Origin of the sequence: Pseudomonas sp. ESBL9, assembly GCF_036668715.1 — a bacterium.
GTDB lineage: Bacteria > Pseudomonadota > Gammaproteobacteria > Pseudomonadales > Pseudomonadaceae > Aquipseudomonas > Aquipseudomonas lundensis.
This window is the reverse complement of record NZ_JAZEVV010000005.1, coordinates 343,238-400,908: the sequence shown is the minus strand read 5'-3', so window position 1 is coordinate 400,908 and position 57,671 is coordinate 343,238. Positions and strand designations below refer to the sequence as shown.

Below are 57,671 nucleotides of genomic sequence, written 5' to 3'. Positions count from 1 at the left end.
GCCGCCCGAGTCGGTCAGGATAGGCCCTTGCCATTTCATGAAGTCATGCAGGTCGCCGTGCTTCTTGATGACTTCAGTGCCCGGACGCAGCCAGAGGTGAAAGGTGTTGCCTAAAATCATCTGCGCGCCAATCGCTTCGATATCGCGCGGCAGCATGCCTTTGACCGTACCGTAAGTTCCTACCGGCATGAACGCAGGGGTTTCCACCACACCACGCGGGAAGGTCAGACGACCGCGACGCGCCTTGCCATCAGTGGCCAGCAGTTCGAAGGACATACGACAGTTGCTCATGCTTGATCCTCTGGGGCCGGGGCGGGAGCCGTCGGCGCAGGATTGCGGGTGATGAACATTGCATCACCGTAACTAAAGAAGCGGTACCCCTGCTCAACCGCAGCCTTATAGGCCGCCATGGTTTCGGGGTAGCCGGCGAACGCCGAAACCAGCATCAACAGCGTGGATTCCGGCAAATGGAAGTTGGTCACCAGCGCATCGACCACATGAAACGGCCGGCCAGGGAAAATAAAAATGTCCGTGTCACCACTGAACGGCTTGAGCGTACCGTCGCGCGCGGCACTTTCGAGCGACCGCACACTGGTGGTGCCCACCGCAATTACGCGACCGCCGCGCGCGCGGCAGGCGGCCACGGCGTCGACCACCTCCTGACCCACTTCCAGCCACTCGGTGTGCATGTGATGGTCTTCAAGACGCTCAACCCGCACCGGCTGGAACGTGCCCGCCCCTACGTGCAACGTCACGAATGCGGTCTCGACACCTTTGGCGGCGATGGCCTGCATCAGCGGCTCATCGAAATGCAGCCCGGCGGTGGGCGCTGCCACAGCACCAAGACGTTGAGCGTAGACCGTTTGATAACGCTCGCGGTCGGCACCTTCGTCAGGACGATCGATGTAAGGCGGCAGGGGCATGTGCCCGACACGGTCCAGCAACGGCAGCACTTCTTCAGCAAAACCCAGCTCGAACAACGCATCATGGCGCGCCAGCATTTGGGCCTCGCCACCGCCATCGATCAGGATTTTCGACCCCGGTTTGGGCGACTTGCTGGAGCGCACATGCGCCAGCACCCGATGGCTGTCGAGCACCCGCTCGACGAGGATTTCGAGCTTGCCGCCGGAGGCCTTCTGGCCAAACAGGCGGGCCGGAATCACCCGGGTATTGTTAAACACCATCAAATCGCCCGAACGCAAATGTTCAAGCAAATCAGTGAATTGACGATGAGCCAGCGCCCCGCTCTCCCCATCCAGGGTCAGCAGGCGGCTGTTGCGGCGCTCCGCCAAAGGATGGCGTGCGATGAGCGAATCAGGGAGTTCGAAAGTAAAGTCAGCAACGCGCATGATAGGTTTCGTCTAGCAGGGCCGGGGAGTTTAACGGACTTAGCAAAAATAGACCAATAAGTTGTTGACCGACCTAAAGCTCATCTCTATACTTCGCCGCCATTGAGCCCTGATGGCGGAATTGGTAGACGCGGCGGATTCAAAATCCGTTTTCGAAAGAAGTGGGAGTTCGAGTCTCCCTCGGGGCACCATCTTAAAAAAAGACCTTGAAATTCAAGGTCTTTTTTTTCGCCTGCAGAAAAGTGAACGCTGCCATACGGCACCTTCTAACAGGAAATCCCAACATGGAATCGTCACTGGAGACTGTCGCCCTTTTCTCTCTGAAATTGGTCTATGAGACCGACGGTCATAGCCCGATTCTGCGTGACGACCCGGTGATGGATGACTATCAGCGCGAAGTATTTGCGTTGCTGGTGCGCAAAGACGACGCCCCTGGCATTCAGGCAAAAGTGGCGGATTGTCTGAGCCAGGCGCTGAACGCGTTAGGCGGCACACAAAAGCCCTTGGGACGCGAACTGCACAAGCTAGCCACCGCCTTCGCTCAGGCTCAAACCTTGGAGCAAATGGGCACGCCGCTGACTCACCTCACGAGTTACTTGAAAGACATTCAGTGATCGGCGTCCTGAAAGGTCTCCAGATAGGCCAGCAGGTTGTCGATTTTTTCCTGATCGCTGATCCCCCAGAAAATCATGCGCGTACCACTGACGACCTTCTTCGGGGCTTCGATGTAGGCCGCCAGCTTGTCCTTGGTCCACACCACGCCTGAATGCTTCATGGCGTCGGAGTATTGATAGTCGGGGGTTGCCCCGGCAGGCCGTCCGATCACGCCATTGAGTTGCGGGCCAAAACCGCCCCGGGCGCCTTTGCCGATGCTGTGGCAACCCGCGCACATTTTCGTGAATAACCTGCCACCCGCTTCAGCATCCCCCGCTGCGACGGCCGCTGAGCTCATCATTCCGGCAGCGACAATCAGGGCCAGGCCTGGCAAGACGGGGGATTTCATGGGCGACTCCAGTCAGATGTTGCAAACAATGTCAGTGACCCATTATGCCCGCACCCGCGACGTCTCTCCAATCACGGCCCAACACCGCTGTGTATGCATCCGCGCACGCAGTGATTGCAGTGGCCATCATCTCGCCGCTAATATTGAGAACTATTCGCACTCACATCTGGACGCCAACCGGTGCATTCTCCTTCGACCAGCAAGCTGGGTTTCTTTTTCAGCGATCATCATCGCTGGTTGCTGCAACACATTCAGCGCCGCTTACGTAATCACGCCGACGCACAGGACACGGCGGCGGACACGTTTTGCCAGTTGCTGGCGGCCCAAGTGGACCCGGACAGCATTGAACAACCCCGTGCTTACCTGTCGACCATTGCCCGGCGGCTGATCTTCGATCGACACCGGCGACGCCAGCTGGAACTGGCCTATCTGGAGCGATTGGCGCTGTTGCCGGAAGCCGTCGCCCCCTCGCCAGAAGAACAACTGCAACTGACCGAAGCACTGATTGCCATTGACCGCGCGCTCGACGGTTTGCCGATGGCGGTCAAAGCCACATTCCTTTACAGCCAGCTCGACGGTTTGAGCTACGTGGCCATCGCTCAAAAGCTGGGGCTTTCAGAACGCACCGTCAGCCGCTACATGAAGCAAGCCTTGCGCATGTGCTACCTGTGCGAGGCCAGCCAATGAGCAAGCCGCAACTGGACCCGATCAGCGAGCAGGCGATTGACTGGATGGTCAAGCTGCGCGCCGACACGCCCACGCCTGATCTGCTCAAGCGCTTCACTGGTTGGCTCAATCACGACCCGGCTCACCAGCAGGCGTGGAGCACGCTGCAAAACCGCATCGGCGCCTCGTTCAACCCATTGCGCGCACTGGATAACCGCGTACCCGGCCAGGCAAGTGAAGCCCGCAAGGTCCTGCTTCAACCCCACACTACGCGGCGTGACGCCTTGCGCATGATCGCAGGGCTGGGAGTGCTGGGCGGCGGTGTATGGCTCGGCGCAAAAAGCTCGTCTGGTGTTTCCTTGCTGGCCGACCTGTCAACGGGCCGCGCTCAACGTCAAGACTTCAATCTGGCAGATGGCAGCCACTTGAGCCTCAATGCCAACAGCGCCGTGGACCTGCACTTCGATGCCGCTCAACGCCTGCTCATCTTGCGCCGCGGCGAACTGGTGATTCAGGTGGCGCCCGATCCGCAACGGCCTTTGCGGGTGCGTACGGCGCAGGGTGAAGTCCGCGCCTTGGGCACGCGCTTTCTGGTGTCTCAAGAGCACGGGGTCAGCCGCGTGGTGGTGTTGCAGCATGCCGTTGAAACCCGCCTGCCCAACGGCGCTACGCTTAACCTGCAAGAAGGCCAGTCAGCGCTGCTGCATGCCGACCGCATCAGCCCGGTGCCTGGTGAACAACGCCAGCGCGCCGACTGGCAAAGCGGCAGGCTGAACGTGCTGGATGATCCGCTGGAGCAGGTCGTGGATGCATTGAGGCCTTATACCCGTGGCTTCGTACGCGTGGCGCCCGAGGTACGGCAATTACGCGTACAAGGCGTGTATCCGCTCAACGATCCCCAGCGGGCATTCGCCGCACTGGCAGAAACCCATGCCATTCGCGTGGATCACTACAGCCCATGGCTGACCGTGATCAGCGCCCGATGAACAAGGGTTTTTCTTTTTGAACATTAATCGTATTTGTGTCCGGTTTTCATTTCTCATCCCACCTATCTCCTGACACCTTCACACGATCAGGAGAATGCTGTGATCAACCCGTGGCCCAACGCCCTCTGCGTTGCCGTTGCTCTGGCAACGGTGGCGAGCCCTGCACTGGTTCAGGCGCAAGACGTGAATTTCAACCTTCCGGCTGGCCCCTTGGCCACTACCCTCAATGCGATTGCCAGCCAGAGCGGGAACATCATCTCCCTTGAACCCGCCCTCGTGCAGGGCAAGCAGGCACCGGCTGTGGTCGGGCGCATGTCACCCGAGCAGGCGATCGACGCGGCACTGGCAGGCAGCCGTCTGCAATTGCGCATCACGGGCCAGGGCAACTTCAGCGTCGAACCGGCTCCGCAAGACGGCGATGCACTGCAATTGGGGGTCACCCGCGTCGTCGAGCAAAGCCGCGACGCCACCACTGAAGGTTCCGGGTCTTACACGGCCCAGGCGGTCACCATCGGCAAGGGTTCACACAGCCTCAAAGAAACACCACAGTCCGTCACCGTGATCACCCGCAAAATGCTCGATGACCAAAACCTCAACACCATCGATCAAGTCATGGAGAAAGTCCCCGGGATCACCGTGTACGACTCTCCCATGGGCGGTAAGTACTTTTACTCGCGCGGATTTCGCATGAGCGGCCAGTATCAGTACGACGGCGTGCCGCTGGACATCGGCAGCAGCTACGTACAGGCCGACAGCTTCAACAGCGACATGGCAATTTATGACCGGGTTGAGGTGTTGCGCGGTGCCGCTGGCATGATGAAGGGCGCGGGCGGCACGGCGGGCGGGGTCAATTTTGTGCGCAAACGCGGCGGGTACACGCCGCACACGCAACTCTCGCTCTCGGCGGGCACATGGGACAACTATCGCGGCCTGGTGGACACCGGCGGGCCCTTGAATGAGTCCGGCACGTTGCGAGGCCGCGCCGTAATGGCCCAACAAACCCGCCAGTATTTTTATGACGTCGCTGAACGCCGCGACCAGATTTACTACGGTGCCCTTGATCTGGACCTCACCCCGGACACCACGCTCGGCCTGGGCCTGGCGTATGAAGACGTAGATGCCACCCCGTGCTGGGGTGGGTTGCCGCGCTATGCCGACGGCAGCGACTTGAAGCTCAAACGCTCCACCTGCCTGAATACCGCGTGGAATAACCAGCGCAGCAAACGCACGACCGTCTTCGGTGACCTGACCCACACCCTCAGTGACGACTGGGCACTCAAGGTGGCCGGGGTGTATTCCAAAAATACCCAGGACATGGAATACGCCTTCCCCAGCGGGCCTGTTCCCGTAGGTGCTACCCACACCAACACGCTCATGCTGGGGAGCATTTACGACTACGACCAGGTCGACTACGGCTTCGATGCCTATGTCGATGGCACGTTTGATGCCTTCGGCCAAGCGCACGAACTGATCGTGGGCGCCAACGCCAGTCGCTCGCATAAAGATGACTTCTACGCCGTGGCGGCCCTGCCCCAGCGCCAGGACATCTTCAATCCGGATCACCATCTGCCACGGCCGGACGAGGGCTACTACCTTGCCAATGCCTCGCGGGGCGGCCCGGTGGACATGCGCATCCAGCAATATGGCGCCTACAGCCTCGCCCGACTGAAACTGGCCGACCCTCTGACCGTTGTGGTTGGCAGCCGGGTCAGCTGGTACTCATCGAACAGCGACTCCACCACCTACTGGCGCGGTGAAGGCACCCCGGTCAGCTCAAAAGCCAGGGAAAGCGGGCAAGTCACCCCCTTTGCCGCCGTGTTGTTCGACATCAACGATCACCTCACCACTTACGCCAGCTACACCGACATTTTCACCCCACAAGGCGGCTACAAAACCATCGACGGCAGCAGCCTCAAACCGTTAATCGGCAAAAGTTACGAGCTGGGGATCAAGGGCGAATGGTTCGAAGGACGCCTCAACAGCGCTTTTAACCTGTTCCGCACCGTGCAAAACGATGCCGCGCAAGATGATCCGTTGTGCCCGGACAGCAGTTGCTCACTGAACTCCGGCAAAGTCCGCGCCCAGGGCTTCGAGGCAGAAATCAGCGGCGAAGTTATCGAGCGCCTGCAACTGCTGGCGGGCTACACCTACACCCAGAGCAAAGTACTGGAAGACGCACAGCCCGATCAGAAAGGCCTGGCCTACACCTCTTACGTGCCGCGTCACCTGTTGCGGGTGTGGGCCGATTACGCACTGACGGGCGCCCTGGAGCGCGTCACGTTAGGGGCGGGCGTCAACGCGCAGAGCAGCAACTACCGCGTGTCGCCCATCAGCGGCAACGATGTCAGCCAGGCGGGTTACGCGGTATGGAACGGGCGCATTGGCTATCGCATTGATGACACCTGGTCGGTCGCGCTCAATGGCAACAACCTGTTCGACAAACGCTACTACGCCAGTATCGGCACTGAAGGGTTCGGCAACTTCTATGGCGAACCGCGTAACGTCGTCATGTCGCTCAAGGCAGACTTCTAAGCCCTGCACCCTCGCTGCCCTGACACACGGGCAGCGACGGGTTACAGCATCTGCTCGGCCAGCAATATCAGGGCAATCAGGATCATGATGGCGCCCGAGGTCTGACTGACCCGTTGCGCCGCGCCGGGCCGGGTTTGCAGCACCGCTCGGGCGCCGAATCCAACCAATAAATACACAACGCCGCAACTGACCGCATGCAGCCCGCCCAGGGCCACGATCTGCGCAGGCACTGGCCATGTCGACAGGGGGTCGGTGAACTGCGGCAACAGCGCCAGAAACAACAAAAAGACCTTCGGATTCAAACCGCTGACGCACAACCCCTTCCACGCCCAACGTGACCAGGAGTCCGCCACCTGGACGCTTCCGGACACCGGGGTGGCGGGGTTTCTGAGCATCCCCACACCAAGCCAGAACAAATACAGCGACCCAGCCACGGTCAGCACCTTGAGAATCATCGGATTGCTGGCCATCAACCCGCCGACGCCCGCCGCGACAATGATCGTCGCCAGTAAATGCCCCGACAACAAACCTGCCACCGCAGGCGTTACCCAACGGCCGCGCATGCCCGCCGAGATGGCATACGCCCAATCGGCGCCAGGGGTGATGATGAACAGGAACGACACCGCCCAGAACGCGGCCAGAACACTGAGAGTCACGAGATAAGCACCTTCTAGGGGCCAAACAGGGTTAAAGGGCAAGCCAGACGACAGAGGCCGCTCGTGGCAAAACCGACCGATAGAAGATTAAGTAAATGCTGCTAGGATTACTTTGCGTTTATCCCCGACCAGCGCCACACAATTAGAAGGTTCTTCTCAGTGGATCGAATTGACCGAAAGATTCTTGCTGAACTGCACACCGATGGCCGGCTTTCTCTCACTGAATTGGCTGATCGCGTGGGCCTGAGCCTGTCGCCGTGCCATCGTCGGGTGCGGGCACTGGAAGAAGCCGGGGTGATATTGGGGTATCGGGCTGTGCTCGCGCCCAGCGAGCTGGGGCTGAACTTTTCGGCCATGGTGTTCGTGACCTTGCGCGAAGTCACGCGTCAGGCCGTAGCCGATTTCGAGGCTGCACTGCCAGACATCCCGCAAATCGTCGAAGCCCAACGGCTGTTTGGCGACCCGGACTACCTGCTGCACGTCATCGCCAAAGACTTGCCGGCCTACCAGCAGCTCTACGACGAACACCTCAGCGCATTGCCCAACGTACAGCGCCTGGTGTCGACACTGGTGATGAAACGGGTCATCCATGACCGTGTGTTGCCGCTGTAACACAACAGGACGCCCTACCCCGCAAAGCCTCCACTCTCCAGATAAGCGCGCTCAGCCTGCGTCGTCACCCGCCCCAACACCTCATTGCGATGAGGAAAACGGCCGAATGTTTCGATGATGTCTGCGTGCTCTTTGGCCCATTTGAAATCCTGGGGCTCCAGGCCTTGATGCAGTTGCAACGACAGCTGCTGATCGACAGGGTCTTCAGAGTGCTCGAACGGCAAGTAACAGAAAATACGCAGATCAGCGGCCACCTGCCTGTCCATCCCGCCATCGATCATCTGCCGCGCGTAAAACCGCGCCAACGGGTCAGTGGCAAACATATGCGCCGTCCCTCTGAACGCGTTGCGCGGGTATTGATCGAGCAAAATCAACAACGCCAGCGCGCTGTCAGGCGCCGCTGACCAATGCTCCAACTCCCGCCGCGCGGCGTGAAAGTGCGCAGTGTAAAACGCATCACGAAACCGCTTATCAAACCCTGCATCCTTGGCAAACCACTGTTTTGGGCCTGCGTTTTTCCAAAATTCAAGGACTGTGCCTGCAGAAGGCTGAGCATCACGCTTCACCCTGTTCATCACTTTCCCCGCCGGTCATTAAATAAACAGGTTTTACTTTGCCGCTACAGCATAGAACCAGAACCTCGAACAAGGTGCATGATCCGGCTGTCGCAAAAGGAAAAGCGCGATAACCATTCAGCTTTATGAATTGCGAAATGGATCGCACAGGCGCGGAGTAGTACAACCCGCTGGATTAAACAGACACTCTTTTGAAAGACCGCCTTGCCGGACGGTGGCAAAGCGGCTAAACAGCACAATACGACTACTGCATGACAACGTTAAGCTTTGAACATCCGATCAAATACTGCGTCCTGTATCCGCTCATGCATAAAATGATAGGTCATGCTTGAACTTTCGTTTTGCGAAACAGCCTTCACATCCGTAAAACCCACTGTTTTGATGATGGCTTCGCGCAATACACGGGCGCGCAACCACGGATCTACAAACGCATACGTTGCTCGATACAACGTCTTCAAATCTTTACCAGAACGACTGACGTCGATATTAATCACGGGCAAGTATGAAGCCTGAATAATATCGCCATCATCTATACCGGGTGCCATATAAAAACACGTCGCGGAGGTTCGTCCTTTAACCAATTCTGACCACAATGCACAATCAGCTCCCCGCACATCAGGCAAATAGCCGGGATGAACATGCACAAACTTCAGATGTGGCATGTCCAACAGTGCTTTGGGCACGATGCCGCCCCCCGTAAACAACAAGGTGGTCTCAGGCAGTGCGGCCAAATAACTGTGCAGGGCATTGTCCTTCAAGCCATTTATCATGAGTTTTTCAATCGAGGACGAATACGTCCTCAAATCCTTCACTGCCAAGGCTTCATCAACAATTGCATCGGAAAACCCCAGTGAAGATTCGATACTCCGTTTTAGGCTGTTGAAAAGCTCAGACTCCTTTATTTGCAAGGCTCGCGACCAGTAATGGATGCTGCTTTTCTGGCGATAGTGAGCGTACGCAAGTCTCGCTGTACCCGGTAAGAAACGGCCGATGGGCTTTGCGCTGGCGAGATCATTTGCGGAGATAAGGTGAATGATTTTTTTGGGCTTTAAACCCATCCCTTTAAGCGTTGCCAAATAAGCTCGGGCTATCGGACCTTCCCAAAACAAAACCGTCACATCCAGCTCTTTTAACAGTGGTTTAACAGGCGACAACGGGGAAGGTGTTTCTGACGTGCTAGACGCTGAAAACCCATTTAGAAATTGATCCGCCCGAGCATTAATAAACGAAACTAAATTTTCACTTACTTTACTTGATTGCGCATTGATGAACGCCAACAACTTAAGAACTGCATTTAAACGTTTAAGCGCTACAACAGATTGCCCCGCCTGCTCCAGACGTAAGAAGTCCCTGACGAGAAGAAGAAGCGCCAACTCTAGATACGGAACATCTAACCAGCGGTGCGTCGCCCTCCCCCCCGTTGACAAGTAACTCTCGTAAAGTCCGCGCGAAATCTCAACACGCTTGGATAGAAACTCTAGTGTGTCCAGCGCGTGCTCAGCACATACTGATGCTTCTGCAACCGCTTTTAACGCGCAGGCCGTGTCAAAGTACGCCTCTGCAATCGGCTCTGGCTTAAGCGTCTCTAGACGGCTACTAATAGCCTGTTCAATTAACATAATTTATTCAGCCTTTATTATTTTTTGATGCAGCACTTGCAAAATATTGGCCGATGTCCAATACAGCACCATGCCTGCTGGAAAGGAATAAAACAGAACGAAAAAGCCCAACCCCATCAACAATGACATCATCGTTTGCTTGAAGGAGGTCTTTGCGCCGGAGGCTGAAGCCACTTTGATACTCAGCAGCGTGGTGAGGGCCATCAGCACGGGCAGCAAATTAAAGTAGGCGCCCAACACAGGCAAATCGATACCCCACGAGAACAACTGATCCGGCTCTGCCAGTGTTTTAATCCACAAGAAAGAAGCATCGCGCAGTTCAAATGTTTGCCCTAACAAGTGATACAAAGAAACAAACACAGGCACTTGAATCAAAATGATCAGCAGCGGCTTCATTCCGGCTAGCGGGCTTACATTGTTGCTTTCGTACAGTTCTAAAATACGCTCACTTTGTTCACCGCCTTTATAGCGACGACGAATATCTTCGAGCTGCGGTTGAAGACGTGCTTGAACCATTGCGAATTTTTTTTGTGCCGTCATGGCGTTTTTAGCGATCGGGTACATTGCCAGCCGCACTAAAACCGCAAGCAGTATTATTGACAAACCCCAACTGCCTATCACTGCATGAATGAACTGCAGGACTTTCATAATGAACAGACTCAGCCCGCGTAACCAGTCCCACAAGCCAGAAAACAACACGCCACCCAGATCCGGATTCGCCTCCGTTAAAGCACCGTAGGCTTTACCCCCACCGAATACACTCCAACTGTAGGTTTGCGTGGAAAGTTCTTGCGATTTCTCGATGGGTAATTCAATAAAAATTGACGTTAAAAAACTGGCTGGCATCTGTTTCGATTCAGACTGCTCAGGCGCTTTGGCTGTCCACTGCAATGGCTTCTGCGATGCCTTCGTCGGGACTAAAATCATAGCCAGGTAGCGACTCTCCACCCCTACCCAGTCCCAGTCGGTAAGCGAACTGGATGAGAACTGGCTGGGTTCGTCTTCACCTCCTAGCCGGACTGTCGACACACCTTGCGCGGTGTTGTAGACCAGCTGGGTGAAGGAATAAATGCTTTGCCCCATTCCCAGTCCGGAGACGGGTTTTTCTCCAACACCCGGCCCAACTTGTAATTCCAAGTGATCTCCGTCTGCACGGTGGGCCGCAGGCAACTCCAGACTTACATCAAAATCTGCCCGCCAGGCGTGCTCGCTCAACCGCCAGGTCTTCTTCAGAATAAAAGGCAACTCGGGGCTTTTAAGGCTGAGTACAACCTCTTGCGAAGTCTGCTGTTCTAAAGTCCATCCTTGCGCAAGTTGCTCCCACTCCTGCAATGGCTTGCCAGCCAATTGGCCTTGTAACGCAAAAAGTTGCCCCGTGGGCGCTGCCATATCCTGTAATTGGTCGTCAGCATTCTTAACGCCGGGAAGACGCCAGTGATCGACGTTTCCTGTAGACAGATCGAACGTTATATCAAGACTGTTGTTTTTTAACGAAATACCTTGCGATTCATTGGCTGTCACACTGAAAGCACACAGCAAAAGCAACCATGCACTCAAGAGGCTAAGGTATTTATTTTGATAATTTGGCATGAGAGAAGGTGTTCTTAAATACTTAAAAAGACATTAACCCGCTATTGCTGATTTACAGCATTAGCGGGCTAAGCATAAATGACGTTAAACTTCTTCTTCAGACTTGTTTTTTTTGAGCGTGTCTTTACGCAGCCCCAACACACGCAACACACGGTGCCAGTACAACTTCAACACCATCGCAATGGCGGCAACGGCTCCCAAAATCCCTTGCAACAACGCACTGCCAGTACCCGGATCCAGGTAGGCAAATGCATTGATTGGCAATAATGCCAGACACACTAACGCAACCAAGGAAGCATCTATTTTTTTCACAACCCTTCACCCCTGCCATTCACCAAAGAAATCAGATAGTTTGCAGCAACCTCACCGCTTGTACCTGAATTAAAAATCCAACGTTCACGCGCAACGCAAATTGAGGCCCGTAATTTCTTCGAATTTTGGACCATCTCATGGGCCAACTGACCGGCTTGCTCCAAGCGGTCAGTCGACAACACAACACCCAACTGCTCTCTTACCTGCACTTCAAGCGGCTCAAGACCAAGCGCAGGATAGTCGTTATTTAATACCTTGCGCGGTACATCAACAAAGATAACCGGCCGTTCAAGCCCAAAGGCAAATTCCAAAGCAGCACCTGACCAGTCACTGAGCATGAGATCAGAGCTCAACAACGACGCCCGTCCATCACCATCTTCATCCAGACTAAACAAAGGCTCGTCACGGTAGTGCTCAGCAATCTGTTCCAGCTTTTGCGCAGCCAGCTTACGAGTCCGTGGATGAGGCCGCAGTATAACTCTGCAACCGGCCTCAATCAGCGGACGTATGACATCAATGCCATGACGTTCGAGGACACCGTTTTCACCCCACGTCGGTGCAACCAGTACTTGCACAGGATGCCCAGGGTCTTTGCCTTCCAGTGCATGGCTGCGTTCTTTCAAGAGCGTATCAAGTCGTCCGTACCCATGCTCGATCAACGCCTTGGGTTTCAGCCCATAGGCCGCTTCACGTGCCCTGGTCTCGTCGATGTGATGCGGTCCCACACACAAGATTGAATCAAAGTGGTCGAAAGCCGCCGCTCTGTAAATCATGTGTGTGCTCACAATTGAATGATGCACATACACGTAATGCACAGAAAACGGGGACCGCTTTATATGGAAGCTCTGAAGATCCGGCATAGTCATCAACAACACGTCGGCTTCGAGGGTCGCAAAAAAAAGTGTCCGCACACTGCCTTCGCCAATATAAAAAGCGCGCATGCCGGGTAAAGGATTGAGCAACAGCGGATCATTCTCAGCAGAAGTGACATACACCACATCCTGTGAATGCCGAGCCTGCAGACTGACGTAGATCGGCTCAAAATAAGACCAATAACCGCGCCCTTCCGAATAAATGACAATGCTCCGGTCTTTAGCAGATAACCGCTTGAAAGCCTTGAGGCTTTTCCATTCCCGGAACAGCTTTTTTAAAGCGGCAAGCATTTCAGTGCTTCAGCTGGATAAATGAATCCAGCTCACCCGTGCTAATCATGTGGTGATACTGATCAAGGTCTTCGACTGTGTCGACTTCCAACCAGCCGTTCTCAGTGTAAGCCGCCTTGGCCAGCCATCCAGCGTTGATGAGCTCTTGCAGAAAAGTCGTCATGTACATGTTGTCGAAATTTTTTCCATCACGAAGAACGTCACGATCCAGCGCGTTCCAGAACTCACGAAACGCACGAACACAATCCCCTCGGACCTTGATCAACCCCATGTATTGACCTTGAATTTCATCGTAACTTTTGGGTTTTTTACCTAGCTCAACAATATGATCTTCAGGGTCAAGTTTCAGCGTTTCAGCATCGGACAGTGGATCGTCCATACGGATGGACCAAAAACGACGCCACTCCGTGTCAATCGACACCGCGAGCGGAGCCTCAACCGCCAACAACGCTTGCAATACGCGCTCTTCGTAAATGATATCGCCATAAGCGATCAATAAATCCTGACCGTCCTGCATCCACTCTTCTGCACAGAACAGAGTCGATACCATGTTGGTCTCTGCAAATCTGGGGTTGCGGTACAGATGAACCCCCTCTGCTTTTAATCCTTCGGCGCAGTAACCACCGACAAGCGCAATGTCGTTAAGACCACAGGCACGTAATACATCAAGTTGACGGTGCAGCATCGGGCGTCCATGCAATTCAACCATGCATTTTGGACGATCATCCGTATAGGGCCGCAAACGAGTCCCCTGACCGGCGGCTAAAATGATCACACGCATCAAATCTGTCCTTGGTTTAAGTAAAGCTGACGAATAAGTTGTGCATCCAGGCGTGCATTTTCAGACGCCCTCTCGGGGTGCCACATGATACCAATCCACGGCAAAACCTTATGGGAAAAAGCTTCTACCGTTCCATCGTGAGCAACGACTTCTGCCGTGCAATCTGCGGCAAGTGATTGCGGTTCAATCCCCCAGTTATGAAAACTATTGACGCTTTGGTACTCGTCAAAAACAGAACACCTTGCGGAGTCAAATTTTCGTACCGAGTGCGTACAGCCTGCATGACCAGAAATAGGTAGCAAATCGCCGCCCAAGTAATGATTGAGCATTTGCATGCCTCGGCACACACCCAGCACAGGCAGAGTGTTGATCCGCGCCCAGTTGAGCACTTCACATTCAGTTTTGTCTCGTTCAGGTGCCGAGCGCTGTGCGCCTGCTAAATGCGCAAGATCATTGCCTCCGCTCAACAAAACACCCTCAATACCCTGTCGCGACAACCAATCAGCCGGGCGTTGCAATGTATTGGGCACAGGAATCAGATCCATCCCCAAGCATTCAAATAACGTCGTCCAGGCTTGGTCCAAACAGTCGCGGCGTTCGCAATAACCTGCGACCTGCTCAACGCGCTGAGTAATGGCTATGCGTATCAATGGATAACCCTGATAGTGCGATTACCCGCGTTGAGGTCGAGTTCTTTCGCGGACGCCAGTTTACGAAACAAGGCCTCCCCAACCCCCAGTGCAGCCGGCAAACCAAATTCCGCGGCACGAATCGCCATATGAGAGTTAGCCCCTCCATACATAGTGATCAAACCTGCGATTTTCCGGCTAAATAGCCAGTCGTATCCCGGATCTGCCTGAGGAATCAGCGCAATTTTTCCTTCCAGATTTAACTCATCGCGCTCGAGGCTCAAATCAACACAGCTGCCTTGCACCCGACCGCTGCCCACAAAGTTTGGCTGTGTCGAAGGGTACAAGAACACCTTAAAATCCTCGACTTTGCACAACAAAGGCGGCAGTTCGATCGACTTGATCTGCAGGTAGCGGCTCAATCCCTCCCGAGCAAGTTGCGATAACCACTTCTCCGTTTCCACCTCATCGAGAACACCACTGCGCAATGACAAAATCGCATCCAGCTCGACGTGAGCCAATGCTTCACGTGGCACACCTAACGTATTTCCCCACTCTGCAAGCTCATCGAGCGCCAACGACAAATTCCGACTAAAGGCGAACTTCGCTGACTCTCGCCCTTCAATGGCTTGCCTTAAAAAGCGCTCTAATTCATCGACCGTACAGTTGAGTCCCTCGCTGACCAAAGCATCACAGAATCGTTGCCGGGCACCATTCCATAGTTGACCTGATGCGTGATCCAAACTGGTATGAGGCGTGCTGTTATTCACAATCGGGCGCAGATAACGCTCTGCGTCAGCACGATAACTCAATGAATTTATATCGTAAGTACCGGGTCGCAAATGACCGTATTGCTGAACAAACATGTCCCACGACAGCGTGCCGGACGCGCAGGCTTGTGCATCATCAGACAGCTGATGACTAACCGTGCGGATCGAATTCAGGAAATCGTTAAGCTCGGCTTCGCTCAAAATCCTGGCATTCACGGCGGAGCGCAAAAGCGTAATCGCTACAAACGCACTGCGCGCCAAATGTGCAAAAGGCAGGGTTCCATGCAACCGGCAGTCGTGCAGTAACATCCAGACTTTATCCAGAGGCGGCAAGGCCTGCTGCCTGATCTGCTCAAAACGCAGTTCAAGCTTGGCGATATGTGCATAGTCCTGATCGTTACGTTTCAACGCCTGGGCGCTGATTTCTCGCAGCGAGTCACGCAACTGGTCAACTTCGCTCTCAGAAAATCCACCCTGTTCAATCAATCGAATGCGCCAATGATCGAAGTCGAGTGCAAAGCAAGTCGGGACAACATCGAACTCAACCTTGTCATGCAGGTGGGGGTTGGACTCTAACCAGCTCAGATAAAAATCAACGAGACGCTCGGCGAGAGATTCATTCAGCGCTGCGGGCACGAATGAGTTAAAACTGGCGCGGATATCCACATAAGGATGGCCCGCAAAACTCACCAACAAAGGTTGAGGACGCACATCCCGGTAACCATATTCAGCACGTTGAGCCGCCCATGTATCGTCCATGATCAAATGTTTATAAAGACTTGTCGCCAAAGCGCCGGGCTTGGTCCCAATAATTTCAGCGGGGTTCCAATCGGGCATCACCCCAAACAGAGCCTTGCGGCCCACTACAAAGGGCGAAGGCTGCTGCAGTTTGATGAAACGCTCCTCAGCGTCATTGAGCAGGGCGAAGATTTGTTCGTCGCCACCATCATGAACCGAGTGCTCAACCGCGATGGGCCTGACTTGCAGAATATGCAGTCCACCCTGGGGTGTAATTGCAAACTCAACATCCAGTGAGTCGTAATTAAGCAACGACTCTATCTCGCGCAAGGCGGGCAGCAAGTCGCGTACCCGCACCGGGATGTTGGCACTTGATGAACAAGCATCGCGCCGAACCACGAGAGTTTTATGCTCTTGGCTGCTACCGCTGGTTATCGATTCTGTGCTGCCGCTAACATCGTCGTAATTGATAACGTAATACGGCGCCCCGTCGCTCAGGCTTCGAGTAAAAACCACACCGCTCGCGGTGACATTTTCAAGCATGGGTTGAACCAACACCTGATTTTCAGGATTGGTATCGGTGTAGGACGCAATGACATGTTCAATGGCATTAGACAGCGCTTGCAGATTTGCCCCTTCAATATTCAGCAGGCTTGAGTAAGCGCCTGCGTTCGAATTGGCAAAACCATCTTCAGACAACGCACTGCTTCGGATGACCAAACGTTGCGAGGTGAATTGCGACTCTATAGCCGATAACACGACAGACTTGTTTTGAAGCCACTGATCGACCGTAAAACTGACTTGATCTTCAATGCGACTGCATTTGACCATCCGTCGCAATCTTCTCAACGTTTGCGCTTTAGTCCCCAGTACAAAGTGCGCAAGATCCTGTGGCTCGTTCAGCTCTGCCCACTGTCCGTGAACGTCAACCGATTGAACAGAAAAACCTGAAAGACGCATGGCTTCTATGAGGTCGGAGAGGTTGCCGGATCGCAGATGTTGGCGCAGATCCACCTTAGACTCGTGCAGATACTGAAGCGCCTGCCGGCCAAACTGAACACATCCCACAAACTCTGCTGACGCCAGGTCCGGAGGGATATCTGTGCCCAGACGCATCACCCTCTGCCCATGAAGACATGTTTTTTCACAGCGTTCTATGTCCATCCGAGTACGCCCGGCATATCGCGTGCGCCAATGACTATCGACCGCAACGGTGATATCTGCCTCACACCGACGTAGCTCTTGAACCAGGCTTTTTCGGATCAAAATATCGGAATAAAAGACGAGGCATTTTTCCTCGGCCTCAACATCAACTTCCAGCAAAGAGTACGCAGCGCCGGACGTCTCCCAATCAGCATTGATCCAGTATTTCAAGCCCGGGTAGCCTTGCTGGATCGATTCGACTTTGTATCCGCCCACAAAATGGACAGCTGCCTTTAAAGGCTCAACCGCCCGCAACAGCCAGTCGAGCACACGCGCATGCCCTGATGCATTGCGTAGCGCTGCGTGTTCGTCACCCTGATAAGGCTTTCCTGCGCCGAGGATAATTACTGCTGACTGCATGGGACCGACCTGACCTTTTTCAATAAACGTATTTAATGGGCAAAACTGAATCACGGATTCAGCGGCTTACCAGTTCACAGCACCTGCGCTCCAGTAACCGAATGCCCAGCAATTTCTGGCCGGATCCACTCTTTGCGGAGCGCTCGCGGCGGCTAACTGACAGGATTTGATATCACCGTGGGCAATCAGCTTGTAGTCGACCCCATTTGAGCTATAGAGATATTGCAAAGTCGGTGAGTCCGTATTCGTAGGATCCTGAATCAACTTCGGGATGTACGTAGGGGCAAGTCCACGGATCCAGTCCGGCGCAGAGCGTCCCCAACTGGAATAGATACCGTCCCACTGTTCACTCTTCGGATACGCGCCATTTACCTCATAATAACGGGCGAGCGCGGCATTAAGCTGCCCCAAATCATTCAAACGTTGTTCATACAGTGCACCTGGCCCACCGAATACCACTTCACCACTCTTTTTGAATGCACTCACAATATCGGCCTCGCGCAAGAGCTTCGCCGTTTTTTGCTCATCGAAGGTGTAGGAGGATTTAGCGTCTTTAACCACATCAATATAAAGATATGGGTCTGTTTTCACCTCTCGGTCACCCAACAGATCAAGGCCAGGATAACGGTCACATTCAGCGGAAGGTGTCTGCGACTTCAAGCACAGCGTCTTGGCCAAGTCACTTAAGCTGACAGGGTCATTATTAACACTCATGCCTTCATTATTGACTGACTCAGCCTTCACCATCAGCAATGGGCGGTAGCGATTATAACCCCACAGAGAATGACCATTGATCGTATAACTATCGGGTTCCTCTTCAAAGTAGTGTGCGACCGCCCCATGATCACTTTTCAGGACCAGCAACGTTTTATCGTATACACCTAACGCTTTTAATTTTTCAATTACCCCTGCGGCTTGCTGAAGTGAGCAGCGGGTTTCGTTCAACAGGCCCTGCAAGTTTTGATTCGCAGCAAACCACTGCGCATCATCGCTTCTGTATTGACAGTTCTCGTCAAAATCGACGGGAAAATGAGTGTGTAAAAAATGCATATAACGCACAACTCGCGGTGCTTCTCCCGCTTGGAGTTTGCGCGTCCATTCAATTAAGTCATCCACTTGCAACGTACTCTCAGCATCCCAGGACGCCCCCTTGTGCTCCGTCATTCGCTCAAGGTTGTATTTGCCAAGTAACGTTTTTTTCAGGTTTGCCACACCTTCCCCAACGATACCTGAAAGGTATCCCGTGCCTACACGCGCCGCAGCATAGGTGTAGATATCAAAGGCATTGGACAGCTGCTGTCCTTGCAAACGTTTAGCCAGAGCACCGGGGGCGACTCTCGCATTGCCGTCAGGATTAAAAACCCCATAGACGCCGTAGGTCATCACGTCTGACTGTGCGTTAATTTCGCGCTGAATCGAATTAACACTGTCCTTTAATTTTTTATCGACCTCTTTCGAATTTTCCGACAAGGCTCGAAAATCTATATTCCCCAATACTTCTGACCGAAGGGAAGCCACTGTTGCAGGCGCAGTGGAAACAGCATTATTGAAGAAAACAAAATCACCAAACACTTTTTTCAGTTCGGGATCAGCCTCCAGTACGCGCGCAGCTACATTGCCTGCAAGCCCATCAAAGCTTAAGACCACCACGTTACTTTTATTTGAAAGCGTCAAGAAACGTTCAACGGACTGATCAGCATCCGGTCGCGTCAACATGTCGTAAAACGTTGGCATGGCAGCGCCTACAGACCCGACAGTCAGAACGACTGCAAACAACTGCACGGCCGACTTCAGACGTGTAAACGTCAATACCGTCATCACCAGCGCACTTAGGCTAACAATGACAAGATTCAAGGTATGGGTAGGTAATTTATCCAGCTCAACCATTCCCGCACGTTCAACAAGCGGAAAGATAAAACCGGCAATAATCACCCAGAACAAAACGTAGTACATCACTAAATCAGACAACCACCTTAACTTCAAAGCGCCAAGTACGACTGCCATCAACACTAAAAATAAAGCCCCAACCCCCCACACAATTAGAATAACTTCTATGAAACTAAACGCATTTAAGTTGACGTCACTTCCGGCCAAATAAACTGCATAAAGCGGTATGCAAACACCAATAACTAACGCTAGCAAAACCGGCAGCGCATAGTGCTTTACATAATTACTCATCATACTTTCAACATCCCTAATTCAGTATTCTTCGCAGCTACAATGCCGGAAATATTAATTTTTAGTGACAAAATAATATCACTAAGCTACTACCTGCGCACGAACAAAATAGACACATCCCCCCTCACTCAAAGTATTTCCCCTACTGTACAAAGCGAAGATCCGACTGTCTCAATCTCTCCCCAAGGAAATCCGTCGAAGGCTGAATCGTTTACCTCAGTCGACTAGTATCGAATAGCGATACGCCGAATAATTCAAAAAGATGCCACCCCGATTTCCTTACTATTCGTTTGGCAAATATAAATTTTGTAACAATTTATATTTATTACGGCTGGGTAGATCTTTGAAGAGCGGGGGGGGGGTATCAAACTCACAGCGTGGTGAAGAGACTTAAATCCACAGTGGCATCTACACCTTGAACTCCCTTTGAAAGTGAGCACCCCAGTCGAGCTCTCACCTGACTGGTTCGTGCAATCAACCGACCCCAGCCCAGCACTTTTTTGCCAGTTCTAATAGATGACTTGAAACATGCCCCTCGTCACTTGTCCGACTTAATACTGGTCCAGACGCGTGTGCGTACCCGCTCCAGCTTTTGCGGCAACGGTTGCACCACGTAGAGGGTTTTCAGGGCTTGCGGGGTGGGCGTGAGGTTGGGGTTGCCGGTGATGTCTTGGTTGATCAGCGCGAGGGCGTCTTTGTTGGCATTGGGATAACCGAGGAAATCACTGATCGGGGCGATGACGTTAGGGTCCAGCAAGGTATTCAGAAACGCGTGGGCTTCGTCGACATTCTTGGCACTTTTGGGGATGGCGAAGGTGTCAAACCAGATCGGCGCGCCCTCTTTCGGCAAGCGCCAATCGACCACCACTCCATTGCCCGCCTCCTTGGCCCGGTTACCAAACTGATAGAAGCTGCCGGAGTAGCCAATCGCCACGCAAATATCGCCGTTCGCGATGTCTGTCATGTATTTGGCGGAGTTGAAGTAAGTCACGTAAGGACGGATTTTCATCATCAGCGCTTTGGCCTTTTCATAGTCCGCCGGATTCTGACTGTTGGGGTCCAGCCCGAGATAATGCAGGGCCAATGGCAGGATTTCCGATGCGGAGTCGAGCATGGCGACGCCACAGGATTTGAGCTTTTCCATGTTCTCGGGCTTGAACACTAAATCCCAGCTGTCTAGAGGTGCATCGTCACCCAGCGCCGCCTTGACCTTGGACGGGTTGAAACCAATCAGCACCGTCCCGTACATGTACGGAATCGCGTACTGATTACCGGGGTCGTTTTGATCCAGCAACTTGAGTAATTCTGGGTCTTGATGCTGCCAGTTCGGCAATTTGCTGCGGTCCAGTTTTTGAAACACGCCGGCCTTGATCTGGGTGTCGAGGAACTGGTTCGACGGCACCACAAGGTCGTAACCCGAATGACCTGTCAGCAATTTGGCTTCCAGCGATTCGTTGGTGTCGAAGGTGTCCCACGTCACCTTGATGCCTGTTTGTTTGGCAAAGTCCTTGGGCACGGAAGGCAGGATGTAGTCCGCCCAGTTGTACACCCGCAGCTCTCGCTCATCTGCCTGTGCCGAGCCAGCCATTATCGCCAGCCCGCAGACGGTAGCATTCAGTACGCATTTCAGTGCATTCATGACGTGTTTCCCCAAATGGCGTGAGAGCGATCATTGTTATGTGCTGTGCACGGCAGTCACTCGCGAAAGCTGTTGAGACCGTACGCTTGGTGGCGATGCTGTTTTGATTCTTGCCGCGGACCTTGCAGGTTCACAGGGGCAGGCAGGCCAAAAGGGGATGATTGTGGCCACGGGGTCGCATCACGCCGTTAAAAACGGCCGTCACTCCAAGGTCAGCGATTGTCATGTTCAGGCACCCGCGACCGCGTCCGGGGGTGTGAAGACGGTCTTGAGCGCCAAGCAGCGTTTTGCCCACCCTTCCCATGGCTTATCTAGCCAAACCCAGCAAGCAGCGAGCGCCGCGCTGGCGATAACTACTACGGGCTGGTGCACACTTTTTCACAAATTACTTTGACCCTGAGATCAAGTTACCGGACAGGCGAGCGATAGCATTCCGCTATCACTCTTTGGTGCGAGTATTTTCGCGCCGCTGTCTTACCTGCAAGCCCGCTTGCAGGCTGCCTTTGATGTTTAGGATCACTGATGAATTTACGTAACATGAATATCGCCCCACGCGCATTGCTGGGGTTTTCCCTGATTGGCACCCTGATGCTGATTTTGGGGATTTACGCCCTCACGCAAATGAACAAAATCCATCAAGTGGGTCAGAACATTGCCACCAGCGATATGCCCAGCCTGGTTGGTCTTAGCGACTTCAGTTATTTCAACCAGCGCCAGCGCGTACTGAGCTATCAGCTGCGCGACGAGCCCGATCCCGACGCAAAAAACCGCGTATTCAGTGAACTGCAATCGCTGGAAGACCGCACCCGCAAAGCAATGGCTGACTATCTGCCGCTGATCAGCAGCCCGCAAGAGCGCGCCAGTTATGAACAACTGAGCCGCGAGCAAGCGCAGTACCGAACCCTTGAAGCACAGCTGATCCAGTTGGCGCGCAACGATCAACAGGACGAATTGAAGCGCCTGCAGGCCGGCCCCTTGAGTGTGGTGTCGCGCAATATCAGCGCCGCGATCGAGTCGATGCTGGACATCAACTCCGCGCAAAGTGCCCGTGCTTATCGCCAAAGCACTGACGACTACGACACCACGTTCAACTTCACCATCGCGCTGTTGTTGCTCGCCACCGGGCTGACCGTCCTCTGCGCCTGGCGGTTGACTCACAGCATCACCCACCCGATCGGGCAGGCGTTGGAAGCGGCGCAAGAGATTGCCAAAGGTGACCTGACACGCCCGATCACCGTGGAAGGCCGCGATGAAGCGGCTCGCCTGTTGCTCGCCATGCAGAGCATGCAAAGCACCCTGCGTGACACGCTGCTGCACATTTCCGGGTCTGCCACGCAACTGGCCTGTGCTGCCGAAGAGCTCAACAGCGTGACCGACGAAAGCGCCCGCGGTCTCACGCAACAAAACAATGAGATTCAGCAGGCCGCCACCGCCGTGACCGAAATGACCAGCGCAGTGGAGGAAGTGGCACGCAATGCGGTCAGTACTTCTGAAGCGTCTAAAAGTGCAGCCGACTCGGCGGGCGATGGCCGTGATCTGGTGCAAGAAACGGTTACCGCCATTGAAAGCATGGGCAATGACGTGCAAAGCACAGCCAATCTGATCGGGGAGCTGGCCAAGGAGTCGCAAGACATCGGCAAGGTGCTGGACGTGATTCGCGGCCTGGCCGACCAAACCAACCTGCTGGCCCTCAACGCCGCCATTGAAGCGGCGCGCGCGGGCGAAGCGGGTCGCGGTTTTGCCGTGGTGGCGGATGAAGTTCGGGCGCTGGCTCATCGCACGCAGCAATCGACCAGCGAAATCGAGCACATGATTAACAGCATTCAGGGGGGCACTGAGCACGCGGTCAACTCGATGCGTCAATGCACCGAGCGCGCCGAGTCTACGCTCAACATCGCCCGGGGTGCGGGACTGTCCCTGGAAACCATCAACGGGGCCGTCATTGAAATCAACGAGCGCAACCTGGTGATAGCCAGCGCCGCCGAAGAGCAGGCTCAAGTCGCGCGGGAAGTGGATCGCAACCTGATCAACATCAACGACCTGTCTGTACAGTCCGCCAGCGGCGCCACTCAGACCAACCTGGCCAGTAACGACCTGTCACGCCTGGCCATTGACCTCAATACCATGGTGGCTCGATTTAGCCTCTGAGGCGGATTGAGCAACCCGGACTGTGAAGACAGGCTGCAAAAAAAAATCCCCGCGCTTCTTTCGAAGGGCGGGGATTTTTTTATCCGGGATGCTTAGTGCGCGTAAGTCAGTAACAACTCCGTCGGCACTTTGAAATCCAGGGACATCATGACGCTCAGCGCGGTGATGGTGAAGATCGAGAACACGAACAGCTTGCGTGCCCAGACCTTGTCGTCGACGGCTTTGTAGCCCGTCCACGCCATGTACAGCCAGTACATGCCCATCGCGGCTGCCACGGCCAGGTAGCTCATGCCGGCGTAACCGCCGAGGGTGAGCATCAGGGTCGCGATCAGGAACGCGAGGATGTAGAGCAGGATGTGCTTCTTGGCGACCTTGATCCCGCGCTTCACAGGCAACACCGGAATCGATGCAGCCAGGTAGTCATTGAAGCGGAAGATCGCGATGGCGTAGGAATGCGGCATCTGCCACAGGCTGAACATCACCAGCAATGTCAGCGCAGCCAGGTCGAAGCTGTTGCTCACAGCCACGTAGCCGATAACAGGCGGCATCGCACCCGACAGACTGCCAATCAAGGTGCCGTGAACCGACTTGCGCTTGAAGTACAGGCTGTACAAACCGACGTAAATCACGAAGCCAATCGCGGCAAACAACGCTGCCAGCGGGTTGGCCACGCAGTACAGCAGTACAAGACCGGCGACCCCGAGCAAGGTGGCGTATAGCAACGCCACCTTGAGGGAGATCAGGCCTTGCACCAGTACGCGGTTCTTGGTGCGGTCCATCTTGATGTCGATGTCACGGTCGATGCAGTTGTTAAACACGCAACCGGACGCAACCACCAAGGAGGTGCCGATCACCGCGGCCAGGAACAGGGCAAGATCGAAATGCCCCTTCGAGGCCAGGAAGAACCCGCCTGCCACAGAAAGCACGTTACCGAAAATGATCCCCGGTTTGGTGATTTGGATAAAGTGCTTAAAGGACATCGGGCTTACCTCACTTCGCCATCATTACAGTGTGGATGCTGAACATGATCCACAGGGACAGGCCGACCAACAGCACAATAACCAGCGCCGAGAACACCAGCGCGGCGACGTTATTGCGTTGTGCAGGCGAACGGTCCAGGTGCAGGAAATACACCAGGTGAACGATCACTTGAATCACGGCGAACAACAGCACGATCGCCAGCGTGGTCATTTTCGGCAGGGTTGGGTACATCACCAGCCCGAACGGAATGACGGTCAGGATCACCGACAAGATGAAGCCGATTACGTAGGACTTCACGCTGCCGTGGTTCGCGCCTTCAGAATGTGCGTTAGCCATTTACAGAGTCCCCATCAGGTAAACAACGGTGAATACGCAGATCCACACCACGTCCAGGAAGTGCCAGAACAGGCTCAGGCAGCTCAGACGCGTCTTGTTGGTCGCCGTCAGGCCCTTTTTCTGGACCTGATACATCATGATCGCCATCCAGATCAGACCGCTGGTCACGTGCAGACCGTGGGTACCGACCAGGGTGAAGAACCCGGACAGGAAGCCGGAACGGCTAGGACCAAAGCCTTCGGAGATCAACAGGTGGAACTCGTTGATTTCCATGGCGATGAAGCCTGCACCGCACAGGAAGGTCAGGGCCAACCAGAACAGCACCTGACTTTTCTTGCCCTTGAACAGCGCCAGCATGGCGAAGCCATAGGTGATCGAGCTGACCAGCAGCAGTGCGGTTTCACCCAGCACGTACGGCAGTTCGAAGATGTCGTGGCCCGATGGGCCACCCGCTACGTTGTTAACCAATACCGCGTATACCGCGAAGATCGACGCAAACAAGATGCAGTCGGTCATCAGGTAGAGCCAGAAACCAAATACGGTTGTCTCGCCCGAGTCGTGGTGGTGGTCATCGTGCCCATGGTCGTGACCATGGGCCTGTCCAGCATGAGTCGCTAAGTTCGACATGGTTTATGCCTGTTCCAACTTGGTTTCAACACGGGTAGCCGGAATCTTGCCAGCGGCTACCAGACGCTTGTGCTGCTCGGCTTCGATGCGCTCGATGGTTTCCACCGGCACCATGTAGCCTTGGTCATCACGGGCAGCGTGGATCGCGAAGTACGCCACGGTGCCAACCAGGCTGACGATCGCCAACCACCAGATGTGCCAGATCATTGCGAAACCGAATACGGTCAGCAGTGCGCCCATCACCACACCGGTCGCGGTGTTGTTTGGCATGTGGATCGGTTCGTACTTGGCCGGAGCCTGGTACGCCGTACCGTTTTCCTTGGCTTCGGTGAACGGATCGATACCGTCGGCTTTTGGCAATACAGCAAAGTTGTAGAAAGGAGGTGGCGACGAGGTCGACCATTCCAGGGTGTGGCCATTCCATGGATCGCCGAATTCGCAGGCGTTCTCTGGCTTGTTGCGGTCACGGATGCTGACGTACAGCTGGATCAGCTGGCACGCAATACCCACGGCGATCAGTGCAGCACCGACGCACGCCACGTACAGGTAAGGCACCCACTCAGGGTTGGTGGTGGCGTTCAGACGACGGGTCATGCCCATGAAGCCCAGTGCATAGAGCGGCATGAACGCAACGAAGAAGCCGGTGATCCAGAACCAGAACGCTGCCTTGCCCCACTTCTCGTTCAGTTTGAAGCCGAACGCTTTAGGGAAGTAGAAGCTGAAACCTGCGATGTAACCGAATACCGCACCGCCGATGATCACGTTATGGAAGTGAGCAATCACGAACAGGCTGTTGTGCAGTACGAAGTCAGCACCCGGGATGGCCAGCAATACGCCTGTCATACCGCCGATGGCGAAGGTCACCATGAAGCCCAGTGTCCACATCACCTGGCTGGTGAACTGCAGACGGCCGCGGTAGATGGTGAATAGCCAGTTAAATAGCTTCACACCCGTCGGGATGGAAATCAGCATCGTCGCCAGACCGAAGAAGGCGTTGACGCTGGCACCCGAACCCATGGTGAAGAAGTGGTGCAGCCAAACCATGAAGCCCAGGATCGAGATCGCGCCACTGGCGTAGACCATCGAGTGGTGACCGAACAGACGCTTGCCAGTGAAGGTCGAGATGACTTCAGAGAAGATCCCGAACGCCGGCAGAATGAGGATATAAACCTCAGGGTGACCCCACGCCCAGAACAGGTTGACGTACATCATTGGATTGCCACCAAGTTCGTTGGTGAAAATGTGGAAATCCAAGTAACGGTCAAGTGTCAGCAGTGCCAGGGTAGCGGTCAGGATCGGGAACGAAGCCACGATCAGAACGTTTGCCCAGGTGCAGGTCCAGGTGAAGATCGGCATGTCCATGATCTTCATGCCAGGGGTACGCATTTTCAGCACGGTGGCCAGGAAGTTAACCCCGGTTAACGTCGTACCTAACCCCGATAGCTGCAGTGCCCAGATGTAGTAGTCCACACCCACGCCCGGACTGTACGCCAGACCTGACAACGGCGGATACGCAACCCAGCCGGTCTTGGCGAACTCGCCGACGCCCAGCGACAGGTTGACCAGTACCACGCCCGACACCAGGAGCCAGAAGCTCAGGGAGTTCAGGAACGGATAGGCAACGTCACGTGCGCCGATCTGCAGCGGCACTGCCAGGTTCATCAGGCCGGTGAAGAATGGCATCGCCATGAAGATGATCATGATCACACCGTGAGCGGTGAAGATCTGGTCATAGTGTTCAGGTGGCAAGTAGCCAGGCGAACCTTCAGTGGCCATGGCCAGTTGGGTACGCATCATGACGGCGTCGGCAAAGCCACGCAGCAGCATGATCATGGCAACGATGATGTACATCACGCCAATTTTCTTGTGGTCGACTGACGTTAGCCATTCGGTCCACAGGTAGGTCCACTTTTTGTAGTACGTGAGTGCTGCAACCAACGCCAGACCACCGAGCAGAATCATAGCGACGGTAACCATCACTATCGGCTCGTGGAACGGTATGGCGTCCAGACTTAATTTACCAAACATCGTTTACTCCTCTGCCCCGGCAGCTGAATGCGAACTGGTGTCCAAACCTTCGGTCCCGGCCACTTCTTTCTTCTCGTGCTGCACCGGCTTGCCTGGTTTCATGCCTTCATACTTGTCGATGATGGTCTGGAACAGGTTCGGTTTGACCGAGGAGTAGAGCTCAACGGGATTGTTCTGACTTGGCTTGGTCAAGGCTTCGTATTCAGCTGTATCAAGCTGTTTAGGTGACGCTTTGACTTCACTTACCCACGCATCGAACTCAGCCTGGGAAGTCGCGATTGCTTTGAATTTCATGCCAGTGAAGCCCGCACCGCTGTAGTTGGCAGAGATGCCATCGAGCTCGGCGTTCTTGTTAGCAATCAAATGCAGCTTGGTCTGCATACCGGCCATGGCGTAGATCTGACCGCCCAGGCCTGGAATGAAGAACGAGTTCATGACCGTGTCGGACGTGATACGGAAATTAACCGGTGTGTTGGCCGGGAACACGATCTTGTTGACGGTGGCGATACCCTGTTCCGGGTAGATGAACAGCCACTTCCAGTCCATGGCCACCACTTCGATGGTCACAGGCTTGACGTCAGACTCAATCGGACGATACGGGTCCAGCGCGTGGGTCGACTTATACGTGATCACACCCAGCGCGATGATGATCAGGATTGGCACAGTCCAGATCACAACTTCGATCTTGGTGGAGTGAGACCATTTTGGTGCGTAGGTGGCGTTCTTGTTCGACGCGCGGTATTTCCACGCGAAAACAAGGGTCATCAAGATGACCGGCACCACGACCAAGAGCATCAGCAATGTAGCAGTGATGATCAGATTCTTTTCATCGACGCCGATCTGCCCCACCGGATCGAGCAACGTCATATTGCAGCCTCCCAGCAACAACATGCCGAAAAGTGGCAATAAGCCAAAGAGTCTGGGGTACCTTTTTTTAGTCATCTCACGACCTCTAAAACAGCTTGCACAATGCAGTTGGTTTTTTCCGCCAACACTTCACCCTGCCAAGGGTTGGCAATTTTCCGGATTGAATAAGGGCCTGCTTCATCGCGGTGAAGCGACTGGGCAAATCCTGGGTTAGCAGTGATTTCTTATTCGATACTGGGTCAAAGGCCTTGTCAGACCAATTCCATTTGGTGCGGAACTTAGAAGGGTTGCCAGTACCTTGGGAGTCGCATGGGAAGCCTGTAACAACCACCCAGGCGACCTTCAACTTCCCGCTTGGGCTCAGGGATGAGCAGGCTGGACGTTCAGTGCGGGCGATTGTAGTTAGGTAGCTCTCTATAAACCATGTCTCATCCCGAAATAATTATTCTCGGCTGTGGTAACAATCCCCCACTATTATTACGCGCCGCGTTTGAAGCCCCTCCCTGACGCGCCTGTAGCACGCCCTTCCCCCTTAGCTGAATCCGCCCCTTTTTAGCGCACGCAAACTCATCCCCCAACGCGCCAAAACGCCCAAACAAAAAGGCTTGCAGCGTTTTTGATGGCGCCTTGCATGGACCTTTTCAAGCCCTGCTACAGCGTCAAAACGCCTCATGGGTGGTGAAACCAGTGAGACGTTTCAGCTGCGTATTGTGAAATGAAAACATCCCCTGTGACAATTTCTCCGTGACAATATGTCGCAGTGCTGCGCACCCCTTCACTGCGGCGGATCACACCCTCTTCACCTTTTTCATGGACGAAAAAAAGCCTCGTCCTTGCGCACAAGAACGAGGCGGCTGCAACCTGATTTAGGGTTTCAGGCAGGTTTGCTGCGATTGCGGTAAATGCCCAGCGGCACCAGCACGGCCGTCAGAACGAATGCCACCAGCGCCCACTGCGCCAGCGACAGGCCCAGCACAGGGGGATACGGCGTCGAACAGAAGCCATCAACCTGAAAACCCAGCGGGAAGACGGCAGCCAAAGGCAAGCCGTCCACAATCGGTTGCAGGGCATCCAGACCGCAACTGACCGCAGGGTTAGCCAGGATGTACACGTGGCGCCCCGCCGCGACGATCCCGCCAATGGCGCTTAATACCACCAACCCCTCAAACACCGTCATGCTGCGCCGGGTGCGCATGGCCGCGCCAATGAAGGCAAAAATTGCGATCAGCAGTAACGCATAACGTTGCAGGATGCACAGCGGGCAAGGCGCCTCACCGAGCACGACCTGCATATACAGCGCACCACCAATGAGGGCGAGGCAAATCAGCCCCAGCAAGACCAGAAAGCGCTTTTCGCGCCCCAGCCGCATCATGTCGTCCGTCATCGTGTTTCCTTTTGCCTGATTGTCCAAGGGCCGTCCGGCCGTCACAAAGCGCGCAGTTTACACCCAGACCTACAGCATGGATGCAGGACAACTGCAGGAAGAGGATTAACAACGGGCGCGATTAAAGCGCGATTAACAAAAACCCCGCAGCCATCGCCAGTCACACATCACGCTAGGCGCGAAGTCAACAGACGATCACTGCGGGGCTCGTTGGCCGTTGTTGGGCTCGGCCAGTAACGGTTTATTCCAGCGCAGCAGCCGGGCCGAAAAACTCGTAGCGGCTTTGCTTTTCAGGCACACCCAACGCCTTGAGCTGACGCTTGATAGCGCTCATGAAGCCCTTGGGCCCGAGGAAGTAAGCATCGACATCACGATCGGCCGGCAACCATTTTTCCAGCAGTTCAGCGCTCAACAGGCCCACGTGATCGGCGCCCTGCCCCTGCCCGTCATGCTCGGCATAGCAGTAAAAACGCTGCAATTGCGGGTATTGCTCGGCCAGCTCATCCACCCAGCCGCGGAATGCGTGCACCTGAGCGTTACGCGCGCAGTGGATGAAATGGATGGGCCGCTGCGTGGTCAATGCCCTTTCCAGCATCGGCAAGGTCGGCGTAATGCCTACGCCGCCGCTGATCAGCACCAGCGGTTTTTCGCTGTCGGTCAATGTGAACTCACCCGCTGGCGGGAACAACTCCACGACGTCGCCCACTTGCAAACGGTCATGCAGGTAGTTGGACACCACCCCGCCCACCTCGCGCTTGACGCTGATGCGATAACGACCCACCTGCGCCAGCGCCGACAACGAATAGTTGCGACGGGCTTCGACACCGTCGATGTCCAGTTTGAGACCGATGTACTGACCCGGCTCAAATTCAAGGATCGGCTGCTGGTCAACCGGCCGAAAGTAAAAGGACGTGATCTCGGCGCTTTCATCGATCCTGGCAGCCAGCTTGAACGCGCGACCGCCCCGCCAGCCACCCGGCGCAGCGGCCTTGGCATCGTAAATGGCCGCTTCGGCGCCGATCAGGATATCGGCCAGTTGCCCGTATGCCGCGCCCCACGCCGCCACTACTTCAGGGGTCGCGATGTCACTGCCCAGCACTTCTTCGATCGCACGCAACAGGCACTTACCGACAATCGGGTAATGCTCGGGCAGGATTTGCAGTGCCACGTGTTTGTTGATGATCCTGGCGACCAGATCACCCAACTGGTCGAGCTGATCGATGTGGCGGGCGTACATCAGCACCCCGGTGGCCAAGGCGCGGGGCTGATCACCGCTGGCCTGATTGGCCTGATTGAACAACGGGCGTACCTCGGGGTACTCCGACAGCATCATCCGGTAGAAATGGGTGATTAAGGCCTCACCGCCGCTTTCCAGCAGCGGTACGGTGGATTTGACGATGGCACGATCCTGAGCAGTAAGCATAAAGGTGACTCCAGAGCACGTAGGCAGTAACTAAAACTTGATGACCATTGAGGTATCAGAATCCGTGCCAACTTTTAAACCCTTTAAAAACAGTCAGTTAAAACAATATTAGTCATTATGACTCAGGCTGATTTATAGTCGGTTCGACTACATGAGGTCAAAATGACTGCAAAACTTCTGCTCACCACGTTATTGCCCTTGGTCGCTGACCTGTCCCGCGAACTGCCAGAGAGCGAGCGTTACCGCCGCTTGCTTGAGGCCATGCGCGCTCTGCTGCCGTGCGATGCCGCCGCCTTGCTGCGCCTTGATGGCGAGTGGCTGGTGCCGCTGGCGGTTGACGGCCTGAGCCTCGACACCCTCGGACGACGCTTCAAGGTCAGCGAACACCCGCGCTTTGACGTATTGCTCAGCAGCCCCGGCCCGACACGATTTCCCAGTAATTGCGACCTCCCCGACCCGTACGACGGCCTGGTGAACGGGCTGGCCGAGCATCTTGAAATTCACGATTGCATGGGTTGCCCGCTGTTCATTGACGAGAAACCCTGGGGGCTGCTGACCCTGGATGCCCTGGACCCTAAACGCTTCGAACCCATCGAGCTGGATGCCCTGCAAGCCTTCGCCAGCCTCGCGGCCGCTACGGTAAACGTGGCCCAGCGTATTGAACGGCTGGCGTTGCGGGTGGAAGACGAACAACTCAAGGCCGAGCTGTACCGGCAGGCCAACGGCTCCCCCCACAAAGAATTGATAGGCCAGAGCAAAACCCACAAACGCCTGATCGACGAAATCGCGCTGGTGGGCAGCAGTGACCTGACGGTCCTGATCACCGGCGAAACGGGTGTGGGCAAAGAGCTGGTGGCGCAAGCGATTCATGCCGCCTCACCACGCGCTGACAAACCGATGATCAGCCTCAATTGCGCGGCGCTGCCCGACACGTTGGTCGAAAGCGAACTGTTCGGCCACGTACGCGGCGCCTTCACCGGCGCCACCAACGATCGGCGGGGCAAATTCGAACTGGCCAACGGCGGCACGCTGTTCCTCGACGAAGTGGGCGAACTGTCACCCACCGTACAAGCCAAACTGCTGCGCGTGCTCCAGAGCGGCCAGTTGCAACGTTTGGGATCGGATCAGGAGCACCGCGTTGACGTTCGCCTGATCGCCGCCACCAACCGCGACCTTGCTGAAGAAGTGCGCAGCGGCCGCTACCGCGCCGACTTCTACCATCGCCTCAGCGTCTACCCACTTAAAGTACCCGCCCTGCGCGAACGCGGGCGCGACGTGTTACTGCTCAGCGGCTTCTTCCTTGAGCAAAACCGCTCACGCATGGGCCTGGGCAGCTTACGCCTGAGCCCCGACGCGCAAGCCGCGCTGGTGCATTACGACTGGCCGGGCAACGTGCGCGAGCTGGAACACCTCATCGGCCGCAGCGCCCTCAAAGCCCTGGGCAACTGCCCGACACGCCCGCGCATACTGACCCTCACCGCCCACGACCTGGACCTACCCTCCACCCGCGTCACCGAGGCGGCCCAACCCACACCCACCGCACTGCCCGAGACAACCGGCGACTTGCGCCAAGCGACTGAGCACTACCAAAGAAACCTCATCAGCGCCTGCCTGGAGCGCCATCAACACAACTGGGCCAGCGCCGCACGCGAACTGGGACTGGACCGGGCCAATCTGGGGCGACTGGCCAAGCGGTTGGGGTTGAAATAGGTCCTTAGGCTCTGTACGAAAAGTAATGTCGTAAACATCGCATGGCGCAGGCCAGAGAGACCATCGCCGCATAACTTTTCGCGAGTTTGTCGAAGCGCGTAACGATGCGGCGGTTCTCCTTCAGCCAGCCAAACATACGCTCGATGATATTGCGCTGTCGGTACTTGGGACGATCAAACAATCTCGGTAACCCCGGCTTAGGTTTGCGCTTCATACTGTGCAGAGGAATCACCGGCTGCATCCGATACCGGTCGCAGTAGCGACGCAACGCTTCACCGTCATAGCCTTTGTCCGCCAGCAACCATCGGCAGCGATTGCTAGGGCGACCGCGCAAGCTGGGTATGTACGCTTCGTCGAGCAACGGCTGAGCGTAAGCAATGTCACTGGCCTGTCCACCGGATAATAGGAACTTCAGCGGGACACCGTTGGCATCGCACAGCATATGGATTTTGGTTGTCAGGCCGCCCCGGCTGCGCCCGAGCGCATGATCTTGCGGTTCTTCAGGCCCCCTTTTTTCCCAGCATCAGATGAGGCCCGGGTTGCTCGTACTGCGGTGGAGTCAATCATCCAGGTCTCCAGATCAATTAACCCTTGCTCGTTGAGTTTGATGTGAAGCCGCTTGAGCATCTGGTCAAACGCTCCGCGATTGCGCCAATCACGGATGCGCTGATAAACCGTCGACCATGGGCCAAAGCGCTCAGGCATATCGCGCCAGGCAGCGCCAGAACAGAGCACCCAGAGGACGCCGTTGAGCATCATGCAATCATCTGCTCGTGGGCGCCCACTGCGGCGGGGTTCATAGAAGATGTCTGCAACCAAATCCCAGGCGGCGTCGGGGAGTTTGTATCGTTTGGCCATCGTGGGCTCCTGCCTTTGATGGTCGCGGACTTTACTGAAACTCGGCGCCTGCGGAATTCAATTTGGTTTCGGCTGATTTCGTACAGAGCCTAAAAAAATCCGAGGCTGACACAAACAGCGAGACTTAGAACAGCAAAAGGTTACTCGGTCATAACATGCATACCATCGCAAATCATGTAACTCCGCCATACGAAGAATACTGACAACACTCCACCGAAAAATTATTCAATTTAGAAATATTAAAAACTCTAAACATGTACCACCTCAGCCACACCATGCACATCTAAAATTCGCCTCATAGACAACAACTAATTATGGAATGATCACCGTGACGATTGGATCTACCTATGACTATCCCGCCTTTGCTGCCAAGCAACAAATTGAACACCTAGAAAGTGGATGAAGGGGACGTTTCCCAGGGCCACCGGATCTGTGCTTCAACTATCGAAAATTAGTTGAGCAACAATTTGGAATCGCCAACTCAACACAACCAGATTATAAAATCTGCATCGTGGGTGCTGGCATTACGGGATTGACTGCTGCACACGAACTACTTCGCTGCGGCTTTACCAACATCACATTAATTGAACAATCCAATCGCATTGGCGGGCGTCACTTCTCAATTGTAAGTCATGACCATTCTCCATTACTAGGCAGTACTCCCTTTGAGATGGGTGCTATGCGTTTACCTCTCTTCAACAAAGCCGGCGAACCTCCCACTGAGGGCCAATCATTAATGGCCTATTACAGCAAACTATTCGAACTATCACTTTCAGACTTCCCTAACCCTGGCACACCGCACGTTAGAAGTACCGGGATTTATTTGCAAGAAGGAAAACTTGAAGATCAACCCGAACCTCAAATGCTGATTTGGAAAAATCCGGAGGGTCATACCCCACCTCCTGGCGAGAAACTCTCTGGTATATATAAAAAATGGCGCCGTTTCGCAGACCAAATGACAGATACCGTGGCACGAATATATGGAACTTCAGACTGGGAGTCTACATGGGCAGCTATCGTTGCACGCTATCAAAACCTTCCCTTCCGTGAATTAGTGACGTTACCGGCTCTTTCAAAGTGGTCATCGAATACACCGGGAGATTTCGGCGGACTGGGAATGAGTACGGAAGAGTCGGCCATTTTTTACTCTATAGGGATTGGAGATGGTAGCTGGGGAGCTTTTTATGACATTTGCTGCCTCTACCCTCTCCGCACGGCAATTTTTGGTTTTAGTAGCAATTTGCAGCTGATACATGGCCGAATTGACACCGAGGGCAATCCAAAGCCCTCTCCGTATTTGGGAGATGATTCTCTGAAAGACTCGAATAATTTAAGTTTTCAACCACCCCGGTATCTTGGTCTGGCAGCCCTTGACGAGTGTATGTTGTTCATGAAAACAAGCCTATCCGGCGTTTCTTTTTACGACCATTGCCTGAAGCGCGGAAGTGGATTTTTAACTGACTCTTCAGTGACTCGCTTAAGCAAGCTCGAAAATGGACAAATTCGAGTAACATATGATTGGAATATCTCCAATCCTACTGAAAAGTCTGAACGGAGCGATAACTTCGATGCAGTCATTATGACCCTGCCATCATGGATAATCGAGACACATATTCAATTAGAAAATTTCAGCCAATCCATGTTACCGCACTCAATTATCAATGCATATAAAAGCGCCCATTGGGAAACCAGTTGCAAGATCTACGCCCCACTAAAAAAGAATTTTTTATCTGAAAATAAAAAAATACCACAAACAATCGTAACTGATAGCTTTATTCACGATGTGTACACCTACAGGTATCACGAAAACTATCCATACGACTGTATATTACTTAGCTACACATGGGAAGATGACGCAACCAAATTAGCCTCTTTCGAGGATCAAGAATTAACTACCAAATGCCTAGCCGAGCTTGATCGCATCCTATTGCGCTCAGGAAATATAAAAACGCCTATCTCACCCTTCATTGATTCAAAAAAATCATTTGTGCAGCGCTGGATGACTGACAAAAACGCATTAGGATGCGCAAAACTATATCGCGCAGGGACCTATTACGATGCGGTCAGCCTCATGAAATACAACCGAGACCATGCTCATATATCAGGACTCTATCTATCAGGCGAATCTTTTTCTGTTGATGCCGGCTGGACCGAACCTTGCCTTAGAGGGGCAATTGATGCTGTCATTAACTTATGCAACACAACTCATGCCATGTTTAACGGCGGATTCAGACTAGAGAATTACCCCGAATATCAAACAAGACCAAAGATATAAATCATCGCCCACCCACAACCTAAGACTCCAAACACAACTAAAAAATATTAACCAATAAACTTACAAAATCAGCATCAGGTTCACAATAAAATTTATTACTATTCATTAAAAATTGTACCATCAGCAGTGCAAACAGAATTCAAACCTTCATGGCGTAGGAAATATTGACCTACCTTACCAAGATGCGGGCAACGTACTACAAGCCGAGAAGACGCCGCCGATAGACGCCAGAGCTGACAAATCCTCTTACTGAACACCTTCATACCAACAAGAAAGGGTGTCAGTCATGAGCAAAGCTGTCAGCGGTGTGCGCGTTGCCGTGGTGCAATTTGATCCGCAAGTTGGCACCCGGCATCGCCAAACCAACCTTGATAACAGTCTGGATCTTGCCAAGGAAGCCGTCGCAAACGGGGCGAATTTGATTGTGCTTCCCGAACTGACCAATACCGGCTATTCGTTCGCAGATCGGCAGGACGCCTTCCTGCATGCAGAGATCATCCCGGACGGCCCCAGTACGCAGGCATGGTGTGATTTCGCTTCCCGACATCAGATTTATCTGGTGGCCGGGCTGGCGGAACGTGGGGGGATGCAGTTGTTTGACACCGCCCTGCTGATCGGGCCGGACGGTTATATCGGCAAATATCGCAAAGCCCACTTATGGAATCGAGAAAAGCTGTGGTTCACACCGGGCAATCTGGGTTTCCCTGTGTTTGAAACGCCAATTGGGCGCATTGGCCTGCTGATCTGCTGGGATATCTGGTTTCCGGAGGTGCCGCGACTGCTGACCCAGCAAGGCGCCGATATCATTTGCAGCCTGAACAACTGGGTCTGGACCCCGCCGCCACTGTTCGATGAGGCGGGAAAATGCATGGCCTCCTACCTCACGATGACCGCAGCCCACGTTAATAACGTGTTTATCGCGGCAGCCAATCGTATCGGCGAAGAACAGGGCGAGCGCTTTTTGGGGTGCTCGCTGATCGCTGGCACCAATGGCTGGCCCATTGGCGAGATCGCGCCGGCAGATACCCAGACCATTCTTTACGCCGATATCGATCTGGCCAGCGCACGCAGCGCGCCGATCTGGAACAACCTGAACGATCTGCACCGGGATCGTCGCACTGACGTGTATGACGAGATGCTGGGTTATTGCTATCACCCTTGCTTTCCACGCTGATGGGAGTGCCACCATGGACTCCTCACCAGTACGCGATACATCACGCGCGGCTGCCCGTCTGGCAGGGGCCATCATGGCTGCCGCATTGGCCATCGTTTTTTTTTCGATCTGGATGACGCTGAGCTATACGGACTCAAATACGGGACACTGGCCAAGCTATGGCGAGATGATGGCTGCGCTGCCGTCCCCGATGTCCTGGCTACGCTGGGTACTCGGAGACATCACCGAGGTCGCGTTCTATAAGCATGAATTGGCTTCATTCGGTTTGCTGCTCGGGGCCGCTTTGGGCTACTGGACCAGCCGATACGCACCTGCGTGGCAAGGCTTCAGCATCAGTTACGGCTCGGGGCTGTGGCCATGGCTGGTGACCAGTTCCCTGCTGGGTTTGTTACTGAGCAATGCGTTGTGGGGCTGGACTCTGTCCGCCGATACCTGGCAACCCACATTCGCAGCGTTTGTATCGCTGCCTGCCGCCATGGTTCTGTTCTTTGGTGGAGGCTGGAAAGTAACCCTTAACGGTGCCGTCCTGGGTGCGCTATTCGTCACTCCGGCTTGCCTGTTATTCGTCAATTACCTGTGCGCGCCTTTGGGATTACCCGTGGTTATTGGCAATGTACTGGGGATGGCTGTCGGTAGCGCGGCAGCTTTTATGCTGTGTCGTGCAATGCCTGTTCTGGTGAATCGGCCGTCAGAATCTGCACCTGAACGTGCTCAACCTCCCGCGAGAAAGGCACCGGATTACGGGTTGTTATGGACGATGCGCCGGGTTCTGGCGGACTTTTCCGAAGCGCCTTTCTTTGGTAATGAGTGGGCGAGTCTGGGTTTATTAGTGGGCGTGCTGCTGGCCTACGGGTTAAACCCCTTGAGTCCCGCCTATGGGTCAGGCTTGGTGCTGCATCTGGTTGCAGGGCAAGCCTTGACCTCTTTGCTGGGGGTGACGATGTGGCGCCATCAATGGAAAAAAAGAGGCTGGTATCCCACGTATGTCCCACTGGTCTCCGTGGTACCGGCCGCTGTGCTGACCTGCGGCGGCAGTGCAACGGTGGTGATCATCAGTGCCTTTCTTGGGGCCTTAATGGCACCGCCATTGGCCTGCGCCATTGCTCAACGGTTACCAACGTACGTACACCCTTACATCGGCAACGTCCTGTCGATGGCAATCAGTACGTTGCTGATTGTTCCAGCCCTTTGCTTTTGGGTCTCCAATTAACCTTTTTGCCAGCCATCGTGGCGGGTTTAAATCTGTGAAACCTGCCTCTACGTATCAGTGAGGAACGCATGATTCGACCGACAATTGCCATCGCAACACTGGGCGGCACCCTCAGCATGCAATGCGTGGAGCCGGGCGAAGGCGTTACTCCGTCGCTGGGCGGTAATGAGTTGCTGGCCTCTGTGCCTGAAGTGGCTAGATTAGCCCACATACGGCTCAAAACGCTGAGCCTGTTACCCAGCGCCTCAGTGGATTTTGAGCTTTTGTTGGAGGTGCTGGCATGGGCCAATGAGCAGATCAACCTGGGCGCTGAAGGCGTGGTTATTACCCAGGGAACCGACACCCTTGAAGAATCCGCAACGTTTTTCGAGTACGTGTGGGCGCACGATGCGCCCTTGGTTTTAACGGGCGCAATGCGCTCAGCCAGCGAGACCGGTGCTGACGGTCCTGCCAATCTGCTGGATGCCTGCCGTGTGGCGATAAGTGGGTCGAGTAAAGGCAGGGGTGTCTTGGTGGTCATGAATGGCGAAATTCACGCATCACTCTCGGTTCGTAAAACCCATACCCTGGCCCTGAATGCTTTCACCTCTGCGACACTCGGCCCTGTGGGATTGATGATCGAGCGCACGCCCCGCTTTCTGCGCCCCGGTAATGCCCGAATGACACTGCCCTTACCCTCCTGCACAACGCACAAAATCGCGTTACTGGAAGCCTCACTATCAGCTGACACCCTCATTCTTGAGCGGTTGGAGCAGATGGGGTATCAAGGCGTGGTGATTGCGGGTTTGGGGGCTGGTCATGTCAGTGAGCAGTGGTCATGCGCGCTACAGGCGATTGCGATCAACCTCCCTGTCATCGTGGGTTCGCGCACGGGGGCCGGGACAACGGCTTTCCACACTTACGGATTCGCGGGCGGGGAAATCGATTTAATCCGCAAGGGTGTGTATCTGAGCGGATTTCTCTGCCCACGAAAAGCCCGGATATTACTCTGGCTACTGATCGGATGCGGCCAACTGTCAAAACTGAACGATTTTCTTGCCCATGGCCAAGGCTGTTAAACGTCATCCACCCTAAACCGGGATTGATCCGGGGGTTTTGCTAAAGCCCCTTCCAATCAGGTCGATAACCCTGTATCGCTCGCCGCTGTTGGCTTATGGCCCGCGCGCATTTCTTTACACAGAAGGTTTTTATGTCATCCCACAACGCCCGCGCAGATTCTCTTTCGCTTCTGCTGTTCACTTTGCGCAGCGGCAAGCTGATGGCGATTAACTTGCTCAAGGTCAGCGAAATCATCCCCTGCCCGCCACTGACGAAAATGCCGGAGTCGCACCCGCATGTGAAAGGCATTGCCGTGCTGCGCGGGGCGTCGCTGGCGGTGATTGACTTGAGTCGCGCCATCGGTGAGCAGCCGCTGGAAGACCCCAACGGTGGCTGCCTGATCGTCACGGATGTCAGCCGCTCCAAGCAGGGGCTGCATGTGCAGGCGGTGAGCAAGATCATTCATTGCCTGAGTACCGACATCCGCCCGCCGCCCTATGGTTCGGGCGGTTCGCGCTCGTTCATTACCGGCGTGACGCGGGTCGATGACGTGCTGGTGCAGGTGTTGGACATCGAAAAAGTGATTCACGGCATTGCGCCTTCGCAGATCGTTGAGGACCCGGACGCCGTGACCATGGAAGAAGCGCAATTGCTGGCCAATGCACGGATTCTGGTGGTCGATGACAGTCAGGTCGCCCTGCAACAATCTGTGATTACCCTGCGCAATCTGGGCTTGCAGTGCCACACCGCTCGCAGCGCCAAAGAAGCTATCGACCGCTTGCTGGAACTGCAGGGCACGAAAGATCAGATCAACCTGGTGGTGTCGGACATCGAAATGTCCGAGATGGATGGCTACGCCTTCACCCGAACGCTGCGCGAAACCCCGGACTTCAATCACTTGTATGTGTTGTTGCACACCTCGCTCAACAGCGCCATGAACAGCGAGAAAGCGCGCCTGTCCGGGGCAAATGCGGTGCTGACCAAGTTCTCGTCGCCAGACCTGACCAAGTGCCTGATTGAAGCCGCCCGTACCGTCGCTGCTCAAGGGTATTGAACCCGTGAGCGGGGCGTGCCTGCTGCTGCGCAAGGACTTGCGCGCCCCTTTGCCGCCCGCTCAGCCCTGGCCTGAAGGCTTCACGCTGAGCACCCTCAACCCGAGCCTGATTGAGCCGGTTCATGCCTTGCTTGTTGCGGGCTACGCCGACGGACAGGGCAGCGTGCTCCCCTTGCAGGCATGGCAGCAGGCGCTGGGCCGCGATGCCGACTACGATCCCACGCTGTGTTTTGTGCTGCGACACGCCGCACGCGTGGTGGGGGTTGCGCAGGCCTGGACCAGCGCGTACCTGAAGGATTTGGTGGTTCACCCTGCGTATCGCGGGCGCGGACTGGGCAGCACGCTGCTGGAACATGTGTTTCTTGCGTTCCGCCAGCGTGGCGAAGCCTGTGTCGACCTCAAGGTCATGGAGCACAACCTCAAGGCCCGCAACCTGTACGCCCGCCACGGCATGGTTTGGGTCCAGCGCGAAACGCTGTGACGGCCTAGCGCCGGGACTGCCAGAAGTCCTGAGCCAGACTGCGCAAGGCTGCCGCCAGAGCGGACACATCCCCGGAGTTGCGCTGGCTCTGTTGCCCGGCGTTGACCGTGACCTCACAGGCGCTGCGAATCCCCGCGATGTTGCGGTTGATGTCTTCACTGACCACGCTTTGCTCTTCGACGGCCGAGGCTATCTGCACGCTCATTTCGGTGATTCTTTTGATTTGCAGGCTGATGCCGTCCAGCGCACTGCTGGCCAATTGCGCTTGGCTGGCGCTGCTTTGCGCGTACTCGCTGCTTTGCTGCATCACCTGCACCGCGGCCCGCGCACCGTTTTGCAGGGTGCTGATCATCTGCTGAATTTCGCTGGTGGACTGCTGAGTGCGCTGCGCCAGACCGCGCACTTCGTCCGCCACAACCGCAAATCCGCGCCCCTGATCGCCCGCACGGGCCGCTTCAATGGCGGCGTTGAGCGCCAGCAGGTTGGTTTGCTCCGCAATGCTGCGTATGACCTCCAACACCGATGAAATATCACTGCTGTGGTTTTCGAGGTGATGAACCACTTCAGTGGCTCGCACCAGTTCAGTGGCCAAATGCTGCGCCGAGGTGCGACTTCTGATCACCAGGTCGTAGCCTTCGCGGGTTTCATGCTCGACACGATCAGCCGCCTGCGAAGCCTGCTGCGCATTGTTTGCCACTTGGGCCACGCTGGCCGCCATTTCATTAATGGCGATGGCGACCTGATCGGTTTCCAGTTGCTGATGCAGGGTGCTGTTGTGGCTGCTTTGCAGGTGTTCCACCAGTTCACCGGCGTGCCCGGCCAAACGCTGGGAAGCGTCACCGATACGCCCGACCACAGCCCCGACCTGGGCTTGCAACATGTGCAGTGCGAACTCGATCTGCCCGAGTTCGTCTTGGCGGCCGGTATAGATCTGCTGGCTCAATGGGTTATCCCCCACGTCCTTGGCGCGACGGGCCAAAGCGTTCAAAGGTTTGAGCACCCATGCGATGGCGGCCGAACTGAGCACGCTGCCCGCCAGCCAGAGCCCTAAACCCGCTGGCGGATTAATCTGCGGCAACATCACCGTGCCGATCGCCATGACAGCACCCAACACGGCACTGACCAATAACGCTATTTTGCTGGTCAACCCCAACGTGGGCAGACGCTTCCACAGCGGCATCGGCCCTGCGCGCAGACCGGCATAACACGCTTCAGCCACCGCAACCCGCTCCGGGGTTGGGTGAGTACGCACCGATTGATACTCGACGGTTTCGCCGTTTTGCATGACCGGCGTGACGTAGGCGCTGACCCAATAATGGTCGCCATTCTTGCAGCGGTTTTTCACCATCCCCATCCATGAGCGTCCAGCCTTGAGCGTCTGCCACATATGGCTGAAGGCAGCGGCGGGCATGTCGGGGTGACGCAGCACGTTGTGGGGGCTGCCCAGCAACTCACTCAACTCATACCCGCTGACGTTTATAAAGTCGGGGTTGGCGTAGGTGATACGGCTGTCGAGGTCGGTGGTGGAGAGGATGTTAGCGTCGGGTGCAAAATCAACGGATCGGCCGGTAATCGGTAGATTGATTTTCATAACAGGCGCGCTCGAAATATTGGGAGGAGTCGGCAGGGCTGTCGACTCTAAGCGCACCCATTAACGAAATACTGATCTGGCGCAGGTTCGCCGACGTTAATCGGTAAACCACTGAAAATCGGCGATATGCGCCGGTTTTCCGACGTCAAAAATTAACGTTTGCCCATGGTTTTACGGGTGCCATGGGGTGGCGCGCCCGGGGTTTTGTCATGACCGCCCTTGCCCGACTTTTGATACCAGGGCTGGTTGTCTTTTTTGGCCTGGGCGAATGCCGACGGGTTGAACGGAAAGCTGAATGCAGGAACGGCCGATTTGTCGGCGGCGTTCGCAGTGGTTTCCAGCTCGGCCTGTTCAGCCGCGAGGGTTTCAGGAGCCGTCGGTTGTTTGGAGGAAGTCATGAAAGCTCCGGAGGATGCGGGGTAGGAAGAAAGCCGCGCAGTATACCTGCCATCCTCTCCCCGCGTTGCACTCAGAGGTAGGAAATAGTCAGCACGCCGTTGCGCACACCTTGCTCTTCACTGTAGGCGGGAGTATTTAGCTTCTGATAGGACGCGACAAACGGTAAATGTCCCGTGCGGCAGGCATTGCTCGCCATGTTCACCGCCAACACCACATTGGGCGCGACTTCGATCAACTGCGTTTTGTTGCCATAATCCACGGCTCCCGAACGACCATGCTCACACCCTGCTTCCACAATCCTGCCTTGAAAATGGACGGTGCCACTCATGGCAGCCGTTTCAGACACCGCCTCATTGGACAGCCCGAACAACACACAAGCCGCCAGCCCCAGCGCACATACTTTCATTCACATCCCCCCGGTCCAGAGACGCATCGACGCCCCTCTCTAATAACCAGCGCATCGGCCAAAACCTTGTTTTCTTTAGGGTTAAGTACGGCTGTGATTCAAGCCTGATTGCCGCCCGCATCTCGGTGAAGGCAAAGATTGAACCGGGCTGATGAAACGCTGGATCGGCGCACTGCCTCTAGTCCGCCCGTCTTGACGTTTGTTACTCAAAACGCAAAAGTCCTTATCCAGAGCAGGGCTTTTTCGGGGTGGGGGTTGCCTATATTTTGATCGCACCACACAGAACTTGCTCAGCAAGAAGGTCTTTGAAATGTCCAGCAGTATGGGTATGGCCAGCGTTTTCGCTTTGTCGTCTTTGTTGTTGTCGCCTTTGGCCATGGCGGAAGAATCGCCAGCGTTTGTTGCACAAAATGCAGCCCGCGCAGCCGCCTTTGAACAGCACCAAAAAGAACTCGCCGCCAGCCACCAACACGAGGCACAGCCTCAGCACACACAGGTTAAAGCCAGCACCAGCGATGACAGCAAGGACAGCTGATTCCTTCCAGGAAGTCTTCCCGACCCAGTCAGTCACGGCCTTTATATGTGACTGATTGTTTCAAAAGCCGCTACTATAGCGGCTTTTTTTTGTTCTCAAAAAAGCCGTCACGGCGTTTGGCGTCTTTCAAAAAGAGTCCGAATTTCTAACGACAATAAAAACTGCCATCACCCAAAAGGAGCTACTGACCGGTGAAGAACGCACTCAAATTCAGCCCGCTATTCCTAGCGCTGGCTGCAACGATCCCGACCCTTACTTACGCCGATGATGAAACGGCCAAAGACGGCTTTTTTGAAGGTTCGAGCCTCAAGCTGCATTTTCGCAATTACTACATGAACCACGATATTCGCAGCCCCAAAGCGGATGACAGTAAAGAGTGGGGCCAAGGGGTCATCGGGCGGTTCGAGTCGGGCTTTACCCAAGGTGTGGTGGGCTTCGGGCTAGACGCTTACGGCATGCTCGGTCTGAAACTCGACGGCGGTGGCGGTACGGACGGCAGCAGCATCCTGCCGGTCAGCGACGGTAGTGGCAAAGCGCCTACCGCGTTTTCGTCCGCTGGCGCTGCGCTAAAAATGCGCGTCTTTGACACTGAGTTGAAAGCGGGCGACATGTTCCTCACCAACCCGGTGATCGCCGGTGGCGAGACGCGCATGCTGCCGCAGACCTTCCGCGGTGTGACACTGACTAATCACAGCCTGGATGGCTGGATGTTCGAAGGCGGCCAGGTCAGCTTCGAAAAACCTTACAACCAGAGCGGCATGCGCCGCCTGACGACCATGTATGGCAACCTCGATGGTCAGAGCAGCAAGCACATGAACTGGGCTGGCGCCTCGTGGAGCGGCGTGCCTGAACTCACCAGCAACCTGTATGCGGCCGAGCTGCAAGACATCTGGAACCAGTACTACTACGATCTGGATTACACCTACGCCCTGACCGATAGCGTCAGCCTGAACCCGGGGCTGCACTTCTATCACACTCAGGACACAGGCAAGGCCCTGCTGGGTGACATCGACAACAACACCTTCAGCCTGCATTTTGCCGTGGCTGTCGCCGGGCATACGGTGACCGCGGTGTACCAGCGGGTCAATGGCAACACGCCGTTTGACTACATCTATCAGGGCGACAGCGTTTATCTGGATAACTCGCAGCAGTATTCGGACTTCAACGGGCCGAACGAACGCTCGTGGAAGCTTCAATACGAATATGACTTTGCCGGCGTGGGCCTGGCCGGGCTGACGTCCATGATTTCGTACTCGCGCGGTGAACTTGACCTGACCAAGGTTGACCCCAACAGCGTGGGTTACGGCAATTGGTACAACGCTGACGGCAAGCACGCCAAACACTGGGAACGCGACCTGACCGTCAAATATGTGCTGCAGGAAGGCCCGGCGAAAGACCTAGGCGTCGCGTTGCGCTGGTCGGCCAACCGGGGCAATGAGGCGTATCAGGCGGTCGACAGCAATGTCGATGAATACCGCGTCATCATCGACTATCCTCTTGATGTGTTTTAAACCCTGATACAAAGCCAGCGTTTACGCTGGCTTTTTTGTGGGGGTGTGCTCATTTAGGGGCTGTCTAGAGGCCGACCGCAGCATGGCAATAACCCACCACTCATCTAAACCACCGATCACGCAGGGCTGGTTGTTGATCGCCATGACGGCGTGCGTCATAGCCATTCTCAGCATCAATGCGTTTTTGCTGATGCGCGAGCATCGCAGTGTTGAACTGGCGGCCATCCGTACCTCGCTCAATATTGTTCGCCTGATCGATCGCGATGTTCAAAACACCGTTGAGCAATACGACTCCGCACTCAGCGCGCTGATCCGGGTCTCGAAACGTGGCGACCTTGGCAACCTTTCCCAGCCGCTGAAGCAAATGTTGATGTTCGATAAAGCTGAAGAAACACCCGACAACGGTGGCTTTTTCCTGCTCAACGCCCGAGGCGATCTGGTGGTCAGCTCCCTTGCCGATTACACGCCCGGTAAAAACTACAGTCATTGGCAAAGCTTTATCGAGCAGCGTGACTCATCCGGCAATGACCTGTTTATCTCCCACCCCTTCCCGACCGAGGCCACTCAGGGAGCGTGCTGCATCAGCTTCAGCCGTCGAATTTCCGGTGCCGACGGTTCGTTCCAGGGTGTGGCGATCGCCCAAATGAAGGTCGAGTACTTTCGCTCGTTGTTTCAAAAGCTGGATCTCGGGGCCAACAGCACCATCAGCCTGATCAATACCGACGGCACCCTGCTCATCCAGCAACCCGGCCGTGACAATGCCCGGGACGATCTGAGCCACGACCCGATCTTCAATCGCCTGTTGAAGGAGCACAAAGGCAGCTTTATTGCGGTCTCCAGCAAACACGGCCAAGAGGAGCTGTACAGTTTTTCTGAGGTCGGCAAGCTGCCGTTGGTGGTGGTGGTTTCACTGGCCACTGAAGACGTGTTCGCCAGTTGGCGGCGCAATGCGTTGTTGGTCGGGTGTGTGACGCTGATGCTGTGCATCACCTTGCTCGGCCTGACATGGCTGCTGGGTCGCGAACTGCAATTACGACGCAAGGCAGAGCAGACGCTGGAAGCGATGATCCGCACCGACCCGCTTACCGAACTGGCCAACCGCCGAAAACTGGATGAAACCCTCACGACTGAGTGGCTTCGCGCTCAACGCACTCGCAAACCGCTGTCGCTGATCATGATCGACGTCGATCATTTCAAGTCGTTCAATGACACTTACGGTCACCCCTACGGTGACGAAGCCTTGCGCCTGGTTGGCAAAACCCTGAAGACTTTCGTGCGACGCTCAACTGATCTGGTTGCCCGTTATGGCGGCGAAGAGTTCGCCATGGTCCTGCCCGACACCCACGCCGAGGGTGCAGCGCAGCTCGCAGAGCGTATTCGTCACACCATTGAGCAACTGCCCCCCATTAAACCGGGGGGTATACCGATCACCGTGAGCCTTGGCACCTGCACCCAACAGGTAACCGCGGACGATTCACAAACCCGTTTTTTGCACTGTGCCGATCAGGCGCTCTATGAGGCCAAGAAAAACGGGCGTAATTGCGTGGTCAGTCGCAACGCCGCAGGCGACGCTTGAGCCAATCAGCCCGCACGCTGATTATGGGGTCATTTTTTTCAACTCAAAGACCTTGAAATTTGGCGAGCCGTACTTATTGTGCGCTCATAAACACCCGGCCTGCCTCTGAGCAACACATCGTGAGCCAACGCCTGCTCATGACCTTCGCCAGCCTGTCGATCATGGCGATTTTGAGCATCATCGGTTTTTTTATTCACCATGATTACATCGACGACAAAAAACAGGCGACGCGCTCAGCCACCAACATCGTGCAATTGGTTGATCGCAACATCAGCGAAGTCATGCGCCTTTATGACGACGTGCTGAACGGGATGATTAAAACCTGGCAAAGCGCCGAGCTGAACACGCTGCCTGCGGATATTCAGCACCAGCTCCTGTTTAGCAGAGCGCTGGACGCTCCCTCGGACGATGGTTTTTTCATCCTCAATGCCAACGGCATTTTAGTCGCCGACTCGCGCACCGCCATTGCGTCACCTGCTGACCTTAGCGATCAAGCGTACTTTAGCGCTCACCGTCATGGCTCACGCGATCCGCTCTTTATCAGCCCTCCCTTCAAGACTGGCCCCGATGTGGATGACTGGAACATCGCGTTCAGTCGCCGTATCAGTGCGCCTGATGGCACCTTTTTGGGGGTCGGGGTTGCACAAATGAGGCTGGAATACTTCTATGAGCTGTTTCAGAGCCTTGAGCTGAGCCCGGATGACACTATCAATCTGATGAGCAGTGACGGGACGCTGATAACCCAGTACCCCGTGACTATCCGCCCCCTTTTTGGCACCTACGTCGGTTGCCTGCCCGGCATCCAGCGATTTCTCGACGAGACCGAGGGCAGTTTCATCGCAACCTCGCACATCTATGGCGTAGAGCGCTTGTACAGTTTTTCACGGGTTCGCAATTTACCCTTGGTTGTCGTCGTGGCTTTGTCTACAGACAGCATCTTTGAGGGCTGGCGCATGACCACCTGGGTGGTGGATAGCTTTGCTGCGCTGCTATGCCTGTCTCTGATCTGGATGACCTGGATGCTGAACCGTGAAATGCGCTTGCGTCAGCATGTTGAAACCGAACTCGAAGGGCTGGCCACCACTGACCCCCTCACCACCTTGGCCAATCGTCGGACGCTGGATGCGCGGTTAGCCCAGGAATGGCGGCGGGCGCAACGCGGAGGTCGCTGTATTTCGCTGATCATGATGGACATTGATCACTTCAAGGCGTTCAACGACACCTACGGGCATCAGGCCGGTGACGAGGTCATCCGCAAAGTCGCCCAGCGGATCAAATCACAGGTACGGCGCCCCTCCGATCTGGCAGCGCGTTATGGCGGAGAGGAGTTTGCGGTGTTGCTGGTGGACACGGACACGCGCGGCGCCCGGCAAATTGCCGAAGGGATACGCAAAGCGGTGGAAGGGATGGCGCCGATTACTGATGGAGGCGCCTCAGTGACCATCAGTTTGGGCACTTATACCCGTCAGGTGAGAGCCGGTGACACGCTGCAAGAGCTGGTGCGCAAAGCGGATGCAGCGCTGTATGAAGCCAAGCACAGCGGTAGAAACAGGGTTGTCAGCGTCAGTGAGCAGCAACACGAGCAAAACGTCGCTTAGCCCCTCGCACCCTTTGGGGCCATAAAAAAAGGCCACCCGAGGGCGGCCTTCAAAAACTAGAGAAAGAAGTTTTACTTAAACTGCCGCAACCGGACGCATGTACGAAATCGGTGCAGTGCTGGCATCTTCAAAGGTCACGACTTCCCACGCATCTTTCTGCTCAATCAGCTTGCGAAGCAGCTGGTTGTTCAATGCATGGCCAGACTTGAAGCCCTTGAACTCGCCGATCAGGCTATTGCCCAACAGGTAGAGGTCGCCAATGGCGTCGAGGATCTTGTGCTTCACGAATTCATCTTCATAGCGAAGACCGTCTTCGTTCAGTACACCGTCCGCGTCGACAACGATCGCGTTTTCCACACTGCCACCGAGTGCGAGGTTGTGCTTGCGCAGGTACTCGATGTCACTCATGAAGCCAAAGGTACGGGCGCGGCTGACTTCTTTTACAAACGAAGTGCTTGAGAAATCCACGCTTGCACTTTGTGTGCGATTACGGAAAACCGGGTGATCGAAATCGATCTCGAAAGTCACCTTGAAGCCTTCGAAAGGGACAAAAGTGGCGCGTTTGTCGCCATCTTCAACGGTCACTTCACGCAGGATACGGATGAATTTCTTCGGCGCGTCCTGTTCTTCCAGGCCGGCAGATTGAATCAAAAATACGAAAGGTCCAGCGCTACCGTCCATGATAGGGACTTCAGACGCGGAGAGTTCGACGTAGGCGTTATCGATCCCCAGGCCAGCCATGGCCGAGAGCAAGTGCTCTACCGTGTCTACTTTGGTATCGCCGTTGACCAACGTGGTCGACATGGTTGTCTCGCCGACGTTTTCCGCGCGAGCAGGAATCTGCACCACAGGGTCAAGGTCTGCACGACAAAACACGATGCCGGTGTCCACAGGCGCAGGCTTGAGGGTCAGGTAGACCTTCTCACCGGAGTGCAGGCCGACACCTGTGGCACGGATAATATTTTTCAGGGTGCGTTGTTTAATCATGGCATTGGCCGCTTCAGCGCAAATTGCGAACTGGTATCAACAAAGGCTGGCGATAATAGCAGACCGAGCCTTTGCTGAACACCAATCACCTTAATCCCCCTGATTGATTTCATTAATCAGCCTGTCGACGCAGGAAAGCCGGGATGTCCAGGTAATCCAGATCGTCTTGAGGATTGAGCTTGGCAGCGGTTGTCGCGCCTTGCTGGGCCTGATTACGCATCACGGTCGGACGGTCGAGGTCACGGTAGTTAACCGATGGCAGCTCCTGACGGGTTTCCTGACGAACGTCCTGACGCGCGGCTGCGGCCTGAGCCGAAGAAGCGGCGTACGACGCCTGTACCGTGTTGTCGATCACCTTGACCGGCTTCTCGATTTTCGCGCCCAGACCGGTTGCAACCACGGTCACGTGCAGTTCGTCGCGCATGTCCGGATCGATTACGGTGCCGACCTTGACCATCGCGTGTTCGGAAGCGAAAGCTTCGATGATGCTGCCCACGTCGGAGTATTCACCCAACGACAGGTCAGGACCGGCAGTGATGTTCACCAGGATGCCGCGCGCGCCTTCCAGGTTCACGTCTTCGAGCAACGGGTTGCGGATCGCCGCTTCAGTGGCTTCACGTGCACGGTTAGGACCGCTGGCGCAGCCAGTGCCCATCATCGCCATGCCCATTTCGCTCATCACGGTGCGCACGTCGGCAAAGTCGACGTTGATCATGCCCGGACGCTTGATGATGTCGGAGATACCGCGAACGGCACCGGCCAGTACATCATCGGCCTTGGCGAAAGCCGACAGCAGGCTGGCGTCTTTACCGAGAATGGTGAGCAGTTTTTCGTTCGGAATCGTGATCAACGAATCGACGCTTTCAGACAGCAGACGAATACCTTCGTCAGCGATCTGCATGCGCTTGCGACCTTCGAACGGGAACGGACGGGTCACTACCGCAACGGTGAGGATCCCCATTTCCTTGGCCACTTCGGCAATGATCGGTGCAGCACCGGTACCGGTTCCGCCGCCCATGCCCGTGGTGATGAACACCATGTTGGTGCCCTGCAGCACTTCAGCGATGCGCTCGCGGTCCTCAAGAGCAGCCTGACGGCCAACCTCGGGGTTCGCGCCGGCACCCAGGCCCTTGGTCACGCCAGTGCCCAATTGCAGGATGGTACGGGCACCAATGCTCTTCAGCGCTTGGGCGTCCGTGTTGGCGCAGATGAATTCCACGCCTTCGATGTTGCTCTTAACCATGTGGTTAACAGCATTGCCACCGCCACCACCAACACCGATAACCTTGATTACCGGGCTTTGCGGGATGTTGTCTACGAGTTCGAACATTTTCCCTCTCCTTACCTTCTCTAGTTTTTTTCGCCTACTTCTACTGCTGGTAAATCGTTTGTTGCTTAGAAATTGCCCTGTACCCAGCGCTTAAGGCGCTCAAGGACAGGGGCTTTCTGTTCTTCACTGCTGTAACTGTCGCGGTTGCCTAATCCCGACAGAGAAATGCCATCGGACTGTTTTTGCAGCCCGTATTGCAGCAAGCCCACAGCCGTGGAGTAAATCGGGTTACGCACAACATCGGCCAACCCTTTAAAACTGTGTGGCACACCAAGACGCACAGGCATGTGGAAGATTTCTTCGGCCAGTTCGACCGCGCCTTCCATCTTCGAGGTGCCTCCTGTCAGGACGATGCCCGCAGGGATCAAATCTTCGTAACCGCTGCGGCGCAGCTCGGCCTGGATCAGGCTGAACAGCTCTTCGTAACGAGGCTCGACCACTTCGGCCAGGGCCTGGCGCGACAGCTCGCGCGGTGGACGATCACCCACGCTTGGCACTTTGATGGTTTCACCGGCGCCTGCCAGCTTGGCCAGCGCGCAGGCGTAGCGAATCTTGATTTCTTCGGCGTACTGGGTCGGGGTGCGCAACGCCATTGCGATATCGTTGGTCACTTGATCGCCGGCAATCGGGATCACCGCGGTATGACGGATCGCACCTTCGGTGAAAATCGCGATGTCAGTGGTGCCGCCGCCGATGTCGACCAGGCAAACGCCCAGCTCTTTTTCATCATCGGTGAGTACCGAGTAGGCCGACGCCAGTTGCTCAAGGATGATGTCATCCACCTCAAGGCCACAGCGGCGCACGCACTTCTCAATGTTTTGCGCAGCATTCACGGCACATGTCACCACGTGCACCTTGGCTTCCAGACGTACGCCCGACATGCCCAGTGGCTCACGCACGCCTTCCTGGTTATCGATTACGTAGTCCTGCGGCAAGGTGTGCAGCACCCGCTGGTCTGCCGGAATGGCCACTGCCTGGGCAGCATCGAGCACGCGCTCAAGGTCGGCCGAACTGACTTCACGGTCGCGGATCGCCACGATGCCGTGGGAGTTCAGGCTGCGAATATGATTGCCTGCCACGCCGACAAACGCCGAGTGAATACGGCAACCGGCCATCAACTGCGCTTCTTCCACTGCGCGCTGGATCGACTGCACAGTGGATTCGATGTTTACCACCACGCCCTTCTTCAGGCCACGGGATGGATGGGTGCCGATACCAACGATTTCGAGTTGGCCGTCGGCCGCGACTTCGCCTACCAGCGCAACCACCTTGGAGGTGCCGATATCCAGGCCGACGATCATTTTGCCGCTTTGCACATTTGCCATGGGTCCTGCCTCTTCTTAATTCTTCGCGACAGCGGGTTGGGCTATCGTGGGTGCCACAGGTTCCCGCCAGCCGACGGCCAATCCGTTGGCATAACGCAAATCAATGCGCGCTATGTTCGTAATCTGTTCTTTCAGCGTTTTTTCATAGATGGCTATGAAGCGACGCATTTTCTCTACCAGGTGATCGCGTCCCAACAGCAGCTCGATACCTGGCCCTGCACTGCCCGCCCCTGTGGTCAGGAACCAGCTACCGCGTTCACGCAGTTCCAGCCGGGCTATGGAGAAGCCCATCGGACGCAGCATCTGGCTCAATACCTGATACTGCTGCATCACTTGCTGCTGAGCCCGTTGAGGGCCGAACAGCTGCGGCAAATGTTCGTAATTGGCCAGTTCACGCGGGGTGAAGGCTTGCCCCTGGTTGTTCAGCAGTGCTTCATCGCCCCACCGTGCAACCGGCAATTGTTCTTCAAGACGGATCACCACTTGATCCGGCCAGACCCGCCGTACTTCGGCGTGGGCAATCCATGGCATCTGTTCCAGTTCGGTGCGCATGGCTTCCAGGTCGACCGTGAAAAAGCTCGCCGCAATGTAAGGTGCGATGCGCTGTTGCACGGCTTGCTGGCTGATGTAGGTCAGGTCGCCCTGCACGTTGACGTTAGTAATCGGCCGGTCTGCGTAAGGCATGAGCCGTTGCGCACCCTCGTAAGTGCCGAAACCCAACGCCACCAGCAACACCGGCCAGAACAGCGCTTTCAAAAAGCCGAAATTGGCTTTTGGCAGGCGCGCCGACATCGGCTCTTTCGCCACCATTCGGCTCGCGCCACGCGGCACCGGCTTGCGGCCGGGAGCGAGGGGCGGCTGGCGATGCTGGGCGCCTTGCATGGACTTAACCTCGCCGCTCTACACTGGCTGCCAAAATCGACAGCACCAACTGTTGAAAATCGAGACCGGCAGCCTTGGCCGCCATCGGCACCAGGCTGTGATCGGTCATGCCCGGCGCGGTGTTGACTTCCAGCAGCCAGAACTGGCCATCGGCGTCCTGCATGACATCCAGACGGCCCCAACCGGCAATACCGATCGCCTCACAGGCTTTTGCCGTGAGGTCCATGAGCTCTTGCTCCTTGGCGCTATCGAGACCGCATGGCACGCGATACTGGGTATCGTTGGCCACGTATTTGGCGTCGTAGTCGTAGAACGTATGCGGGGTGCCCAGGGCAATCGGAGGCAACACCTGGTCACGCAGGGTGGCGATGGTGAACTCAGGACCCGAGATCCATTGTTCAACCAACACTTGCGAATCGTACTTGCTGGCGTCGGCCCATGCGCTGATCAACTCGTCAACGCTGTTCACTTTGGCCATACCGATACTTGAACCTTCATGGGCCGGTTTGACGATCAAAGGGAAGCACAGTTCCTTCGCCGCAGAAATACAATCGGCTTCAGTGCTCAATACGGCATGGCGCGGGGTCGGAATACCCAGGCTGTGCCACACCTGTTTGGTGCGCAACTTGTCCATTGCCAAGGCTGACGCCAGGATGCCGCTGCCGGTGTAAGGAATGCCAAGGCATTCCAGCAGGCCCTGCATGCTGCCGTCTTCACCGCCACGGCCGTGCAGAATGATGAACGCACGGTCAATTTTTTCGCGGGTGATACGGGTGATGAAGTCATCGCCCACATCAATGCCGAACGCATCCACGCCGGCGCTTTGCAGTGCATTCAAGACCGCATTGCCAGACTTGAGCGACACTTCACGCTCAGCGCTTTTGCCGCCGAACAGCACCGCTACGCGGCCGAAGTCTGCGGGGGCAATGGTCGAAAACAGGTTGGCGTAGGCTGCAGTCATTTCAACTTTCCTTCGCTGGCTGCCACGGTAGCACCGGCAAACAACGGACTTTTAATGAGTTGCGGCGCCAGACGACCGATATCACCAGCCCCCTGACACAGCAGGATGTCGCCCGCACGCAACAGCGGCTTGACGATCGGCGCCAGCTCAACGCCGCGCTCAATGTAGATCGGGTCCAACTGGCCGCGTTGGCGGATGCTGTGGCACAACTGGCGGCTGTCAGCACCCGGGATCGGTTCTTCGCCCGCCGGGTAGACTTCCATCAGCAACAGCACGTTGGCATCGGCCAGCACCTGCACAAAGTCGTCATACAGATCGCGGGTGCGACTGAAACGGTGCGGCTGGTAGACCATCACCAGACGACGCTCAGGCCAGCCACCCCGTACGGCTTTGATCACGGCGGCGACTTCAGTCGGGTGGTGGCCATAGTCGTCAACCAGCATCACGCTGCCGCCGTCGACTGGCAGCTCGCCATACACTTGGAAGCGACGGCCCACACCCTGGAAGCCCGACAGACCCTGAACGATGGCGTCATCGCTGATGCCTTCATCGCTGGCAATGCAGATGGTCGCCAACGCATTGAGCACGTTGTGGTTGCCCGGCATGTTGACGGACACATCCAGCGGCTCACGGTCAGGGCGCAGCACGGTGAAGAATGTTTGCATGCCTTGCTGGCGTACATTGATTGCACGCACGTCAGCGTTTTCGCTGAAGCCATAGGTCACGGTCGGACGCTTGACCAGCGGCAGGATTTCACGCACCACCGAATCGTCCAGGCACAGCACGGCCAGGCCATAGAACGGCAAGTTGTGCAGGAATTCGACGAAGGTTTTCTTCAGTTTGTTGAAGTCGCCTTCATAGGTCGCCATGTGGTCAGCGTCGATGTTAGTGACCACAGCTACCAGCGGTTGCAGATGCAGGAAGCTGGCATCGCTCTCGTCGGCTTCGGCAATCAGGTAACGGCTGGTGCCCAGTTGTGCATTGGTGCCTGCTGCATTCAGCCGACCACCAATCACAAATGTCGGGTCCAATCCACCGGCGGCAAACACAGAGGCCAACAGGCTGGTGGTGGTGGTTTTGCCGTGCGTACCGGCCACGGCAATCCCGTGACGATAGCGCATCAGTTCAGCCAGCATCTCGGCACGCGGCACGACCGGAATGCGACGCTCAAGCGCGCTGGCCACTTCCGGGTTCGAGGTATTGACGGCACTCGACACCACCAACACATCGGCGTTGGCGGCGTTTTCGGCGCGGTGGCCGATATAAATGTGCGCACCGAACGACTCAAGGCGTTCGGTCACAGGCGATGCATTCAGGTCAGAGCCCGACACCTGATAACCCAGGTTCAGCAACACTTCAGCGATCCCGCACATGCCCACGCCGCCGATACCGACAAAGTGGATGCGACGGATACGGCGCATTTCCGGTTGTGGCATGGCTTTTTGATTCTCAACCATTGGCCACCTCCAGGCAGATATCGACAACGTTGCGGGTCGCATCAGGTTTGGCCAAGCGGCGAGCATTGGTCGCCATGCTGTTCAGTCGTTCCGGTTGCATCAAAACCTCTGTCAGGCGTGCAGCCAGATCGGCTGCGCCAGTCGTCGCTTGTGGCATCAGGAAAGCCGCGCCTTCCCGGGCCAAAAAGTCGGCATTACGGCTCTGATGGTCGTCAATCGCGTGGGGCAAAGGCACCAACAGCGAAGGCAGACCGGCCGCAGCCAGTTCACTGACGGTCAGCGCGCCTGCGCGACAAACCACCAGGTCGGCCCAGCCATAAGCGTGGGCCATGTCTTTAATGAAAGGCTGTACGTGAGCCTCAACGCCAACCGCGGTGTAGCGCTCGGCGGTAATCTGGTCGTGTTGCTTGCCGGCCTGATGAAACACTTCAGGACGCACCTCGGCCGGCACTTGGGCCAGCGCTTCAGGCAGCAACTTGTTCAGCGGCTCGGCCCCAAGGCTACCGCCCAACACCAGCAAACGTGCCTTGCGACCGTGCAAAGGCGTGCGTGGCGCCAGGGAAAACAGTTCGGCGCGCACCGGATTGCCGGTGGTGCGGCGTTTGTCTGAGGGCTCAAAGGTCTCCGGGAAGGCTTCGAGCACGCGCTGCGTCATCGGCAATAGCAGGCGGTTAGCGGTGCCGGCCACGGCGTTTTGCTCATGGATGATCACCGGAACGCCACAGGTTTTGGCGGCTAAACCGCCGGGGCCAGTCACGTACCCGCCAAAACCCAGCACGCACACGGGCTTGAGCTGACGAATGATTGCGCGCGCCTGCATCAACGCCTTGAGCAATACGAAGGGCGCCTTGAGCAACGACAGTTTGCTCTTGCCCCGCAGGCCGGTGACGTTGATCCGGTGCAAGGTGAAACCGGCGGGTTCAACCAGTTCGTTTTCGATACCGCGCGGTGTACCAAGCCAGTGCACGGTGTAACCACGGGCTTCAAATTCGCGCGCACAGGCCAAAGCCGGGAACACGTGTCCGCCGGTGCCGCCTGCCATGATCAGCACATTAGCGCCCATGGTTCGGCTCCTCTGCGAAATCGCTTTCTTTAAACTCGGTGTCTTCACTGCCCAAGTGGGTACGACTCTCCCACTCAATGCGCAGCAACAACCCCATGCACACGCAGCAAATCACCAACGAACTGCCGCCATAACTGAGGAACGGTAGAGTCAGCCCTTTGGTAGGCAGCAAGCCCACGTTCACCCCGATGTTGATCAGGAATTGACCGATCCACAGGAAGGACAAGCCGTACGCCATGTAGGCCGCGAAATATTGCTTGGCGCGCTCGGCCCACATTCCGATGTACATCCCGCGCACACAGACAAACACGAACAGGGCCACGGTGAGGAGCGAACCCACCACGCCCAGCTCTTCGGCCAGCACGGAGAACACGAAGTCGGTATGGGCTTCGGGCAGGTAGAACTGCTTCTGAACGCTGTTGCCCAGACCGACGCCGAACCACTCCCCACGACCAAACGCGATCAGCGCCTGAGTTAACTGATAGCCCGAACCAAACTGGTCAGACCAGGGGTCGGTAAAGGTGATCAAACGTGCCATCCGGTAGGGTTGCGCCTGGACCAGCACGAACACCGCACCTACCGCGAGTGCCACCATCAGGGCAAAGCGGAAAAGCCCAACCCCGCCCAGAAACAACATGGCAGCCGCCGCCCCCATCATCACGACAGTGGCGCCGAAGTCGGGCTCCATCAGCAACAGGCCCGCCATGGGCAGCAACACGATGAACGGTTTGAAAAAGCCCATCCAGCTTTCGCGGACTTCTTTCTGGCGGCGCACCAGGTAACCGGCCAGGTAAATCACCACGAAGACCTTGGCAATTTCAGACGGCTGAACGTTGAAAAAACTGAACCCGATCCAGCGCATCGAGCCGTTGACCTCACGCCCAATGCCGGGCAACAGCACCATGACCAACAGGCCAAATGCTCCGACCAACAACATCCAGCCCCACCGCTGCCAAGTCGCAATCGGGACCATCATCGTCAGGATGCAGGCGCCCAGACCAATCACAATGTAAAACAGGTGGCGAATCATGTGGTAGAGCGTGTTGCCCGATTGCAACGCGGCCACTTCGGACGATGCCGAGGTGATCATCACCA

Annotated in this window: 49 protein-coding genes, 1 tRNA gene and 3 pseudogenes (2 of these 53 running past the window's edge); 19 read left to right on the top strand and 34 right to left on the bottom strand. The window is 55.7% G+C overall.

Annotation, left to right across the window (positions count from 1 at the left end):
- Together tgt and queA are read right to left on the bottom strand one after the other, a co-directional pair.
- A protein-coding gene (tgt, locus tag V6F78_RS16770) for a tRNA guanosine(34) transglycosylase Tgt (protein ID WP_047281236.1) crosses the window boundary here: on the bottom strand, positions 1–276 show its start. Its footprint begins 840 nt before the window's first position; only the first 276 of its 1,116 coding nucleotides appear in the window; it begins with the start codon at positions 274–276; its stop codon lies off the left edge, out of view.
- Between the two features lie 11 nt (positions 277–287).
- Entirely contained in the window at positions 288–1,349 is a 1,062-nt protein-coding gene (gene queA, locus V6F78_RS16765) for a tRNA preQ1(34) S-adenosylmethionine ribosyltransferase-isomerase QueA (RefSeq protein WP_047281226.1), read from the bottom strand.
- A 106-nt stretch (positions 1,350–1,455) separates the two neighbouring features.
- Here queA and V6F78_RS16760 point away from each other — a divergent pair.
- Both V6F78_RS16760 and V6F78_RS16755 read left to right on the top strand, forming a co-directional pair.
- A tRNA-Leu gene (locus tag V6F78_RS16760) sits at positions 1,456–1,540 on the top strand.
- Between the two features lie 93 nt (positions 1,541–1,633).
- A complete protein-coding gene (locus V6F78_RS16755) occupies positions 1,634–1,963 on the top strand; it encodes a hypothetical protein (protein ID WP_047278854.1) in 330 nt (109 codons plus the stop codon).
- On the opposite strand, the gene V6F78_RS16750 is transcribed toward V6F78_RS16755, so the two are convergent.
- Positions 1,957–2,352 carry a c-type cytochrome gene (locus V6F78_RS16750; protein WP_047295452.1) on the bottom strand — a complete coding sequence of 132 codons (396 nt, stop codon included), beginning with the start codon at positions 2,350–2,352 and terminating at the stop codon, positions 1,957–1,959. The genes V6F78_RS16755 and V6F78_RS16750 overlap by 7 nt on opposite strands.
- Positions 2,353–2,532: 180 nt before the next feature.
- On the opposite strand from V6F78_RS16750, the gene V6F78_RS16745 reads away from it, so the two are divergent.
- The 3 genes from V6F78_RS16745 (at position 2,533) to V6F78_RS16735 (ending at position 6,536) form a co-directional block, all read left to right on the top strand.
- Positions 2,533–3,039, top strand: coding sequence for a sigma-70 family RNA polymerase sigma factor (locus tag V6F78_RS16745; protein ID WP_047273825.1), 507 nt, complete (start codon positions 2,533–2,535; stop codon positions 3,037–3,039).
- A complete protein-coding gene (locus tag V6F78_RS16740; RefSeq protein WP_332727885.1) occupies positions 3,036–4,004 on the top strand; it encodes a FecR domain-containing protein in 969 nt (322 codons plus the stop codon). The genes V6F78_RS16745 and V6F78_RS16740 overlap by 4 nt, the downstream gene beginning before the upstream one ends.
- A gap of 99 nt (positions 4,005–4,103) precedes the next feature.
- Positions 4,104–6,536: a TonB-dependent siderophore receptor gene (locus tag V6F78_RS16735; RefSeq protein ID WP_332727883.1), complete on the top strand. Its 2,433-nt coding sequence runs from the start codon at positions 4,104–4,106 to the stop codon at positions 6,534–6,536.
- 41 nt (positions 6,537–6,577) lie between these two features.
- Here V6F78_RS16735 and V6F78_RS16730 read toward each other — a convergent pair whose 3' ends face one another.
- Complete coding sequence (locus V6F78_RS16730) at positions 6,578–7,192, bottom strand: LysE family translocator (protein ID WP_047273822.1); 615 nt, start codon at positions 7,190–7,192, stop codon at positions 6,578–6,580.
- Positions 7,193–7,351: 159 nt separating this feature from the next.
- Between V6F78_RS16730 and V6F78_RS16725 the strand changes: the two genes are divergently transcribed.
- Positions 7,352–7,804 (top strand): Lrp/AsnC family transcriptional regulator, encoded by a 453-nt coding sequence (locus tag V6F78_RS16725; RefSeq protein ID WP_047273821.1) that lies wholly within the window; start codon positions 7,352–7,354, stop codon positions 7,802–7,804.
- Between the two features lie 14 nt (positions 7,805–7,818).
- Here V6F78_RS16725 and V6F78_RS16720 read toward each other — a convergent pair whose 3' ends face one another.
- The 10 genes from V6F78_RS16720 to V6F78_RS16675 all read right to left on the bottom strand — a co-directional run bounded on the left by V6F78_RS16720 (position 7,819) and on the right by V6F78_RS16675 (position 21,361).
- The gene (locus V6F78_RS16720; RefSeq protein ID WP_095008844.1) at positions 7,819–8,379 is read right to left on the bottom strand and encodes a DUF924 family protein; all 561 of its coding nucleotides are present in this window, start codon (positions 8,377–8,379) and stop codon (positions 7,819–7,821) included.
- Positions 8,380–8,639: 260 nt separating this feature from the next.
- The gene (locus V6F78_RS16715; protein WP_332727880.1) at positions 8,640–9,998 is read right to left on the bottom strand and encodes a formyltransferase family protein; all 1,359 of its coding nucleotides are present in this window, start codon (positions 9,996–9,998) and stop codon (positions 8,640–8,642) included.
- Positions 9,999–10,001: 3 nt separating this feature from the next.
- Positions 10,002–11,588: a membrane protein insertase YidC gene (gene yidC / locus V6F78_RS16710; protein ID WP_095008846.1), complete on the bottom strand. Its 1,587-nt coding sequence runs from the start codon at positions 11,586–11,588 to the stop codon at positions 10,002–10,004.
- A gap of 84 nt (positions 11,589–11,672) precedes the next feature.
- A complete protein-coding gene (locus V6F78_RS16705; RefSeq protein ID WP_095008847.1) occupies positions 11,673–11,900 on the bottom strand; it encodes a hypothetical protein in 228 nt (75 codons plus the stop codon).
- The gene (locus tag V6F78_RS16700) at positions 11,897–13,063 is read right to left on the bottom strand and encodes a CDP-glycerol glycerophosphotransferase family protein (protein WP_095008848.1); all 1,167 of its coding nucleotides are present in this window, start codon (positions 13,061–13,063) and stop codon (positions 11,897–11,899) included. Before V6F78_RS16700 ends, V6F78_RS16705 begins: the two co-directional genes overlap by 4 nt.
- A 1-nt stretch (position 13,064) precedes the next feature.
- The gene (locus tag V6F78_RS16695; protein ID WP_047295463.1) at positions 13,065–13,844 is read right to left on the bottom strand and encodes a phosphocholine cytidylyltransferase family protein; all 780 of its coding nucleotides are present in this window, start codon (positions 13,842–13,844) and stop codon (positions 13,065–13,067) included.
- Positions 13,844–14,389 (bottom strand): gamma-glutamyl-gamma-aminobutyrate hydrolase family protein, encoded by a 546-nt coding sequence (locus V6F78_RS16690; protein WP_080963828.1) that lies wholly within the window; start codon positions 14,387–14,389, stop codon positions 13,844–13,846. The genes V6F78_RS16695 and V6F78_RS16690 overlap by 1 nt, the downstream gene beginning before the upstream one ends.
- 101 nt (positions 14,390–14,490) lie before the next feature.
- Positions 14,491–17,544 carry a PEP/pyruvate-binding domain-containing protein gene (locus tag V6F78_RS16685; protein ID WP_332727875.1) on the bottom strand — a complete coding sequence of 1,018 codons (3,054 nt, stop codon included), beginning with the start codon at positions 17,542–17,544 and terminating at the stop codon, positions 14,491–14,493.
- Between the two features lie 66 nt (positions 17,545–17,610).
- Positions 17,611–19,722, bottom strand: a complete 2,112-nt coding sequence (locus V6F78_RS16680; protein WP_332727873.1) for a sulfatase-like hydrolase/transferase — start codon at positions 19,720–19,722, stop codon at positions 17,611–17,613.
- A 538-nt stretch (positions 19,723–20,260) separates the two neighbouring features.
- Positions 20,261–21,361 (bottom strand): polyamine ABC transporter substrate-binding protein, encoded by a 1,101-nt coding sequence (locus tag V6F78_RS16675; protein WP_169838910.1) that lies wholly within the window; start codon positions 21,359–21,361, stop codon positions 20,261–20,263.
- 522 nt (positions 21,362–21,883) lie between these two features.
- Here V6F78_RS16675 and V6F78_RS22475 point away from each other — a divergent pair.
- Positions 21,884–22,372, top strand: a pseudogene (locus V6F78_RS22475) (MCP four helix bundle domain-containing protein); the annotation flags it as partial.
- A 6-nt stretch (positions 22,373–22,378) separates the two neighbouring features.
- A complete protein-coding gene (locus tag V6F78_RS16670; protein ID WP_371264263.1) occupies positions 22,379–23,509 on the top strand; it encodes a methyl-accepting chemotaxis protein in 1,131 nt (376 codons plus the stop codon).
- Positions 23,510–23,601: 92 nt separating this feature from the next.
- Here V6F78_RS16670 and cyoE read toward each other — a convergent pair whose 3' ends face one another.
- The 7 genes from cyoE to hmpA form a co-directional block, all read right to left on the bottom strand.
- A complete protein-coding gene (gene cyoE / locus V6F78_RS16665; RefSeq protein WP_332727871.1) occupies positions 23,602–24,489 on the bottom strand; it encodes a heme o synthase in 888 nt (295 codons plus the stop codon).
- Positions 24,490–24,499: 10 nt separating this feature from the next.
- Positions 24,500–24,826, bottom strand: coding sequence for a cytochrome o ubiquinol oxidase subunit IV (gene cyoD / locus V6F78_RS16660; protein WP_047295470.1), 327 nt, complete (start codon positions 24,824–24,826; stop codon positions 24,500–24,502).
- A complete protein-coding gene (locus V6F78_RS16655; RefSeq protein ID WP_047273809.1) occupies positions 24,827–25,453 on the bottom strand; it encodes a cytochrome o ubiquinol oxidase subunit III in 627 nt (208 codons plus the stop codon).
- Positions 25,454–25,456: 3 nt separating this feature from the next.
- The gene (cyoB, locus tag V6F78_RS16650; protein ID WP_047278870.1) at positions 25,457–27,481 is read right to left on the bottom strand and encodes a cytochrome o ubiquinol oxidase subunit I; all 2,025 of its coding nucleotides are present in this window, start codon (positions 27,479–27,481) and stop codon (positions 25,457–25,459) included.
- Positions 27,482–27,484: 3 nt separating this feature from the next.
- Positions 27,485–28,423, bottom strand: coding sequence for a ubiquinol oxidase subunit II (gene cyoA, locus V6F78_RS16645; RefSeq protein WP_047273807.1), 939 nt, complete (start codon positions 28,421–28,423; stop codon positions 27,485–27,487).
- A gap of 799 nt (positions 28,424–29,222) precedes the next feature.
- Entirely contained in the window at positions 29,223–29,732 is a 510-nt protein-coding gene (locus tag V6F78_RS16640) for a disulfide bond formation protein B (RefSeq protein ID WP_047278874.1), read from the bottom strand.
- Positions 29,733–29,973: 241 nt separating this feature from the next.
- Positions 29,974–31,155, bottom strand: coding sequence for an NO-inducible flavohemoprotein (hmpA, locus tag V6F78_RS16635; protein ID WP_047295473.1), 1,182 nt, complete (start codon positions 31,153–31,155; stop codon positions 29,974–29,976).
- 162 nt (positions 31,156–31,317) lie between these two features.
- On the opposite strand from hmpA, the gene norR reads away from it, so the two are divergent.
- Entirely contained in the window at positions 31,318–32,865 is a 1,548-nt protein-coding gene (gene norR, locus V6F78_RS16630; RefSeq protein ID WP_047295474.1) for a nitric oxide reductase transcriptional regulator NorR, read from the top strand.
- Positions 32,866–32,869: 4 nt separating this feature from the next.
- Here the strand turns inward: norR and V6F78_RS16625 are convergent.
- Positions 32,870–33,723, bottom strand: a protein-coding gene (locus V6F78_RS16625; protein ID WP_094990596.1) for an IS5 family transposase whose coding sequence is annotated in 2 segments (ribosomal slippage) — positions 32,870–33,379 and positions 33,382–33,723 — 852 coding nt in all. Because the reading frame shifts where the segments join, the coding sequence is not laid out codon by codon here.
- 430 nt (positions 33,724–34,153) lie between these two features.
- On the opposite strand from V6F78_RS16625, the gene V6F78_RS16620 reads away from it, so the two are divergent.
- The 6 genes from V6F78_RS16620 (at position 34,154) to V6F78_RS16595 (ending at position 40,955) form a co-directional block, all read left to right on the top strand.
- The gene (locus V6F78_RS16620; protein WP_257011159.1) at positions 34,154–35,998 is read left to right on the top strand and encodes a flavin monoamine oxidase family protein; all 1,845 of its coding nucleotides are present in this window, start codon (positions 34,154–34,156) and stop codon (positions 35,996–35,998) included.
- Positions 35,999–36,284: 286 nt separating this feature from the next.
- Entirely contained in the window at positions 36,285–37,172 is an 888-nt protein-coding gene (locus V6F78_RS16615) for a nitrilase family protein (protein ID WP_047292183.1), read from the top strand.
- Positions 37,173–37,284: 112 nt separating this feature from the next.
- A complete protein-coding gene (locus V6F78_RS16610; protein ID WP_226942093.1) occupies positions 37,285–38,382 on the top strand; it encodes a hypothetical protein in 1,098 nt (365 codons plus the stop codon).
- Positions 38,383–38,450: 68 nt separating this feature from the next.
- Positions 38,451–39,440, top strand: coding sequence for an asparaginase (locus V6F78_RS16605; RefSeq protein WP_047292181.1), 990 nt, complete (start codon positions 38,451–38,453; stop codon positions 39,438–39,440).
- 131 nt (positions 39,441–39,571) lie between these two features.
- Entirely contained in the window at positions 39,572–40,474 is a 903-nt protein-coding gene (locus V6F78_RS16600; RefSeq protein WP_047292179.1) for a chemotaxis protein CheV, read from the top strand.
- Between the two features lie 4 nt (positions 40,475–40,478).
- On the top strand, positions 40,479–40,955 hold the full coding sequence (locus V6F78_RS16595) for a GNAT family N-acetyltransferase (RefSeq protein ID WP_048374738.1): 477 nt from the start codon (positions 40,479–40,481) through the stop codon (positions 40,953–40,955).
- Between the two features lie 4 nt (positions 40,956–40,959).
- Here the strand turns inward: V6F78_RS16595 and V6F78_RS22470 are convergent.
- The 4 genes and pseudogenes from V6F78_RS22470 to V6F78_RS16580 all read right to left on the bottom strand — a co-directional run.
- Positions 40,960–41,952: pseudogene (locus tag V6F78_RS22470) on the bottom strand (methyl-accepting chemotaxis protein); the annotation flags it as partial.
- Positions 41,953–42,264: 312 nt separating this feature from the next.
- A pseudogene (locus tag V6F78_RS22465) lies at positions 42,265–42,546 on the bottom strand (PAS domain-containing protein); the annotation flags it as partial.
- A 152-nt stretch (positions 42,547–42,698) separates the two neighbouring features.
- Positions 42,699–42,944, bottom strand: coding sequence for a hypothetical protein (locus V6F78_RS16585; protein WP_070411185.1), 246 nt, complete (start codon positions 42,942–42,944; stop codon positions 42,699–42,701).
- Positions 42,945–43,015: 71 nt separating this feature from the next.
- Positions 43,016–43,351 carry a hypothetical protein gene (locus V6F78_RS16580; RefSeq protein WP_052959365.1) on the bottom strand — a complete coding sequence of 112 codons (336 nt, stop codon included), beginning with the start codon at positions 43,349–43,351 and terminating at the stop codon, positions 43,016–43,018.
- 310 nt (positions 43,352–43,661) lie between these two features.
- On the opposite strand from V6F78_RS16580, the gene V6F78_RS16575 reads away from it, so the two are divergent.
- The 4 genes from V6F78_RS16575 (at position 43,662) to V6F78_RS16560 (ending at position 48,571) form a co-directional block, all read left to right on the top strand.
- Complete coding sequence (locus V6F78_RS16575) at positions 43,662–43,886, top strand: hypothetical protein (protein ID WP_047278885.1); 225 nt, start codon at positions 43,662–43,664, stop codon at positions 43,884–43,886.
- A 191-nt stretch (positions 43,887–44,077) separates the two neighbouring features.
- Complete coding sequence (locus V6F78_RS16570; protein ID WP_332727860.1) at positions 44,078–45,397, top strand: OprD family porin; 1,320 nt, start codon at positions 44,078–44,080, stop codon at positions 45,395–45,397.
- 82 nt (positions 45,398–45,479) lie between these two features.
- A complete protein-coding gene (locus tag V6F78_RS16565; RefSeq protein ID WP_047292170.1) occupies positions 45,480–46,973 on the top strand; it encodes a sensor domain-containing diguanylate cyclase in 1,494 nt (497 codons plus the stop codon).
- A 119-nt stretch (positions 46,974–47,092) separates the two neighbouring features.
- Complete coding sequence (locus V6F78_RS16560; RefSeq protein ID WP_254658294.1) at positions 47,093–48,571, top strand: sensor domain-containing diguanylate cyclase; 1,479 nt, start codon at positions 47,093–47,095, stop codon at positions 48,569–48,571.
- 75 nt (positions 48,572–48,646) lie between these two features.
- On the opposite strand, the gene lpxC is transcribed toward V6F78_RS16560, so the two are convergent.
- From lpxC to ftsW, 8 genes are all read right to left on the bottom strand, one after another.
- Entirely contained in the window at positions 48,647–49,558 is a 912-nt protein-coding gene (gene lpxC / locus V6F78_RS16555) for a UDP-3-O-acyl-N-acetylglucosamine deacetylase (RefSeq protein WP_047273792.1), read from the bottom strand.
- A 112-nt stretch (positions 49,559–49,670) separates the two neighbouring features.
- Positions 49,671–50,888: a cell division protein FtsZ gene (gene ftsZ / locus V6F78_RS16550; RefSeq protein WP_047273791.1), complete on the bottom strand. Its 1,218-nt coding sequence runs from the start codon at positions 50,886–50,888 to the stop codon at positions 49,671–49,673.
- A gap of 65 nt (positions 50,889–50,953) precedes the next feature.
- A complete protein-coding gene (ftsA, locus tag V6F78_RS16545; protein ID WP_047273790.1) occupies positions 50,954–52,213 on the bottom strand; it encodes a cell division protein FtsA in 1,260 nt (419 codons plus the stop codon).
- A gap of 15 nt (positions 52,214–52,228) precedes the next feature.
- On the bottom strand, positions 52,229–53,095 hold the full coding sequence (locus tag V6F78_RS16540) for a cell division protein FtsQ/DivIB (RefSeq protein WP_047278891.1): 867 nt from the start codon (positions 53,093–53,095) through the stop codon (positions 52,229–52,231).
- A gap of 4 nt (positions 53,096–53,099) precedes the next feature.
- Complete coding sequence (locus tag V6F78_RS16535; protein ID WP_047278892.1) at positions 53,100–54,056, bottom strand: D-alanine--D-alanine ligase; 957 nt, start codon at positions 54,054–54,056, stop codon at positions 53,100–53,102.
- On the bottom strand, positions 54,053–55,513 hold the full coding sequence (gene murC / locus V6F78_RS16530) for a UDP-N-acetylmuramate--L-alanine ligase (RefSeq protein ID WP_332727855.1): 1,461 nt from the start codon (positions 55,511–55,513) through the stop codon (positions 54,053–54,055). The genes V6F78_RS16535 and murC overlap by 4 nt, the downstream gene beginning before the upstream one ends.
- Positions 55,506–56,576: an undecaprenyldiphospho-muramoylpentapeptide beta-N-acetylglucosaminyltransferase gene (gene murG / locus V6F78_RS16525; protein ID WP_094990599.1), complete on the bottom strand. Its 1,071-nt coding sequence runs from the start codon at positions 56,574–56,576 to the stop codon at positions 55,506–55,508. The genes murC and murG overlap by 8 nt, the downstream gene beginning before the upstream one ends.
- On the bottom strand, positions 56,566–57,671 hold the 3' portion of the coding sequence (gene ftsW, locus V6F78_RS16520) for a putative lipid II flippase FtsW (RefSeq protein ID WP_169838967.1). 106 nt of this gene lie beyond the right edge of the window; only the last 1,106 of its 1,212 coding nucleotides appear in the window; its start codon lies off the right edge, out of view — the gene reads right to left on this strand; its stop codon occupies positions 56,566–56,568. Before ftsW ends, murG begins: the two co-directional genes overlap by 11 nt.

Excerpts from the sequence above, each read along its gene's own strand:
- queA (WP_047281226.1), bottom strand. The coding sequence starts at position 1,349 with ATGCGCGTTGCTGACTTTACTTTCGAACTCCCTGATTCGCTCATCGCA.
- V6F78_RS16755 (WP_047278854.1), top strand. The coding sequence starts at position 1,634 with ATGGAATCGTCACTGGAGACTGTCGCCCTTTTCTCTCTGAAATTGGTC.
- V6F78_RS16750 (WP_047295452.1), bottom strand. The coding sequence starts at position 2,352 with ATGAAATCCCCCGTCTTGCCAGGCCTGGCCCTGATTGTCGCTGCCGGA.
- V6F78_RS16740 (WP_332727885.1), top strand. The coding sequence starts at position 3,036 with ATGAGCAAGCCGCAACTGGACCCGATCAGCGAGCAGGCGATTGACTGG.
- V6F78_RS16720 (WP_095008844.1), bottom strand. The coding sequence starts at position 8,379 with ATGAACAGGGTGAAGCGTGATGCTCAGCCTTCTGCAGGCACAGTCCTT.
- V6F78_RS16715 (WP_332727880.1), bottom strand. The coding sequence starts at position 9,998 with ATGTTAATTGAACAGGCTATTAGTAGCCGTCTAGAGACGCTTAAGCCA.
- yidC (WP_095008846.1), bottom strand. The coding sequence starts at position 11,588 with ATGCCAAATTATCAAAATAAATACCTTAGCCTCTTGAGTGCATGGTTG.
- V6F78_RS16700 (WP_095008848.1), bottom strand. The coding sequence starts at position 13,063 with ATGCTTGCCGCTTTAAAAAAGCTGTTCCGGGAATGGAAAAGCCTCAAG.
- V6F78_RS16695 (WP_047295463.1), bottom strand. The coding sequence starts at position 13,844 with ATGCGTGTGATCATTTTAGCCGCCGGTCAGGGGACTCGTTTGCGGCCC.
- V6F78_RS16690 (WP_080963828.1), bottom strand. The coding sequence starts at position 14,389 with ATGGATCTGATTCCTGTGCCCAATACATTGCAACGCCCGGCTGATTGG.
- V6F78_RS16685 (WP_332727875.1), bottom strand. The coding sequence starts at position 17,544 with ATGCAGTCAGCAGTAATTATCCTCGGCGCAGGAAAGCCTTATCAGGGT.
- V6F78_RS16680 (WP_332727873.1), bottom strand. The coding sequence starts at position 19,722 with ATGAGTAATTATGTAAAGCACTATGCGCTGCCGGTTTTGCTAGCGTTA.
- V6F78_RS16675 (WP_169838910.1), bottom strand. The coding sequence starts at position 21,361 with ATGAATGCACTGAAATGCGTACTGAATGCTACCGTCTGCGGGCTGGCG.
- V6F78_RS16670 (WP_371264263.1), top strand. The coding sequence starts at position 22,379 with ATGCTGGACATCAACTCCGCGCAAAGTGCCCGTGCTTATCGCCAAAGC.
- cyoE (WP_332727871.1), bottom strand. The coding sequence starts at position 24,489 with ATGTCCTTTAAGCACTTTATCCAAATCACCAAACCGGGGATCATTTTC.
- cyoD (WP_047295470.1), bottom strand. The coding sequence starts at position 24,826 with ATGGCTAACGCACATTCTGAAGGCGCGAACCACGGCAGCGTGAAGTCC.
- V6F78_RS16655 (WP_047273809.1), bottom strand. The coding sequence starts at position 25,453 with ATGTCGAACTTAGCGACTCATGCTGGACAGGCCCATGGTCACGACCAT.
- cyoB (WP_047278870.1), bottom strand. The coding sequence starts at position 27,481 with ATGTTTGGTAAATTAAGTCTGGACGCCATACCGTTCCACGAGCCGATA.
- cyoA (WP_047273807.1), bottom strand. The coding sequence starts at position 28,423 with ATGACTAAAAAAAGGTACCCCAGACTCTTTGGCTTATTGCCACTTTTC.
- V6F78_RS16640 (WP_047278874.1), bottom strand. The coding sequence starts at position 29,732 with ATGACGGACGACATGATGCGGCTGGGGCGCGAAAAGCGCTTTCTGGTC.
- hmpA (WP_047295473.1), bottom strand. The coding sequence starts at position 31,155 with ATGCTTACTGCTCAGGATCGTGCCATCGTCAAATCCACCGTACCGCTG.
- norR (WP_047295474.1), top strand. The coding sequence starts at position 31,318 with ATGACTGCAAAACTTCTGCTCACCACGTTATTGCCCTTGGTCGCTGAC.
- V6F78_RS16615 (WP_047292183.1), top strand. The coding sequence starts at position 36,285 with ATGAGCAAAGCTGTCAGCGGTGTGCGCGTTGCCGTGGTGCAATTTGAT.
- V6F78_RS16610 (WP_226942093.1), top strand. The coding sequence starts at position 37,285 with ATGACGCTGAGCTATACGGACTCAAATACGGGACACTGGCCAAGCTAT.
- V6F78_RS16605 (WP_047292181.1), top strand. The coding sequence starts at position 38,451 with ATGATTCGACCGACAATTGCCATCGCAACACTGGGCGGCACCCTCAGC.
- V6F78_RS16600 (WP_047292179.1), top strand. The coding sequence starts at position 39,572 with ATGTCATCCCACAACGCCCGCGCAGATTCTCTTTCGCTTCTGCTGTTC.
- V6F78_RS16585 (WP_070411185.1), bottom strand. The coding sequence starts at position 42,944 with ATGACTTCCTCCAAACAACCGACGGCTCCTGAAACCCTCGCGGCTGAA.
- V6F78_RS16580 (WP_052959365.1), bottom strand. The coding sequence starts at position 43,351 with ATGAAAGTATGTGCGCTGGGGCTGGCGGCTTGTGTGTTGTTCGGGCTG.
- V6F78_RS16575 (WP_047278885.1), top strand. The coding sequence starts at position 43,662 with ATGTCCAGCAGTATGGGTATGGCCAGCGTTTTCGCTTTGTCGTCTTTG.
- V6F78_RS16565 (WP_047292170.1), top strand. The coding sequence starts at position 45,480 with ATGGCAATAACCCACCACTCATCTAAACCACCGATCACGCAGGGCTGG.
- lpxC (WP_047273792.1), bottom strand. The coding sequence starts at position 49,558 with ATGATTAAACAACGCACCCTGAAAAATATTATCCGTGCCACAGGTGTC.
- ftsZ (WP_047273791.1), bottom strand. The coding sequence starts at position 50,888 with ATGTTCGAACTCGTAGACAACATCCCGCAAAGCCCGGTAATCAAGGTT.
- ftsA (WP_047273790.1), bottom strand. The coding sequence starts at position 52,213 with ATGGCAAATGTGCAAAGCGGCAAAATGATCGTCGGCCTGGATATCGGC.
- V6F78_RS16540 (WP_047278891.1), bottom strand. The coding sequence starts at position 53,095 with ATGCAAGGCGCCCAGCATCGCCAGCCGCCCCTCGCTCCCGGCCGCAAG.
- V6F78_RS16535 (WP_047278892.1), bottom strand. The coding sequence starts at position 54,056 with ATGACTGCAGCCTACGCCAACCTGTTTTCGACCATTGCCCCCGCAGAC.
- murC (WP_332727855.1), bottom strand. The coding sequence starts at position 55,513 with ATGGTTGAGAATCAAAAAGCCATGCCACAACCGGAAATGCGCCGTATC.
- murG (WP_094990599.1), bottom strand. The coding sequence starts at position 56,576 with ATGGGCGCTAATGTGCTGATCATGGCAGGCGGCACCGGCGGACACGTG.